A 41,229-nucleotide genomic window follows, 5' to 3' on the forward strand; every position below is an offset into this window, starting at 1 on the left:
GCGTGGCCTGCGCCCTGGGCTACCTCGACTTCCGCCATCCGGATATGCAATGGCGCTCGGATAACCCCAAGCTGGCCGCCTGGTATGCCGAGGTCAGCCAGCGACCTTCGATGCTGGAGACCCAGCCGCCCGTGTGACGTTCACACCGACCCAATGTGAGAGCGGGCTTGCCCGCGATCGCGGTATGTCATTCAGCACATCTGTTTCTGAACCACCGCTATCGCGGGCAAGCCCACTCCCACATTGGACGGTGGTGGTATTGAGGAATGTAACGATCCTTGCGGCTAAATGCGCCCCCACTTGCTGATCCTCCCGCAACCCGATCATTGCACCGCCTCCAGATCGAACTGCAGCGGCTCGGCCACCTTGCGCTTGCCCACGCCATACCAATCCAGCTTACGTGTCAGCACCATCACCGTACCCAGCAGCCCGAACAGCAGCAGCGAGCCCATCAGCAGCGCGTAGTCCTCGGCACTCAACAGCCCGTACAGCAAGCCATACAACGCCGCCAACCCAGCCGAAAACCCCAGGCCATGGGCAACGCTGCGCAGCACGTGGCATACGTAGAACCCGATCAACAGCACACAGGCACTCGCCGAAATCAGGTAGGCCAAGGCAAAGCCCAGGTGCTCGGACAACGACAACAACAGCAGGTAGAAGAACGCCAAGGCAACGCCCACCAATGCGTACTGGATGGGGTGCACCGCCAGGCTCTTGAGCACTTCGAAGAGGAAGAAACCGGCAAAGGTCAGGGCGATAAACAGCAGCGCGTATTTGATCGCGCGGTCGCTCTTGAGGTACTGGTCCACCGGGTCGATGAAGTTCACGCCGAAGCTGCGGTTGTTGAAGTCGTCACAGCCTTGCTGGTCCAAACAGGATTGCAGCGCCTGCTCGAGGTTGGTGGAAAAGAACGAGGTCTGCCAGTTGGCCGTGAAGCCGCTGTCAGTCACTTCGCGCCGGGCCGGCAGGAAGTTGCCGATAAAGCTGGGGTGCGGCCAGTTGGAGGCCAGGGACACCTGACTGGTCTTGCCCACCGGTACCACTTGCAGCTGCTCGGTGCCTTGCAGGCGCAGATCGAAGGCGAAGTCCACTACGGCCGGTTTTCTGCTGTCCTGCTCTGGCAATGCCACATGCACGCCCTCCCCCAGCCAGTCCACCTGGGAGCCTGGTTCGAACTCCAGGCGCTGGCTGCCCAGCTCCAGCTTCAGCGCATTTTCGATGCCGCGAATATCGCTGATCCCCACCGCCAGAAACGCCGGTTCAAAGCGGTAATCGGCAAAGTCTTCGGTGATGCCCAACTGCGCCGGCAGCTCGAAACGCCCACTGATACGGTTGTCGGCATGGAAGAGCCGCGCCTGGTAAATACCCCGTGCGCGCAGTTCGGTCTGCACCTTGCCGTCGAGCTCAAAACGGTCCGGCAGGAAATACAGACGACCCCGCTCTTCACGGGTGACCTCGTAGCGCTTGTTGAGCTTTTCATTGAGCTTCCACTCGCGCACGGTCTTGCGATACGGCACCACCATCACCGGACCGGTGAGGCGCTGGGCGTAGCTGGAACTGCGCGCGATGTCCATCAGGACGCCGTCGCGCAGTTGCTGGCGGTCACTGATGATGCCGTTGATCATCAGCAACGGAATCAGCAACAGCAGGATCAGCAGCGCAATCGCGCCAAGTTTGAAAAGCAGGCTGCGGTTCATGGGTCTCTCCCTGTTTTGATGGGGAGAGTCTGGGCAGCCTGTGTGGGGGATTTATGTGGGCAATGTGGAGACTGTGTGGAGATGCAGCACCACGTGCACGCCGCCAGGCACATTGCCGATCTGCAGGGTGCCGCCGTGCAGCTTCATGACTTCCTCGACAAAATTGAGGCCCAGGCCGGTACTTTTGCGCCCGCTGCCGGGGCGCGGCAAGGAGTAGAAGCGCTCGCTGAGGCGCGGCAGGGCGTAGTCGGGGATCGGGGCAGCCTGATTGAACAGGCTCACCTGCACGTCGTTGTGCAGCGTCTGTGCGCTGAATCTCAACACGCCACCGGGCGGTGTGAAGTCCAGCGCGTTGTCCAGCAAGTTGCCCAGGGCCTGGCGCAACAGGAAGGGTTCGCCGACTACCTTCACTTCAGCGGCAATTGTCTGTTCGACGTGCAGCCCGGCGCCTTCGATTCGCGCACATTGGGCGTTGAGTACAGCGTCGACCAAGGCCGCCAGCGGGATACTCGTCTGCTCTTCCAAACCCTGGCGTTGTTCCACCTGCGCCAGGTTCAGCAGGCGCTCGATCAACTGTTGCAGGCGCGCGCTTTCGCTGTCGATATTGCCGACGAAGCGCTGCTGCTGTTCGCGGCTCATCTCGCCCTGCAACAGCTCGGCCGCGCCGCGAATCGCTGCCAGCGGGCTTTTCAATTCATGGGTCAGGGTGTGGACGTAATGTTCGACGTAGGCCTTGCCCTCCAGTTGCGTACGCATGTGCTCGACAGCGGTGGACAGCTGCTTCAGCTCGCCGCCGCGATAATGCGGTAGCTCGGCCCTTCGGCCTTCACTGACGGCTTCGGCGTAAGCGGTCAGGCGACGCAGTGCAACGCTCAACCACCACGACAACAGCGCGCCGAGCAACAGGCCGAGGATGACCAGGCCCGCGCCGTACCACAGCAGGCGGCGTTCAGTGCGGTCGACATACGGCTGCAGCGAGCTGTTCGGTTTAGCCACGGTGACCACGCCGATGATCTGCCCGTTATCGCGGATCGGCGCGCCCACGTGCATCACCGATGAGGTGGGGTCATCCGCTGCACTGCGAGTGGAACGCGCGCCGTACTCGCCGCGCAGGGTCAGGTACACGTCGTTCCACTTCGAATAGTCCTGGCCCACCGCTTCGCCCATGGAGTCGAGCAACACGGTGCCGTTGGCGTCGGTGACGTAGATACGATGGTTGACCTGGTTTTTCGGCAGGCCCCAGATGGTCGCGCCCGGCTGGCGATTGCCGTAGGCCTTGAGCAGCTCCGGCCAGTGACTCTGCCCGAGGGTGCCGTTCTTCACGTCTTCGCGCAGGATCTCGGCCAGCAGGTTGGCGGTGTCCACCAGGGTTTCTTCGGTGGATTGGCGCACGCCGGGGCGGATTTCCTTCATCACCGTGCTGAGCACGAAATAACCGGTGAGGCCGATAAACAGCGCATACACCAGGAAAATCCGCAGCCCCAGGCGCATCAGCCGTTGCTCGGGCTGTAGCTGTAGCCGAGGCCGCGATGGGTCTGGATCGGCTCAGCATCGGCGGCCACGCTGCGTAACTTGCTGCGCAGGCTCTTGATGTGGCTGTCGATATTGCGCTCGTAACCGGCGTCGGCCGCCACGCCCACCGCGTCCAGCAACTGCTCGCGGCTGAACACCCGCTCGGGTTGCTCCAGCAGGCTTTGCAGCAGGCGAAATTCATGCCGGGTCAGGCTCAGGGGTTGGCTGCGATAGCTGATTTGCATGCGCTCCAGGTCAACCTGGAACAGCGCCGGCGCCACACCGGGGCCGACGCGTTTGAGGATCGCCCGCACTCGCGCCGCCACTTCCCGCGGGCTGAACGGCTTGACCACGTAATCGTCGGCGCCGATCTCCAGCCCCACCACGCGGTCGATCTCGCCATCCCGCGCGCTGAGGAACATCACCGGCACTTCACTGAAACGGCGCAATTGCTTGCAGGTTTCAAAACCGCTGATGTCCGGCAGGCCGATGTCGAGGATGATCAGGTCGGCGGGGGTCTGGCGCTGATGGGCCAACGCCTCCTGGCCGAGGCTCAGCCAGGTGGTGGTAAAGCCCTCGCCCTGCAGGGCGAATATCAGCGTGTCGGCTATTGCCGCTTCGTCTTCGACAATCAGGATGTGGGGCATAGGTTCAAATCAGCAGTCCGGTTTGTCGGCAGTGTAGCGACGGGCCGGGTTTACTGCTGCGCCAAATTCACGCAAGGCCTTGGCGCCGATCAGCAACGGGTAATTGAAGCTGCTGCGGTCGGTCAGGTTGACCTCGACGGTACGCTTGACGTTGCCCAGGCACATTTCCAGGTCGATCACCGGGCGCTTGGCCACGGTGGCTTCGTCCTTGTCATCGTCTTCATCGGCGCGGCTCTTGATCTTGCTGATGCGCGACACCTTGTGCTCGTAGACCTTGTTGGTGGCGTCCTTGCCGCCGAGGCGGAAGCGCACCCAGTCGTCACCGTCACGGGTGAAGGTTTCGATGTCACGGGCCGACAGCGAAGCCGTCAGCGCGCCGGTGTCCATCTTGGCCTGGAAGGTTTCGCCGATCTCCGGCAACTGGATGTATTCATAGCGACCGTAAAGGGTCGGCTCGGCAGCCATGACAGGCAGGGCAGCCAGGGCGAGGGAGGCAAGAAGCAGTTTCACGAAGTGATTTCCTCGGAAAGAAGTAGGCGGATTCTAGACCGCAAAGACAGCACTTAGTTAGTCACGCCCACCATAACCGGCACATTGTGAAACATTCGTACGGCCATTTGCGATTTGGCCTCTAGACTCAGCTTGCTTATGATGGCCCGCCCACAAGATTCCAAGAGTTACTTATGCGCCGCCTGCTCACCGGCTGTTTTGTCTCACTGCTGCTGTTGCTCAACACCCTGGTCTTGATCGGACCGCTGATGGTATTTGCCCTGCTCAAACTGGTGGCGCCCGGGCGCTATCGGGACTACGCCTCATGGGCGGTGATGTGGATCGCCGAGACCTGGGCCGAGATCGACAAGCTGATTTTTTCCTTGTGCATCCCCACCCAATGGGACATTCGCGGCGGTGATGAGCTGCGCGGCGATACCAGCTACCTGGTGATCAGCAACCACCAATCCTGGGTGGATATCCCGGCGCTGATCCAGGCCCTCAACCGCCGCACACCGTTCTTCAAATTCTTCCTGAAAAAAGAGCTGATCTGGGTGCCCTTCCTGGGGCTGGCCTGGTGGGCGTTGGATTACCCGTTCATGAAGCGCTACACCAAGGCGTTCCTGGCCAGGCACCCGGAGCTGGCGGGGCAGGATTTGAAGATCACCAAGGAGGCCTGCGAGCTGTTCAAGCGCCAGCCAGTGACCGTGGTCAATTACCTCGAAGGCACGCGGTTCGGCGAGGCCAAGCGCAAGCAGCAGGCTTCGCCATTCACTCACCTGCTCAAGCCCAAGGCGGGCGGCGTGGCGTTTGTGCTGGCGGCGCTGGGGGAACAGCTGGACGCCGTGCTCGACGTGACCGTGGTCTATCCGCAGCAAAAGATTCCGGGATTCTGGGATTTGATCAGCGGCGCAGTGCCCAAGGTGATCATCGACATCCAGACCCGTGAGCTGGACCCGGCGTTGTGGCAAGGTGATTACGAAAACGATCCGGCGTTTCGCCAGACCGTTCAGAGCTGGGTCAACCAGCTCTGGACGCAGAAAGACGCACGCATCGAACAACTGCGCGCGGAGCGTATTTAGCTCCCGGTGCCCCAGGCCTGGGCCAGTTTACCCAGCAGCGAGCTATTGGCGCCCTGCCCGCCCAGGTATTGCAGGATCACCGGGGCAAACTGGCCGACCATGCCACTGTCCATACCCAAGGCGCTGAACGCGGTGTTCAGGTCGTTGGTGTTCTTCACGTTACCCAGCAAGCCGTCCAGGCCGCTGGTCTTGCTACCGCCGGTCTGGCCGAGCATCCCGCTCAAGGCCCCGAGGCTGCCCAATGCATTGTTGCCCGACAGTTGGTCGAGGCCCGGCACGCTGTTACCCAGTTGCGAATAGTCGTTGCCGCTCAATTTGTTCTTGGCCAGGCCCAGCATCGCGCCGGTACCGCCTACGGCTTGTTCGGGGGTGATGTTCAGTTGCGAGGTCAGGGCGCTGAGCAGGCCGGCCGTCTCGGACGACGGTGCTGCAGCTGCGGCCTTGTTATTGCCCCCTTGCATGCCGGAGATGGCATTGGCCGCGTCGCCAAGGCTGAATCCCGCGGCAAACACCGGGGTGGCGGCCAGGCTCATCAGGCAGGAAAGGGCGAAACCGCGTGAAATCTTCATTGAAACAACCTCTGGATGTAGGGGTAAACGCAGGCGTTTGACTGGGCATCCGGCACATTGTTCCGAGCGGCCCAGGAACCCAATGGCCAGATCAGAGTCCATGAAACAACGTCAAAACTTTCCAGGAAACAGCCCTATGAGCGCGACCCGCCCCCAAGTGATTGAATCCAAGCCCCCTTTTTGGAGCCGCCCCCGGATGTTTATCGGTGTGTGCATTGCCATAGTCGCCGGTCTCGGCGGCGCGTTCTACACCCAGGACAACGTCAAGTCCGCCGCCACGCTGGTGACCACCACTCAGCAGCCGGCCGCGCAAATCATGGCGCACAAGGATTACCTGAAAGTGCAACCCATCGCCATCACCGCACCCGCGTCGGATCAGAGCCTGGAACTGTGGGCGATTCCCGACGACGGCAAGCCCGTGTCACTTGGACTGATACCAGAGGATGGCGAGGGCATCATCGGCTTGAACCCGAGGCAGCAGGCCTCGATCAGCAAGCCGGTGGAATTGATGGTGAGTGCGGAGAGCAAAGGCGGCTCGGTGAGCAAGCAACCGACGGGCCCGACCGTCTATCAGGGGGCTTTGGCCAACCGCTGATGTTCCAAACACCACAACCCACTGTGGGAGGGGGCTTGCTCCCGATGGCGTTGAGTCAGCCAGTAAATAGGTAACTGACTGAACGCTATCGGGAGCAAGCCCCCTCCCACATTTGGGTTTTCGTATGCCTGGGATTTACGCCGCACTGAACAACTTATGCGGATCAATCACAAACTTCTTCGGCACGCCCGCATCGAACTCGCCGTACCCACGTGGCGCGTCATCCAGGCTGATCACCTGCACGCCGACGATCTCGGCGATGTTGATGCGGTCCCACATGATCGCCTGCATCAGTTGGCGGTTGTACTTCATCACTGGCGTTTGCCCGGTGTGGAAGCTGTGGGATTTGGCCCAGCCCAGGCCGAAACGAATGCTCAGGCTGCCCATTTTCGCGGCGGCATCCACAGCACCTGGATCTTCGGTGACGTACAGGCCGGGGATACCGATCTTGCCCGCCACGCGCACCACGCCCATCAGTGAGTTGAGCACCGTGGCCGGGGCTTCGGCCTTGACGCCGTCGTGCCCGTGGCCGCGGGCTTCAAAGCCTACGCAGTCGACGGCACAGTCCACTTCCGGCTCGCCGAGCAGCGCGGCGATTTGTTCGTGCAGGGGGGTGTCGGTGGACAGGTCGGCAATTTCGAAACCCTGGGCCTTGGCGTGGGCCAGGCGGATCGGGTTGACGTCGCCGATGATCACCACCGCCGCACCCAGCAGACGTGCAGACGCAGCAGCCGCCAGGCCGACCGGGCCGGCACCGGCGATGTAGACGGTGCTGCCAGGGCCTACGCCAGCGGTAACGGCACCGTGGTAGCCGGTCGGGAGAATGTCGGAGAGGCAGGTCAGGTCACGGATTTTCTCCATGGCCTTGTCACGGTCCGGCAGTTTCAGCAGGTTGAAGTCGGCGTACGGCACCAGCACGTACTCGGCCTGGCCGCCGGTCCAGTCGCCCATGTCGACATAGCCGTAGGCACCACCGGCACGGGCCGGGTTGACGGTGAGGCACACGCCGGTGTGTTGCTCTTTGCAAGAGCGGCAGCGCCCGCAGGCGACGTTGAAGGGGACGGAAACCAGGTCGCCGATCTTCAGGTTTTCGACGTCGCTGCCCTTCTCGATCACTTCACCGGTGATCTCGTGACCGAGCACCAGGCCGGTCTGGGCAGTAGTACGGCCGCGCACCATGTGTTGGTCGGAGCCGCAGATGTTGGTGGAGACCACGCGCAGGATGACTCCGTGCTCAATCTTCCTGCCACGGGGGTCCTGCATTTTGGGATAGTCGATTTTCTGTACTTCGACCTTGCCGTTGCCGAGATACACGACACCACGATTACCAGACATGCTTTCACCTCGCTGTTGTTTTTATGGAACTGCGTTGCCCTTTTGGGTGGGCAGCGCGTTTAAGTGCTCGGGTACAGATGCTGTTTCTTGTGTTGTTTGTGAGGGCCTCATCGGGGGCAAGTCGAATCGTCGCACCGCCCCTCCCACACTTGATTGGGTTCACACAGTCAAAATGTGGGAGGGGGCTTGCTCCCGATGGCGGCAGTCAGAGCACCACAGTCCTATTGGCGTTCAAAAACACCCGCCGCTCAATGTGATATCCAACCGCCCGCGCCAGTGTCAGCCCTTCGATGTCCCGCCCCTTGGCAATCAGATCCTCGGGGTAGTGACTGTGATCCACCACTTCCACACCCTGGGCGATGATCGGGCCTTCGTCCAGGTCGTTGTTGATGTAATGCGCCGTGGCGCCGACCAATTTCACGCCCTTGTTGTAGGCTTGGTGATACGGCTTGGCGCCCTTGAACCCCGGCAGCAACGAGTGGTGGATATTGATGGCCTTGCCGTCCAGCTTGCGGCACAGCTCCGGCGACAGCACTTGCATGTAGCGCGCAAGGATCACCAGTTCGGCGCCGGTCTCTTCAATCACTTGCCACACCTGACGCTCTTGGGACGGTTTGTCGTTAGGGTCGAGGGGGAAATGGTAGTAGGGAATTTGATGCCAGTCGGCCAAAGGTTTGAGATCGGGATGGTTGGACACCACCGCGACCACGTCCATCGACAGCTGACCGATACGCTGACGGTACAGCAGGTCGTTGAGGCAGTGATCGGCCTTGGAGACCATGATCACCACTTTTGGCCGGTAGTTCGGCGCCGTCAGCTCGAAGATCATGCCAAAGGCTTCACCCCGCGTGGCCAGGCCATCGCGGAAAGCCTGCTCGTCGAAGCCATCCGGCTGGCGAAATTCCACGCGAATAAAAAACCGACCCGAGAGGCGGTCATCGAACGAATGGTGCTCGGTGACGTAGCAGCCCTGCTCGAACAGGTAGCGGGTAACCGCGTCCACCGTGCCGAGCACGCTGGGGCAGTCGGCGGTCAAAATCCATGTATCGGGTGCGCGGCTCATGGGTCATTCCTCAGGCTTGAACGCTCAGGCCAAATTCGGCCGAGGCGTCCTGCAACCACAACCACCAGTAATCCGAAAAGCTGCGACGAATCAGCAGTTCCCAGGTGTCTTCAGCGGTGTGGCGAATCACCAGCTGCGACTTGGCGAACACCGTGCCCACCGCCTTGCCCACCGGGAAGTTGTTGGGGTGCACGTCATAGCTGGTGGATTTCATCAGCACATCGCGCACGTTCGGGCCGCTGAGTTCGAGGATCTGCTGACCGCCGCTGACGTTGACGACCTGGATATGCAAATCACCCAGGGCGGCGCGCAGGTTTTGTTCGGCGGCGAATTCCTCACCGCTTGGCACGATCAGCAACCACTCATCCGGGCCGAGCCATTGCAGGCTGGTTTCGCCTTTGACGATGACCTGCAGGGCGCCAGGCAGTTCGATGCCCAGGGCCTTGTGCACGCCGGCGGCGAAGGCGGCGTCATGGCCGTCGCCACGGATCGTGAGATGACCAAGCAATTTCTTTTCGCGCACGGTCACACCGGCGTTCTTGCGGCCCTTGCCGACCAGGCTGGCGAGGTCGGCATGGTGCAGCGACGACTCGGCCTTGGCGCCGGAGGTGGGGCGTTGTTGGTAAACATTGGCTGCTGTCATGGAGCACCTTTCCTGAATTCTGTTGTGAGGCTGATGGCCTCATCGGGAGCAAGCCCCCTCCCACATTTGAAAGTATTCACACATCAAAATGTGGGAGGGGGCTTGCTCCCGATGGCCGCGCCGCGGTCTATCAGATGTTCTGCCGATCACCCTTAGGATCAAAGAACACCGAAGACACAATCTCCGCTTCGATCACGCTGCCATCCGCCTGGGGCGAGAACACCCGCTCACCGATGCGCTTCAAGCCGCCCTTGACCACGCCCATGGCAAACGAATAACCCAGGGAGTTATGCGCGTAGCTGGAGGTGACGTGACCGACCATCTTCATCGGGATCGTCTGCTTCGGATCGAACACCAGTTGCGCGCCTTCCGGCAGCCACACGTTCGGATCGATCGGCTTCAGGCCCACCAGTTGCTTGCGCTCTTCACGCACGCAGTCTTCCCGGTTCATGCCGCGCCAGCCGATCCACGAGAACGGTTTGGTACGACCGACACACCAGCCCATGTTCAGGTCGTCCGGGGTCATCGAGCCGTCGGTGTCCTGGCCGACGATGATGAAGCCCTTCTCGGCCCGCAGTACGTGCATGGTCTCGGTGCCGTAAGGGGTCAGGTTGTACTTCTTGCCGGCCGCGACGATCTGTTCCAGCACGCCCATGGCGTAGTCGGCCTGCACGTTGACTTCGTACGACAACTCACCGGTAAACGAGATACGGAACACCCGCGCCGGAACACCGCCCACCAGGCCTTCTTTCCAGGTCATGAACGGGAAGCCGTCCTTGTCCAGGTCGATGTCGGTGACTTCCGCCAGCAGCTTGCGGCTGTTGGGGCCGGACAGGGTCATGGTCGCCCAATGGTCGGTGACCGAGGTGAAGTACACCTTGAGGTCCGGCCATTCGGTCTGTTGGTAAATTTCCAGCCACTGCAATACGCGGGCGGCGCCGCCGGTGGTGGTGGTCATCAGGAAGTGGTTGTCGGCGAGGCAGGCGGTGACGCCGTCGTCGAAGACCATGCCGTCTTCCTTGCACATCAGGCCGTAACGCGCCTTGCCCACGTCGAGCTTGGTCCAGGCGTTGGTGTAAATGCGGTTGAGGAACTCACGCGCATCCGGGCCTTGAATGTCGATCTTGCCGAGGGTCGACGCATCCAGCAGGCCGACGCTGTCGCGCACGGCCAGGCATTCGCGTTTCACCGCGGCATGCAGGTCTTCACCGTTGCGCGGGAAGTACCACGGGCGTTTCCACTGACCGACGTCTTCGAACTCGGCGCCGTTTTTCACGTGCCAGGCTTGCAACGCGGTGTAGCGCACCGGCTCGAAGATGTGCCCACAGTGTCGGCCCGCCACCGCGCCGAAGGTCACCGGCGTGTAGTTGGGACGGAACATGGTAGTGCCCATCTGCGGGATGGTCACGTTCAGCGAGCGCGCGGCAATCGCCAGGCCGTTGACGTTACCGAGCTTGCCCTGGTCGGTGCCGAAGCCCAACGCGGTGTAGCGCTTGACGTGTTCCACCGACTCGAAACCTTCGCGGGTGGCGAGTTCGATGGCGGCGGCGGTGACGTCGTTTTGCAGGTCGACAAATTGCTTCGGCGCCCGTGCGGTAGCTTTCTCGTGAGGCACTTGGAACAGCGCCAGGGTTGGCTCTTCCAGCCGGCTCAAGGCTTTTGGCAGCGTACCTTCCACCGGGGCAAAACCAGCCTCGCTGGCGGCGCGCACGCCGCCTTCAAAACCATCCGCCAGGGAATCGCCAAGGCCGTAGACGCCGTTGATGCCACCGACGCACACACGTTTCTGAGGGGCTTCGCCCGGTACAAAACCGAGGATGTCTTCACGCCAGGTCGGCTTGCCGCCCAGGTGCGAGGCCAAGTGGACCACCGGGCTATAGCCGCCGGAGCTGGCCACCAGGTCGCAGTCCAGCCATTCGCCGGGGCTGGTGACTTTATGCGCCTTGACGTCGATCGCGGCGATACGCGCAGCGGTCACGCGCTTGGTGCCACGGGCCTCGATCACAGCGCTGCCGGTGAGGATCCGAATACCTTTGGCGCGGGCCTCTTCAACCAATGCACCGCGTGGGTTGTGGCGCACATCGGCCACCGCCACGACTTGCAGGCCGGCATCGAGCCAATCCAGCGCCACGCGGTAAGCGTGGTCGTTGTTGGTCGACAGCACCAGTTTCTTGCCCGGTGCCACACCGTAGCGGCGCACGTAGGTGGACACCGCACCCGCCAGCATATTGCCCGGCACATCGTTGTTGCCGTACACCAGCGGACGCTCGCAAGCACCGGTCGCCAGGACCACACGCTGGGCACGCACGCGGTGGATACGCTGGCGCACCACGCCAATCGGCGCACGGTCACCCAGGTGATCGGTGAGGCGCTCGTGAATGGTCAGGAAGTTATGGTCGTGGTAGCCGTTGACGGTGGCGCGGGGCAGCAGCACCACGTCCGGCAGGGTTTTCAATTCGGCGATGACACTCGCGACCCATTCGGTGGCCGGTTTGCCGTCGAGGCTTTCGCGGGAATCAAGCAAGGATCCGCCAAACTCTTCCTGCTCATCGGCGATGATCACGCGGGCACCGCTGCGTGCGGCAGCCAGTGCCGCAGCGAGGCCGGCAGGGCCTGCGCCGACCACCAGGACGTCGCAGTGGCGGTTGAAGTTGTCGTAGGTGTCCGGGTCGTTCTCGGTCGGCGAACGGCCAAGGCCGGCAGCCTTACGGATGTACTTCTCGTAGGTCATCCAGAACGATTGCGGGTACATGAAGGTTTTGTAGTAGAACCCCGGCGGCATCAGCTTGCCGCCGACCTTGCCGAGAATGCCCATCATGTCGTTGTTGACGCTCGGCCAGCCGTTGGTGCTGGTGGCGACCAACCCTTGGTACAGCGCCTGTTGCGTGGCACGCACGTTAGGGATCTGCGTGGCTTCGGTAGCGCCGATCTGCAGCACGGCGTTCGGCTCTTCGGCGCCGGCAGCGAAGATGCCGCGTGGGCGCGAGTACTTGAAGCTGCGGCCAATGATGTCGACGCCGTTGGCCAGCAGGGCTGCGGCCAGGGTGTCGCCTTCAAAGCCTTTGTAGCTCTGACCGTTGAAGCTGAAGGTCAGGACTTTATTACGGTCGATGCGGCCACCGTTGGACAGGCGATTGATCTGACTCATACCTTCTCTCCAGAGGCCTTGGCGGTGAACTGAGGCTTCTCACCGATCTTGTAGGTTTCAAGAATTTCGTAGGTCACGGTGTCACGGGTCGCGTTGAAATACTGGCGGCAACCGGCGGCGTGAATCCACAGTTCGTGGTGCAGGCCGCGCGGGTTATCGCGGAAGAACATGTAGTCGCCCCACTCTTCATCGGTGCAGGCATTCGGGTCCAGCGGGCGCGGGATGTGCGCTTGGCCGGACGCGTGGAATTCCTCTTCGGAGCGCAGTTCGCCACAGTGAGGACAGAAGATATGCAACATAGGGAATTTCTCCTGTTAGTGGGCGACGGCCGCAGCGCCGTGTTCGTCGATCAACGCACCGTTGTGGAAACGGTCGATGGAGAAAGGTGCCGCCAACGGGTGCATTTCACCCTTGGCCAGGCTGGCAGCAAACACGTTGCCTGAGCCTGGGGTGGCCTTGAAGCCACCGGTACCCCAACCGCAGTTGAAGAACATGTTCGGCACCGGGGTCTTGGAGATGATCGGGCAGGCGTCCGGCGTGGTGTCGACGATGCCGCCCCACTGACGGTTCATGCGCACCCGCGACAGCACCGGGAACATCTCGACGATGGCCTGGATGGTGTGTTCGATCACCGGGTACGAACCACGCTGGCCGTAGCCGTTGTAGCCGTCGATACCGGCGCCGATCACCAGGTCGCCTTTATCGGACTGGCTGATGTAGCCGTGCACGGCGTTGGACATGATCACGCTGTCGATAATCGGCTTGATCGGCTCCGACACCAACGCTTGCAGCGGGTGGGACTCGATCGGCAGGCGGAAACCGGCGAGCGAAGCCATGTGACCGGAGTTACCGGCGGTGACCACACCGACGCGCTTGGCGCCGATAAAGCCCTTGTTGGTTTCCACACCGATGCACACGCCGTTTTCCTTGCGGAAACCGATCACTTCGGTCTGCTGGATCAAGTCCACGCCGAGTGCGTCGGCCGCACGGGCAAAGCCCCAGGCCACTGCATCGTGACGGGCCACGCCGCCGCGCCGTTGCACGGTGGCGCCGAGTACTGGGTAGCGGGTGTTTTTCGAGCAATCCAGGTACGGAATCTCGTCGGCCACTTGCTTGGCATTCAACAACTCGCCATCCACGCCGTTAAGGCGGTTGGCGCTGACACGACGCTCGGAATCACGGATGTCCTGCAGGGTGTGGCACAGGTTGTAGACGCCACGCTGGGAGAACATCACGTTGTAGTTCAGGTCCTGGGACAGGCCTTCCCACAGTTTCATCGCGTGTTCGTACAGGTGCGCCGACTCGTCCCACAGGTAGTTGGAACGTACGATGGTGGTGTTGCGCGCGGTGTTACCGCCGCCCAGCCAGCCTTTCTCGACCACGGCCACGTTGGTGATGCCGTGCTCTTTGGCCAGGTAGTAAGCCGTCGCCAGACCATGCCCGCCGCCGCCGACGATGACCACGTCGTAGACCTTCTTAGGGGTCGGCGTGCGCCACATCTTCTGCCAGTTTTCGTGGTGGCTGAGGGAGTGCTTGAAGAGGCCGAAGCCCGAGTAGCGTTGCATAGTCATTACTCCAAAACCGCGCTCAGCGATAAACCGGGAAATCAGCGCACAGGGCAGACACGTGCTTGGCCACGTTGGCCTCGACGTCGGCGTCGCCGAGGTTGTCGAGGATGTCGCAGATCCAACCGGCCAACTCGATGCACTGCGGCACTTTGAAACCGCGCGTGGTCACCGCCGGGGTGCCGATGCGCAGGCCCGAGGTCACGAACGGCGACTGCGGGTCATTCGGCACGGCGTTCTTGTTGACGGTGATGTGGGCGCGACCGAGGGCGGCATCCGCTTCTTTGCCGGTGAGGCCCTGACGAATCAGGCTGACCAGGAACAGGTGGTTATCGGTGCCGCCGGACACTACATCGTAGCCGCGTTTGATAAACACACTGGCCATGGCCTGGGCGTTATCGATCACTTGCTGCTGGTAGGCCTTGAAGCCTGGCTCCTGGGCTTCCTTGAAGCACACGGCCTTGCCGGCGATCACATGCATCAGCGGGCCGCCCTGGGCGCCAGGGAATACGGCGGCGTTGAGTTTCTTTTCAATTTCTTCGTTGGCCTTGGCCAGGATCAAACCGCCACGCGGACCGCGCAGGGTCTTGTGGGTGGTGGTGGTGACCACATCGGCGTAAGGCAGCGGGTTCGGGTACAGGCCGGCGGCGACCAGGCCGGCGACGTGGGCCATGTCGACGAACAGCAGCGCACCGACCTTGTCGGCGATCGCGCGAAAGCGTGGGAAATCCAGGGTCTTGGAGTAGGCGGAGAACCCAGCCACGACCATCTTCGGCTTGTGCTCCACGGCCAGGCGCTCGACTTCGTCGTAGTCGATCAGGCCGGTGTCGGTGTTGATGCCGTATTGCACCGCGTTGTACAGCTTGCCCGAGGACGACACCTTGGCACCGTGGGTCAGGTGACCACCGTGAGCCAGGCTCATGCCGAGGATGGTGTCGCCGGCGTTCAACAGCGCCAGGTACACCGCGCTGTTGGCGGAGGAGCCGGAGTGCGGTTGCACGTTGGCGTAATCGGCACCGAACAGTTGCTTGGCGCGCTCGATGGCCAGGGCCTCGACCTTGTCCACGTGCTCGCAGCCACCGTAATAGCGCTTGCCCGGGTAGCCTTCGGCGTATTTGTTGGTGAGGCCGCTGCCTTGGGCTTCCATCACGCGCTTGCTGGTGTAGTTCTCCGACGCGATCAGCTCGATATGATCTTCCTGACGCTGCTCCTCGGCATTCATGGCTGCCAGCAGTGCGTCGTCATACCCTTGGATCTGGTCTTGTTTGCTGAACATCGCGTCTCTCCCAGCCTTTCGTATTGTTGAGGCCCATGCAGGGCCCTTTGATGCGATGGTAGGGCTGGCGCAGACAGGCCAAATGCCTACGGACGCCACGCAAAGGTGCGTTTACGACATTGCCGAAACAACACCGAACAAATATGGGAGCAAGCCCCCTCCCACAGGGGTTAGGCGATGATGTGGCGGAGCAGTAGCAGCAGGAGGAAGTGCATGGGATACAGGGCATACGCCCAGCGGCGCATGGCTGGTGGCCCAGCGCTTTTTGCGTGTCGCAACAAGACCATACCGAGCAATGGCGCAATCAGGCAGGTCGCCAATCCCAACAACGCCACCGGCGTGCCGCTATTGAGCAGGACCTGCCATTGGTTGGCGGCCACGCAGACCAATCCCGGCAACACACTGAAATACCAAGGCCGCCGAAACACCAGCAGCATCGCCAGTGGCAGCAATACCCCAAAGAAACCGAACATTAACTGCGACGAAAATACCGCCGCCATCGTGACGGCGATCAACGCCAATCCTCGATCAATAAACGTCTTCTGCTGCCATCCTCGGGCAACCAGCAGCCCCAACGCCAAGGTGGGCAGCACGTTCAACGTATCGGCATCCTCGATAAACAGCCGATACGGCACCTCGCTGATCACGCTGAACAGCAACAGCCAGCCCAGGTAGCGCCACCGGCCGCTCACCGCCAGGTCTCTGGCCCGGTGCAGGTTCGCCGCAATCGCCAGGCAAAACCACGGGAACGCCAGGCGCCCCGGCACATACAGGCCATCCAGGTCCAGACCGACATAACGCAGGTGGTCCAGCACCATGCTCAGCAGCGCCAGCCACTTGAGCAAATCCAAAGCGCCATCACGGACGCGTCCGACAGGCATCGTTTCAGAACCGTGCATAATTCCCCAGTGACTTTGCATTTACAGTGCGTGCGCACGCCCGACAATCTTGGTTAAAGTGCGCACCAACATCGACCACAGGAATGGGCCATGACCGACAAGAGCCAACAATTCGCCAGTGACAACTATTCGGGCATTTGCCCGGAAGCCTGGGCCGCCATGGAACAAGCCAACCAGGGTCATCAACGCGCCTACGGTGATGATGAATGGACCCACCGCGCCGCCGACGGTTTCCGCAACCTGTTCGAAACCGACTGCGAAGTGTTCTTCGCCTTCAACGGTACGGCCGCCAACTCCCTGGCGCTGTCCTCCTTGTGCCAGAGCTACCATAGCGTGATTTGCTCGGAAACCGCCCACGTCGAGACCGACGAATGCGGCGCGCCGGAATTTTTCTCCAACGGCTCCAAGCTGCTCACCGCGCGCACCGAGAACGGCAAGCTGACCCCGGAATCGATCCGCGAGATCGCCCTCAAGCGCCAGGACATCCACTACCCCAAACCCCGCGTAGTGACCCTGACCCAAGCCACCGAAGTCGGCAGCGTCTACACCCCGGAAGAAATCCGCGCGATCAGCGTCACCTGCAAGGAGCTGGGCCTGAACCTGCACATGGACGGCGCGCGCTTCTCCAACGCTTGCGCGTTCCTCGGCTGCTCGCCGGCCGACCTGACCTGGAAAGCCGGAGTGGACGTATTGTGCTTTGGCGGCACCAAGAACGGCATGGCCGTGGGTGAAGCCATCCTGTTCTTCAACCGCGCGCTGGCCGAAGACTTCGACTACCGCTGCAAACAGGCGGGCCAGCTGGCCTCGAAAATGCGTTTCCTGTCCGCCCCTTGGGTGGGACTGCTGGAAAACGACGCCTGGCTCAAACATGCGCGCCACGCCAACCACTGCGCGCAATTGCTCAGCAGTCTGGTGGCGGATATTCCGGGTGTGGAGTTGATGTTCCCGGTGCAGGCCAACGGCGTGTTCCTGCAACTCTCGGAACCGGCGATTGCCGCGCTGACGGCCAAGGGCTGGCGCTTCTACACCTTCATCGGCAAAGGCGGTGCGCGGTTCATGTGTGCGTGGGATACCGACGAAGAGCGCGTGCGGGAATTGGCCGCAGATATCCGCGAAGTCATGGGCGCCTGACAATGACTTACTGATGTACATAAAACAAATGTGGGAGGGGGCTTGCTCCCGATAGCGGTGGGTCAGCTTGCACATACAGTGGCTGACACTCTGCTATCGGGAGCAAGCCCCCTCCCACATTTGGATTGTGTTGTGCCTGCTCGAGCAATTAGAAATCGATGCGCACATCCCCCTTCGGCACACTGCAGCACGAGAGGATGTAGCCTTCGGCTTCGTCTTCTTCGGTGATCCCGCCGTTGTGCTCCATCTCCACCTCCCCGCCCAGCTTCATTACCTTGCACGTTCCGCAAATGCCCATGCCGCAGGCTTTCGGGATCATCAGCCCAAGCTTGGCCGCCGCTGCGTGGACGGTCTCGCCCGGCGCGACGCGAATGCTCTTGCCGGAGGCAAGGAATTCCACCTGGTGCAAATCCGCCAGGTCGATTTCCGGCGCATCCGCCGCTTGCTCGGCCTGCTCCACCGCGTCGGCACGGGCTTCCGGCGGCGTGGCACCGAAGGATTCCTCGTGGTACCGCGCCATGTCGAAACCGGCCGCCTCCAGCAGGCGCTTCACCGCATTCATATACGGCGTAGGACCGCAGCAGAATACTTCGCGCTCAAGGAAGTCCGGCACCATCAGTTCGAGCATCTTGTGGTTCAGGTAACCGCGATAGCCGGCCCAGGGTTCACCCAGGCCGTGTTTTTCGCAGATCAGGTGCAAGCTGAAGTTGTCGATCCGCGACGCCATATGCTCCAGCTCGCGGTGGTAGATGATGTCTTTGGGCGAACGCGCGCTGTGGATAAACGTCATGTCGACATTGGCGTTGGTGTCGTAGAACCAGCGCGCCATGGACATCACCGGGGTGATACCGACACCGCCGCTGAGGTACAAGACTTTCGGACTCGGGAAGTCGATGGCATTGAACAGCCCGACCGGCCCGTGCACCGCCAATTCCTGCCCTTCGTGCAGCGTGTCGTGCAGCCAGTTGGACACCTTGCCGCCCGGCACGCGCTTGATGGTCACCGAGAAGCTGTAGGGCACCGACGGCGAACTGGAAATGGTGTACGAGCGCATGATCGGCTGGCCGTCGATTTCCAGCTCAAGGGTGACGAACTGCCCCGGCTTGAAAAAGAACAGGATCGGCTGGTCGGCCATAAAGCAGAAGGTGCGCACATCCCAGGTTTCCTGGATGACTTTGACGCAACGGACGATGTGCCGACCATTGGCCCAGGTCTGGGTGGTTACCGGATTCAGGAAGCTGTTGGACATGCTGTTCTCCACCGCCGATAGTCGGCCTTATGGTGGCAATTCTGCGTAACGCGAGAACCACCCATTTACCTATCTGCGACATTCACATACTTATCGCGACCAGCCCCCATACCACGGGGGTTGCGCGTCGGGAACAGAGTGGGCCATGTCGCTCATGGATAAGGTTCCGTGCATCAGCAGCCCCACACTCGCTCCCAACAACGACGCTTTCTTTACGCCTTGCTGCAAACCTGATCAGCCACTATTCGCCGGCCACACAGAATGGCCATGAGGACACACACGATGGACGTCACCGCAACCTTAAGCTTGGGCGATCCGCTGGAACCCGCACGCAAGGCCACCGCGCAAATGCTCCAAGAGCGCGAGCGCACCTTTTCGCTGCCGCAGCCGTTCTACTCTGATGAGCGGTTGTTTGATATCGACATGCAGGAGATCTTCCACAAAGAGTGGTTGATCGCCGGCATGACCTGCGAAATCCCCACCAAGGGCAACTACCTGACCCTGCAAGTGGGCAAGAACCCGATCATCGTGATCCGTGGCGCCGAAGGCGTGGTGCATGCGTTCCATAACGTGTGTCGCCACCGGGGTTCGCGCCTGTGCACCAGCGACAAAGGCAAAGTCGCCAAGCTGGTCTGCCCCTACCACCAGTGGACCTACGAGATCGACGGCCGCCTGCTGTTCGCCGGCACCGAGATGGGCGCCGACTTCGACATGAAGCAATACGGCCTCAAACCGGTGAATGTGAAGACCGCCGGCGGCTACATCTTTATCAGCCTGGCCGAGAACCCGCCGGCCATCGATGACTTCCTGTCGACGTTGAACCATTACATGGAACCCTACGACATGGAAAACACCAAGGTGGCGATCCAGACCACCTTGTTCGAAAAAGCCAACTGGAAGCTGGTGCTGGAAAACAACCGCGAGTGCTACCACTGCAACGCGTCGCACCCCGAGTTGTTGAAAACCCTGCTGGAGTGGGACGACGTTACCGACCCACGCGCCGACCAGGCGTTCAAGGACCACGTCGCGGCGTCGGCCGCTGCCTGGGATGCCGAGAAGATCCCTTACGCCCATGCCAGCTTCGGCCTGCGTAACCGTATCGTGCGCATGCCGCTGCTCAAGGGCACTGTGTCGATGACCCTGGACGGCAAGCAGGGCTGCGCCAAGCTGATGGGCCGGATCAAGAACCCCGACCTGGGCTCGATGCGCATCCTGCACCTGCCGCATTCGTGGAACCACTGCATGGGCGACCACATTATCGTGTTCACCGTGTGGCCGATCAGCGCACAGGAAACCATGGTCACCACCAAGTGGATCGTGCACAAGGACGCCGTGGAAGGCGTGGACTACGACGTGGAGCGCATGCGCAAGGTGTGGGACGCCACCAACGACCAGGACCGTCGCCTGGCCGAAGAGAACCAGCGCGGGATCAACTCCACCGCCTACCAGCCTGGCCCGTATTCCAAGACCTATGAGTTCGGCGTGGTGAACTTTGTGGACTGGTACAGCGAGCGCATGTTGAACAACCTCGGTGCAGCCCCGGCGCCTTACCTCAAGGGTGTGGCCGCCCACGAATAACCGATACCCACAGCTCAAAAAATGTAGGAGGGGGCCAGTCGCATCGTCGCACCGCCCCTCCCACACTTGAACCTTACACTGCTTAATATTCGATCAAATCTCTCGCAGACCTCTGCCAGCCTGCCCTCCAGCCTTTACCCAACAACTTATCCACAGAGCCACCCACAGCAATTGTGGGCAACTCCGCTACCCAACCAAAATTAATTGAAGAAAATCCGTGACTTATTCAAGTTGACGGTTCCCAAGCTACATTGATCATTTATTGATCAAAACCTTGTAAGCCACGTAAATCGTGACCTGTAGCGGTACGCAAACACCTTATCCACAGAACAGCCAACAGACTTTGGGGGCAACTTCTACAGCGCTGTGGAAAACCATGCCAAACCGTCATAAACCGAGGGTTTCAGCTGTATTCTTCGGTTTCAGGGGCAATTTGATCAATAAACAACCAAACTATTGAAAGCCTTTATCTATAAGGCCTGTAGCGGATAGCAAACATCTTATCCACAGAAACGCCAACAGACTTTGGGGGCAAGTCCAACCGTTGCTTCAAGCTTATCCACACAAAAAAGCACCAAAAAACCGTGACTTAGCTTGATCAATTTTCGTACAGCGGCTTTCAGGCCTTGATTCACGGGGCTCGTGGACACCCACGAACACCTTATCCACAGCTACGCGCACAGCGTTTGTGGGTAACCGTGCAACCTGTACAAAAACACTCAGCATCTACACTCACCCGTGCAGTCAATTCCATGGCCTGGGTTAACGCGCAAGTCCTTGGCAGCCTGATCGGGAGGTAGAACGGTGATGTGGCAGGGCAAGCCCAGCCATCACTGCGCCAAAGGTTTTACGCTGATTGAATTACTGCTGACGCTGGCCCTGCTGGCCACGCTTGCGACAGTGGCTTATCCGCTGACAGCATTGATGGGTAAACGTGATCGAGAACTGGACCTGCAACGTTCGTTGCGGGAAATCCGGCGGGCGATCGATGCGAGATCATCCTGTTGCTGACGCCGAGGATCGAACGCAACCTGGACCTGCCTTGGCAGCAGCTGCCGCCACCGCTGCCGGATCTGGTGCCCAAGCCTGCGCCAGCCCCACCTTAATCTCAGAACCTGATGGAGATAAAAATGTGGGAGGGGGCTTGCCCCCGATTGCAGTGTGTCAGTCTCAGTATCTTTAACTGAAGCACCGCTATCGGGGGCAAGCCCCCTCCCACATTGGTTTTGCAGTGTTGGTGGGTTAGCGCACGACGCCTTCTTCGATCAGCAACTTGAGAATGGCCTGGGCGCCTTCCTCGGCGCTCACACCCTTGAGCACCTGCCCACCGCCACCACTGGCCTTGGCCGTGGCGGCTTTCATGCGGTCGGCACCACTCTTGGCCTTGATCACCTTGAGGCGCTTGGGCCGAGGCTTGGCCGGTTGCAACACCGCGCCTGTGAATAACTCATCGGCTTCAACCTCGACCTCATGGGCCGCCAACTCACCGCGCTGTGCCGGGCCGTAGGCGCTCTGCCGAGGCTTCGGCGCGGCGTTGTCCACCGTGGCCAGGAATGGCAGGCGCACCTTCAAGCGCCGCCGCTGCCCACGCGGCAAGGCTTGCAGCACATGAGCGACGCCGCCGTCGATGGACTCCACCTGCGCCAGCCCGACAACCAGCGGCCAGCCCAATTGCTCGGCCAGCAGGAACGGCAACATCCCCGAGCCTTCACCGGTTTCGGCCTGGCTGCCGGTGAGCACCACCTGGGCACCTGCCTCGCGCAGATAATCACTGAGTACCGGCAAGGCATCGGCACCATCCGGTTGTTCCAGCACATGCAGTTGCGGCAACCCCATGCCCAGGTAGCTGCGCAGGGTCGGTTCGGCGATATTGCCGGCGTGGAGCACCTGCAACTTATCCCCAGCCATTTGCAGGCCCAGCTCGACCGCGCGCGCGTCCTGTTCGGCGCGGCGTGGCCGGCCGGAGGTGGGGTGGGCGCCGATGGACACCAGGCTGATTACATTCGTGGTCATGGTCATGTCCTCAAGCCGCATCGCGCTTGGCGCCGTTGCGGTAGGCCTCGACCGCATCGATCAAGGCTTGCAGAATCGCGGCGCTCTCGCCGATCACCGACAGGTCGGCACGCTTGATCATGTCGCAGCCCGGGTCGAGGTTGATCGCCACCACCTTGTCGCAGGCGCCAATGCCTTGCAGGTGTTGAATCGCCCCGGAAATCCCCACGGCCACATACACCCGCGCCGTCACCCAGGTACCGCTGGCGCCGACCTGGCGATCACGGGCCATAAAGCCGTCGTCCACCGCCACCCGCGAGGCGCCTTCGGTTGCCCCCAATGCGGCGGCGGTCTGGTGGAACAGCGCCCAGTCCTTCACGCCGTTGCCGCCGGAGAAAATGAACTCGGCCTCGGCCATGGGAATCGCCGCCGGGTCCACCGCCACCGCGCCGAGATCCTCGATACGCGGCAGACTGCGCGCCAGGCTTGTGGATAACTCCACGGGCAGCACTTCATGGCGTGTGTCGCTGACCGGATCGGCACATTCGGCAGCCGCAAGAATCAGGCGTGGCAGCGGCCGCGCCAAGTCTTCCCGGCCCGCACCGGCGCGGCCGATGCACTCGTCGCCCTTGATCTGCCACACCCGTGTGGCCGGGCGCTCCTTGAGGCTGGCGGCAAAACGCCGACCCAGCTCGCCGCCACCACTGCGGCTGTCGGGCAGCAACCAATGGCGCGGGTTGAACTGGTTATCCACAGCGCGCAAACCCTGCACGCGTTGCTCCGGTGAGTAACCGTCGAATTCGTGGCCGTCCAGCACCAGCAGGCGATCGACACCGGCCGTGGCAAACGCGCTTTCCTTGTGCTCGCCAAACACCACCGCCAGCACCGCACCGTCGCTGCCGGCGAGTTGCCGCGCCAGGCCGAGCAGGTCTCGGTCGTGGCTGCTCAAGCGGCCGCCGACCATGTCCGGCACTACGTTGATGTAGAACGCAGGCGCAGGCACCTGATGCAGCGGCAACTGCACTTCAATCGCTGCCGTACGCTTGGCCGCGCCGCCCTGCTGGGCACCGCTGCGGTCGATGCGCTTGATGCCGTTGGGGCCGATAAAACCGACGCCATGTACGTTTTTGCGGATAACACCGTTCGGCCCCATCCAGCTGTGTTGCACCGGCTGCATCGCCGCGTGCAGCGGGTGCAGGCGGTTACGGGCGATCCATTCGGCCCGTGGGTCGCGGCGGATAATGTCGCTCATCAGTGCACCTCCGCAGGTTCACGCTTGTTGGGAGCTTTGGCCGGTGCGACGTCTTCGAGCAATGCATCGGCCACCAGCTCGGCGATGTCTTTGATCAACGGGCGCGGTTCAACCACACCTTCGAGCATCGCCGTGCATTGCGGGCAACCGACCGCTACCAGTTCGGCGCCGGTCTCGCGGATGTCTTCCATGCGCATGTCGGGGATCCGTTGCTTGCCGGGGATGTCGGTAATCGGCGCGCCGCCACCACCGCCGCAGCAGCGTGAGCGGAAGCCCGAACGTTGCATCTCCTTGACCTCGATGCCCAAGGCACGCAGCACTTGGCGCGGGGCCTCGTACTCACCGTTGTAGCGGCCCAGGTAGCACGGGTCGTGGTAGGTCACGCTGTTGCCTTTGTGCTGGCCCAGGTTCAGCGCGCCTTCGCCGATCAGCTCGGCCATGAAGGTGCTGTGGTGCTGCACAAGATAGTTGCCGTTGAAGGCGCCGTATTCGTTTTTCAGCACATGGAAACTGTGCGGATCGCAGGTGACGATGCGCTTGAAGCTGTACTTGGCCAGCGTCTGAATATTGCGCGAGGCCAGCAGTTGGAACGTCGCTTCATCGCCCAGGCGTCGCGCCACGTCACCGCTGTCGCGCTCTTCCAGGCCGAGCACCGCGAAGTCGACCTTGGCCGCTTTCAGTACTTTGACGAATGCGCGCAGGGTGCGCTGGTTGCGCATGTCGAAGGCCCCGTCGCCGACCCAGAACAGCACGTCGGCACTGCCTTTTTCGCTGAGCAGTGGCAGGTTCAGATCCGCCGCCCAGTTCAGGCGGCCGCCCGGGGCAAAACCGCCGGGGTTGTCGGTGGCGATCAGGTTTTCCAGGACTTCGGCGCCCTTGTTCGGCGTGGCGCCTTTTTCCAGAGTCAGGTGGCGGCGCATGTCGACGATGGCGTCCACGTGCTCGATCATCATCGGGCACTCTTCCACGCAGGCGCGGCAGGTGGTGCACGACCACAGGGTCTCGGCGTCCACCAGGCCGTTGACGATCGGCTGATGCGGGTTGCCGCCGTGTTCGCCAATGGCTTTGCCCGGATACGGGCTGCCGGCGAACTTGGCATCCGTGCCGCCGGCCAGGCCGACCACCATGTCCTGGATCAGTTTTTTCGGGTTCAGCGGCTGGCCGGCGGCGAAGGCCGGGCACGCGGCTTCACACTTGCCGCACTGCACGCAGGCGTCGAAACCGAGCAGCTGGTTCCAGGTGAAATCCTTGGGTTTTTCCACGCCCAGGGGCGCGGTCTTGTCGCTCAGGTCCAGCGGTTTCAAACCGGTGGAGCGGCCGCCGCCGAAGCGCTCGGCACGGCGGTGCCAGGCCAGGTGCAGGGCACCAGCGAAGGCGTGCTTCATCGGGCCGCCCCAGGTCATGCCGAAGAACATCTCGGACACGCCCCACAGCACACCCACACTCAGCAGTGCAGCCAGCAACCAGCCGCCGAAGTCCGCCGGCAGAATCCCGGCCACCGGCAAGGTCACCAGGAAGAAGCTCACCGAGAACGCCATCAGGCTTTTCGGCAGGCGCATCCACGGGCCCTTGGACAGACGCGACGGCGGATTGCGCCGACGCAGGTAAACGAAGGTGGCGCCGACAAACATCAAGGTCGAGGCCAAAAGCAGCGCGTAGCCGAGGATGCGATTGTGCAGGCCGAAACCGTGCACCAGGATCGCCAGCAGCGCCGACAGCACAAAGCCCAGCGCCGTGGCGACGTGGGTGTTGGCGATGTATTTGTCGCGGGCGACCACGTGGTGCAGGTCGACCATGTAGCGCTTGGGCATGGCCAGCAGGCCGCCCAGCAGGTCGACCTTGGAGGCACGGCCACGGCGCCACATGTTCACCCGGCGCAGGGCGCCGAGGACGGCAAGGCCCAGGGCGGCGAATAAGAGAATAGGCAGCAAGGTGTTCAACATGGTGAAGCTCCCACAGACCACACAGGTCTACTGTGAAACTGGCCCGAAATTGAGAGGGGGCTTGCCCCCGATGGCGGACTGTCAGTTGATACAGCTGTCGCTGAACCACCGCTATCGGGGGCAAGCCCCCTCCCACATTTGACCGAGTTCACCTCATCAAAAGTCTTTGCAAAGGCGCAGGGCGTCATAGATGGCAGCGTGGGTATTGCGCTGGGCCACACAGTCACCGATGCGGAACAGCAAGTACCCCTCACCCGCCTCGCTCAGGCACGGCTGCGGCTTGATCGCGAACAGGGCTTCAACGTCGATCTGGCCCTTGTTGCGCGAACCTTCCTTGAGCCCGTAGTAAATGGCTTCGTCCGGACGCACACCGTTCTCGACCACCACCTGATCGACCACCCGCTCCTCTTTGGCGCCGGTGTATTCGTTCTCCAGCACCGCCACCAGCTTGTCGCCCTCGCGGTAGACCTTTTCCAGCATCATGTCGCCGGTCATGATCACTTCCTTGGGGTACATGCTGCGGTAGTAGGTCGGGAACGACGTACCGCCGATGGCTACGCCCGGTTTGATGTCATCGGTGACGATTTCCACCTGGCAGCCTTTGTCGGCCAGGAAGTCCGCCACCGACATGCCGGTGAATTCGCAAATGGTGTCGTACACCAGCACGTTCTTGCCCGGCGCGACTTTGCCGTCGAGCACGTCCCAGCTGCTCACCACCAGGCCTTCGGCAGCGCCCCAGTGTTCGTTCTGTTCGATAAACGGATGCCCGCCGACCGCCAGCACCACCACGTCCGGACGCAGGTCCAGAATCGTCTCGGCATCGGCGGCCACGCCCAGGCGCAGGTCGACTTTCAAACGCGCCAGCTCCAGCTGGAACCAGCGCGTGATACCGGCGATCTGGTCGCGTTGCGGCGCCTTGGAAGCGGTGGTGATTTGCCCGCCGATAAACTCTTTTTTCTCGAACAGGGTCACGTCGTGACCCCGTTCGGCAGCCACCCGCGCGGCTTCCATCCCGGCAGGGCCGGCGCCCACCACGACCACCTTGCGTTTCGGCCCGGTGGATTTCTCGATGATATGCGGCACGCCCATGTATTCACGGGAGGTCGCGGCGTTCTGGATGCACAACACGTCCAGGCCCTGATACTGACGGTCGATGCAATAGTTGGCGCCGACACACTGCTTGATCTGGTCGATCTGGCCCATCTTGATCTTGGCGATCAAGTGCGGGTCGGCGATGTGCGCACGGGTCATGCCGACCATGTCCACATAGCCGCCTTCGAGGATGCGTGTGGCCTGGTTCGGGTCCTTGATGTTCTGTGCGTGCAGCACCGGAACCTTGACCACTTCCTTGATACCGGCCGCCAGGTGCAGGAACGGCTCCGGTGGATAGCTCATGTTGGGGATCACGTTGGCCAGGGTGTTGTGCGTGTCGCAACCCGAGCCGACAACGCCGATGAAATCGAGCATGCCGGTGTCGTCGTAGTACTTGGCGATCTGCTTCATGTCCTCGTGAGACAGGCCGTCCGGGTGGAACTCGTCACCGCACAGGCGCATGCCCACGCAGAAGTCATCACCGACTTCGGCGCGCACGGCTTTCAACACTTCCAGGCCGAACTTCATGCGGCCTTCGAAGGTGCCGCCCCATTCGTCGGTACGCTTGTTGACCCGTGGGCTCCAGAACTGGTCGATCATGTGCTGGTGCACGGCGGACAGTTCCACACCGTCCAGGCCACCGGCCTTGGCGCGGCGCGCGGCCTGGGCGTAGTTGCCGATCACGCGCCAGATTTCTTCCGGCTCGATGGTTTTGCAAGTAGCACGGTGCACCGGCTCACGTACGCCGGACGGCGACATCAGGGTCGGCCAGTTAAAGCCATCCCAACGCGAGCGACGACCCATGTGGGTAATCTGGATCATGATCTTGGCGCCATGCTTGTGCATGGCGTCGGCCAGGTTCTGGAAATGCGGGATGATGCGGTCGGTGGACAGGTTCACCGAACTCCACCATTCCTGGGGGCTGTCGATGGCGACTACCGAGGAACCGCCGCAGATCGCCAGGCCAATGCCGCCCTTGGCTTTTTCTTCGTAATACTTCACATAGCGGTCGGTGGTCATGCCGCCGTCGGTGGCATACACCTCGGCGTGGGCAGTACTGAGTACGCGGTTGCGGATGGTCAGTTTGCCGATCTGGATCGGCTGGAACATTGCTTCGAAAGCCATGGCACGGTCCTCGGCTTACAACGGCTTGACGGTGAACAAGCCGTCATCGTGGCCCTCTTCGGAGCCTCCGTAGACTTGTTCGGCCACGGTGCGGATGTTGCTGCCACGCGCTTGCAGAATCTGGTCCATGGCGCCGGCAAACCAACCGGTGAACATGTAGTCCACTTTGCGCCCGACCTTGCCGTACACATAGACGAATGCCGAGTGTTCGAGCTTGACGCTGGCGGTGCCTTTATCCAGGTCGATGTCCTGGATCTTGAACAGGCCCCAGCCGCGCTGCGACAGGCGCTTCATGTAGTGCTCGAACACCGCGACGCCTTCCAGGCCGTGGCATTCAGCTTCTTTTTCACACCAGTGCCAGGCGGACTTGTAGCCGGCCTTGTAGAGAATTTCGGCGTAGGCGTCGGCGCCCAGCACTTCTTCGATGCCCATGTGGTTGTTGACGAAGAAATGGCGCGGTACGTACAGCATCGGCAGGGCATCGGAAGTCCAGACACCGGTTTCGCTGTCGACTTCGATAGGCAATTGAGGGGCGATCTTGGCCATGGAAACTTAACTCCAGAAAATTCGTTTGGATGCCCCAGACCTGGGTGGCCAGGGGAAAAGAAGTGTCAGCGGTGGCTTATTCGCCCCAGACGTCCTTGAGCACGTTGACCCAGTTCTCGCCCATGATCTTGCGCACCACACGCTCAGGGTGGCCGCGCTTGAGCAAGGTCTCGGTGAGGTTGGGGAACTCGCCCACGGTGCGGATGCCCAGCGGGTTGATGATCTTGCCGAAGCTGGTCAGGCGGCGGGCGTAGCCCTTGTCATGGGTCAGCATTTCAAAGAAATCCTGGCCATGGCCCTGGGTAAAGTCGGTGCCGATACCGATGGCGTCTTCGCCGACGATGTTCATGGTGTATTCGATGGCTTCGGCGTAGTCGTCGATGGTCGAATCGATGCCCTTGGCCAGGAACGGCGCGAACATGGTCACGCCGACAAAGCCACCGTGGTCGGCGATGAACTTCAGTTCTTCATCGGACTTGTTGCGCGGGTGTTCTTTAAGACCGGACGGCAGGCAGTGGGAGTAGCACACCGGCTTTTTCGATTCGAGGATGACTTCTTCGCTGGTCTTGGAGCCGACGTGGGACAGGTCGCACATGATGCCGACGCGGTTCATCTCGGCGACAATCTCGCGACCGAAGCCCGACAGGCCACCGTCGCGCTCGTAGCAACCAGTGCCCACCAGGTTCTGGGTGTTGTAGCACATCTGCACCACACCGACGCCGAGCTGCTTGAAGATCTCGACATAGCCGAGCTGGTCTTCAAATGCATGGGCGTTCTGGAAGCCGAAGATGATGCCGGTCTTGCCCTGTTCCTTGGCCTTGCGGATGTCGGCGGTGGTTTTCACCGGGATCACCAAGTCGCTGTTCTCGCGGATCAGGGTCTGGCTGGCGACGATGTTGTTGATCGTGGCCTGGAACCCTTCCCACACCGACACGGTGCAGTTCGCGGCGGTCAGGCCGCCTTTGCGCATGTCCTCGAACAGGTCGCGGTTCCACTTGGCAATGATCAGCCCGTCGATAACGATGCTGTCGGCGTGCAATTCGGCTGGGCTCATCAGGCGTCCCCTTATTGGCGATTCATGCGCCGAATCGTCTGCCGGCGCTTTGGGGCCAGCATATGCCCAGGGGACGACCGAGCCGGGTGCAAAAACGACAGGGGAATTGCCGAAAGCGTCAATCCACGACAAAGGCTGTTAAGAGGTGTCTGACTGGCAGCTGTTATTTGTCTTACGCTTGAGCCAGAATTCCCGCATCAACTGATATGAGACGGCGCAATGAAATCGATTTTCCTGGCTTTGGCACTCATCGCAACCGGCGTCCACGCGGCCGAAGACACCGACAGCACGCCATGCGATGGCATCGAAAACGACAAGCAAACCCTGGAATGCGCCACCTACAACAAAACCACTGCCGAGCAATTGCTCAAGGATAATTATCAGAGTCTGCTGGAACGTATGCATTCCACCTATGGCAGCGACAAGACCAAGCTCGCCGACATTACCGCTCGTCTGAAGGATGCTCAGCAAAAGTGGGAAAAACTGCGTGACGCCGATTGCGCGGTGGACACCTTCCCGGCAGTGACCGGCACCAAGGCCTACGCCATTGAGCAGAATGACTGTTTGGCGCGGATGAGTGATGAGCGGTCGGAGTTTTTGGAGTCGATTGGGCAGGAATAAGCGACAATCCCGCCACTTTCTCTTTGAACCAAGGCCTTTCATGACTATCTGTGGCATCGAAATCAAAGGCAGCGAAGCCATCATCGCTGTCGCTTCCCTGGACAACCAGGCGCTGACCCACGTCGCCCTGGCGACCAAGAAAATCGCTCTGGAAGACGACGATGACGCGGCCAACGTCAAAGCCTTTGCCGCCCAGGTGAAGGCATTTGTGCAGGAAAACGCCATCCAGCGCATCGCTATCAAGAAGCGCAGCAAGAAAGGCGAATTCGCCGGTGGCCCGACCACGTTCAAGATCGAAGGGGTGTTTCAGTTGCTGGAGGGGGTTGAGGTGACGCTGCTGTCGCCGCAGACCATCAACGCCCAGAACAAGAAGCACAACTTCGAACTGCCAGCGACGTTGAACAAATATCAGCATGAAGCGTTCAAGGCGGCCTGTTCGAGCCTGATGAAGAAGTAGTCCGCATCAACTTCTGACGCAGTGTTCCAACCCGTGACCGCCGCCTTCATATTCGGGGCCGTAATAATATTTGGTAAAGGCGAGTTTACCTTCCGGTGTTGGAACGACTTGCGCAACACCGACTCCATAATCTTTCAGTGCCGAGTCGGTATGTGCAAAGTAAATCGCCAGCGTATCCGAGGTGCCAGCGGCAAAACCGTTATAGCGGGAGTTGTCTTCCAACGTCAGGGTGAAGATATAGGCGCCGTACTTGCCGGTACTTTGCCTGGCGTTGAGCTGCATATCGACAACCCCCTTGAAGGCGCCGATATGGCTATCACGACCAGTACACTCATAACGCCCGCTGTAATCGGCACCCGTGAAGGGGACGGAGGCGGGGGCCTTGGCAGCCCAGGCGGGGGCAGATGCAAAAGTAATGACAGCAAGCATTTTCCTGAACATACGGACCTCTTGTCGCTTAACTTAAGTAGTGAAGTGCGAACTTTAAATATCAGTTGATTAATGGTTAGTTTGGGTGTCAGCCGCAATGGACTTTTACATTAGCAGCCCCTCTACCCACGACATAGCCGACACCACAGAAAAGGATAATCCCTACATCAGATCCGCCCCTGTCAAAACACTCGACATAACAATGAAACTTGCTCAGGGCACTCCACTGGTCTGAAGCGAACCTTGAGTTTCACGCACTCACCTAGGCTGAAATCACTGTTCATTCGAGCAGTGACAAGCAACGTATTGCGAGCAATTCAAGGAGATGATCATGGCATGGTTCCCATCCCTGGCTGCCCTGGGAGGCAGCAGTGGCACACGTACAATGGCCGGTCCGCAAACGATAGGCCAACTCAAGTCAGGTACTTCACGCCTGGTGGACGCTTACCCTTATGACTACGCAAGTATCCTTCGTGCCTCCAGCCCCGAATCTGGCTGGCTGGCCCAGCCTCTGGAGGGTGTAGAGAAAGACGCGCGTATCGTAATCATTGGCGCAGGCATGTCCGGGTTGCTGACGGCAAGAGAGCTGCTGCGCGCAGGCTTGAATGTGGTGTTGTACGAACGCAACCAGCTGGAACAGGTCGATGACGACTGGCACCGCTATATCCACGGCCGCACATGCAGTTTCGTGCGCAAGCTGGAAACCGACACAGTGTGTGAACTGGGGGCCATGAGGTTCCCCGCGAAGGCCAAGGTCACCTGGGAAGTCTTCGGGGATATCCTGGGAGATGACACATTGCTCCAGCTGTTCCCCAACCCAGGCCTGGTACCCACTGTCCTGTGCCAGGACGGTATCGCCCATCGGTGGTTGGCAGGCAGCATGCAAGCGCCCGACCTGCCCCCACAGTTCATCAAAGTCTCCGCCGATGTGCGCGATGCCATCAACGACATACAAGGCGGCGGCTCCAACATTCTCCAAATTCTGCGGTTGCTTGAACAACCCCGGCTGTCCGCCGAAGAAGAAAACCGCATCCAGGCTTTCTGGACGGCGATGATCGAGCGCTTCGACAAACTGGACCTGGGCACCTGGCTGCTTGGCAACGTAGCGGAGCCCAAGGGCTGGACGCCAGAACAGTTGGCAATCTTCGTCAACGTAGGCTTCGGCACGGGTGGCATGGGTAGCATGTTTTCCATGGGGTTCCTGGAGATGCTGCGAATCTGGCTGTGGGATTACCTGGATGAATATGCTCTGCCGGCAGGCATTGGTTCGGGCATGATCGCGCATGCCATCCTGAAAAAGCTCAGGGACGAATTCGGTCCAGCCGGCAAGAACACCTTTACCGTGCATGAACGCCATGAGGTACAGGAAATGGGAATCTTCGTATCGGCCGACGGAGGGTCAGCCCAAGCCGGCCTGCTGGTACGCAACCTCAACGGAGAAGGGGCCGAAGACGTCGCATTAATACCGGTGAACACCGACCATATCGTTGCCGCCATCCCTCATACGGCCCTGCTGACGATGATGTCGCTGGCCAGCGAACTGAGCTATCCGCGTAACGGCTTACGGGTAGAAATCCCGATCAATGGCGTACCTCACGCCTTTCATAGCTACTTCGACAAAGCCTGGCCTTCGGCAATCTATAAAAGCCATATAGCGCCACTGAAAAGCGCCTTGGCGCGGCTCAATATGATGAACGCCAGCAAGTCTTTTTATGTTACGCCCCAAGCACCATGGGCACAGGGTTCCGCACTGGCCAGCACTTGGACGCACATCGACGGCAGGCCCATACGCTGCCTGATGAGCGAGGGCTGGACCCGCGCCAGCTACTTCATCCCGGCAATCGCGGAGGATCGGCCCGGCCCTGTTGCCGTATTGCTTTCGTACACGTGGAACCTGGACTCAATCATGGCACGCAGCGTGCTGGATATAGCACCCTCCCGGGAAAATGGCACGCTGGGCATTGCTGATTTCACTGAAAGCCCGGCCTGGTTCGGGCCTGGATTTCCCCAGGAGTGGTGGCGAAGCTACAGGGCGTGGGCCAGCGTACTGCCTTATGTACAGAACCCGACCCGCCAGGTTCGCACCACGGTGTACTTCCACTCTTTGTTGGGTAACAGGCAAGACGACCCCAATGCCATCGGCATCGACTGGCAAGATCAGATCGGTACAGGTGGGTTCAAGCTCGACGCACCTGGAGACTTCGCGACTTCCAATGCGTTGTGCAACCTGTACCTGTTCACCCAGGAACCCGCATTCAACTCACAGGCAAGGGACCGAGTCTATCGGCAAATATTCCTGTCTTCGGACAGCGCCAGTAACTATCCAGGTTGGTGTGAAGGGGCCTTTATGTCCGGGATGAATGCCGCCATCGGTGTATTGGCGAGTATCAATCAGGACAAACTCAAACCCGAGCCTGCACAGTTGCTGCAGGGCAATCCTTTGGCGGCCGTCAATCGACTGGTCCCCCTCAAGCCTTACGTCAGACAGCCGTAGCACACTTTTCGAATGGGATTAACGTCATGAAGGTTGTCGCTGAAGTGAGTAGTAGCCCCCACCACGCTAGCTTTTCCCTACGCCGTATCGAATAAGCCAAACCAGTCTTTGGGCTGGTTTGGCTTTTCTGTCCTCCTACCTGCTGGCCGCAATACCGGCCGCCTTGCTTCGTTTGACATGGCGCAGCCACTCGCCGAACGATTTGTCTTCGAGCGCATACCCGCCGCGACTCGACTTCCACACCAGCTCCTTATCGCGCAACGCATCGATACAGGCCTGAATGGTCTGGGTGCCCGGCACCACGTCGCTGCCCATGGCTTCCAGCGCCTTGCTGACAGCCGTGAGGGTGCTGTCGGTGAATGGCGCGAAGGGTTCGTTGTTTTGAGAACGCTCCACCATCACCTCCAGCACGGCACGCTGCGGGATGGTCAGGGCGTTCCAGGCGCTTTCGAATTCGGTCCATACACCCGCGCGCAGCAGTTCGGCGCGACTGTGCAGCAGTTCGCCCAGATTGCTGGCCTCGCCCAACTCCAACGCCACTTCGCCGATGATCGTGCGCAGCATTTCGGGACGCCGACCTACCAGCTCAAACGCCTCATCAATATCCGCCGCGTTGAACTGGTTGGTCTCGGCCAGATGCGCGTTAAGGTGCACGGTGTACGCCTGGGTGAACTCTTTGCCCAGCAGCGGAAATGGCGTGATGCTGGAGCCGAAGAACGGCTGGCTTTTGCCGAGCACCAAGTGGGCCAACTTGTCGCGGTTGGAGCCGGTAAACACCAGGCGCAAGCCGCTGCCCTCCTCGTCACGGCCTTGGTTGAGCTGATCCCGGGCAGCCTTCAACGCGAACATCGCATTGATACCCGACTCGGTGGTTAAGGCGTGCTGCGCTTCGTCAATCACCAGCACAACGGGTTTTTCTGCAGCACTGTGGAGCAATTCCAACGCTTGGGTCAGCGTCGCACCAACAGGCAATTGTGGCTTGGTAAAGTCCCAGGAGAGCGTACGCAGAAAGCTGAGTTTCTCGATGCCAATGTTCTTGGCCAGTTTGCGAATGCCCTTTTCAAACGGCACCAACGCCCCCGCAATGGCACTCGCAATCAGCTCGGCGGGGTCTTTTTCCTTATCGGCCCACAGGTCGACATACACCGCCAGCCAGCCCCGGAGCTGACATTCCGGGATCAAGTCTTCGCGCAAAAACGTGCTTTTGCCCGTGCGACGGGGTGCCGCGAGAAACAGGCCAGAGGTGAAATCCTGAATACCGGCCCCCACCAGGCCATCGGCAATACTGCTTGCCAGGGTGGGGCGGCGGAATACAAAGCCGCTGTGCTTGGACATGGTTTTATACTCAATTATTGAAAGGACTATAAATTATAGTAGCGAGTATAATTGACTATAATTGCCCGTCAAACCACCTCCCGTCGCCGATCCTCCCTCGGGCACTTGGCAAACCGCGCCCGATAACTCCGGGTGAAATACGACGGCGACTCAAACCCGCACGCAATGCTCACCTCCAGCACGCTCATATCGCTCTGGCGCAATAACTGCCGGGCTTTTTCCAGGCGCAGGCCGAGGTAGAAATTGCTGGGCGTGTCGTTCAAATGCAGGCGAAACAGCCGTTCAAGCTGGCGCCGGGTAACCTTGATCGCATCGGCCAACGCCAAGGTGCTCAGGGGCGGTTCGGTGTGCTGCTCCATCTCGCCGATCACTTGCACCAGTTTCTTGTTGTTGATGCCGTAGCGCGTGGCGATCTGCATGCGCTGGTGGTCCTTGCGCGGGCGGATGCGGCCGAGTACGAACTGTTCGGAGACCTGGATCGCCAGGTCCGCGCCGTGGGCCTGGGCGATCAGGTCGAGCATCAAGTCGATGGAGGCGGTGCCGCCGGCGCAGGTGATGCGGCGGCGGTCGATCTCGAACAGTTCCTGAGTCACGCTCAGGTGCGGGTACGACTCCTTGAAGGCGTCGATGGCTTCCCAATGCAGGGTCAGGCGGTGGCCGTCGAGCAGGCCGGCTTCGGCGAGCACGCAGGCGCCGGTGTCGATGGCGCCGAGGGTCACGCCGTCATTGTCCAGACGGCGCAGCCAGTGTTCCAGCGCCGGCGTGGCGAACTGCAGCGGTTCGAAGCCGGCCACCACCAGCAGCGTCGCGCCCTTTTTCAGCGGTTCCAGCGCGGCGTCGGCGTTGACCGACATGCCATTGCTCGCCAGCACCGCGCCGCCATCGGCGCTCAGCACATGCCAGCGGTACAGCTCGCCACGAAAGCGGTTGGCCACGCGCAGCGGTTCCAGCGCAGAAATAAAGCCAATGGCCGAGAACCCCGGCATCAGCAGAAAGTAGAAATCCTGGGACATGGTGGCGCTCTCGTAGGACGGGCAGCGTGGTCACTGTGATACGCCAGTTCAATGGGCCATTCAAGAGCACAGGTCGCTGCAGTGCAAGAGCTGGTCGCCGCCGTGCGTTTCGGCGGGCCCAAAGCTCCGTAACGTGATCCCACGGCGCACAAAGACGCCGGACCCCACAATAACGACCTGCCGAGGGATCCACCATGAACCGACTGATTCGCCACTGCGTGCTTGCACTCAGCGCCAGCGCCATCTTGAGCACAAACGTACTGGCGGCCGACGCGGCATCTTGCCAGAACGTACGCATGGGCGTGGTGAACTGGACCGACGTCATCGCCACCAGCGCAATGACCCAAGTGTTGCTCGACGGCCTCGGCTACAAGACCAAACAAACCAGCGCCTCCCAGCAAATCATCTTCGCCGGGATCCGCGACCAGCGGCTGGACCTGTTCCTGGGCTACTGGAACCCGTTGATGACCCAGACCATCACGCCGTTCGTCGACGCCAAGCAAATCAAAGTTCTCGACAAACCCAGCCTGGAAGACGCCCGTGCCACCCTGGCGGTGCCGACTTACCTGGCGGACAAGGGCCTGAAAACTTTCGCTGACATCGCCAAGTTCGAGAAGGAGCTGGGCGGCAAGATCTACGGCATCGAGCCAGGCTCGGGGGCCAACACCCAGATCAAGGCGATGATCGCCAAGAACCAGTTCGGCCTGGGCAAATTCCAACTGGTGGAATCCAGCGAGGCCGGCATGCTTGCCGCCGTGGACCGTGCGGTACGCCGCAAGGAAGCCGTGGTGTTCTTCGGCTGGGCGCCGCACCCGATGAACGTCAATATCGCGATGACTTACCTCACCGGCAGCGACGACGCCCTGGGCCCGAACGAAGGCATGGCCACCGTCTGGACCGTGACCGCGCCGACCTACGCCGAACAGTGCCCCAACGTGCACAAACTGCTGACCAACCTGACCTTCACCGCCGCCGACGAGAGCCGGATGATGCAGCCGCTGCTGGATCACAAGGACGCGCTGGAATCTGCCAAGCAGTGGCTCAAGGATCACCCGCAGGACCAAGCCCGCTGGCTGGAAGGTGTGACCACCTTCGACGGCAAACCGGCGGCGGCCAACCTGCAATTGACCAGCAAATAACCTTCTTCGAATCACCGTTTCGCGGTCACTGCCGACCGCGAACGGCATCACCACGCCTGTAAGGAACCTGCCTCATGAACCACGACGTCATCATCACCTGCGCACTCACCGGTGCTGGCGACACGACCGCCAGAAGCCCACACGTGCCGGTCACTCCCAAACAAATCGCCGCCGCCGCCGTGGAGGCCGCCAAGGCCGGCGCTACCGTGGTGCACTGCCATGTACGCGACCCCGAGACCGGCAAGTTCAGCCGCGACGTCGCCCTGTACCGCGAAGTGATGGAGCGCATCCGCGAGGCTGACATCGACATCATCGTCAACCTCACCGCCGGCATGGGCGGCGACCTCGAGATCGGCGGCGGCGAGAACCCGATGGAATTCGGCCCCAATACCGATCTGGTCGGCCCACTGACCCGCCTGGCCCATGTGGAAGAACTGCTGCCGGAAATCTGCACCCTGGACTGCGGCACCCTGAACTTCGGCGATGGGGACACGATTTACGTCTCCACCCCGGCGCAGCTGCGGGCGGGCGCCAAGCGCATCCAGGAATTGGGCGTAAAGGCCGAGCTGGAAATTTTCGACACCGGCCACCTGTGGTTCGCTAAGCAGATGATCAAGGAGGGTCTGCTCGACAACCCGCTGTTCCAACTGTGCCTGGGCATCCCATGGGGCGCGCCGGCCGACACCACCACGATGAAAGCCATGGTCGACAACCTGCCGGCCGACGCGGTGTGGGCCGGGTTCGGGATCGGCCGCATGCAAATGCCCATGGCCGCGCAAGCGGTGCTGCTGGGCGGCAACGTACGGGTCGGCCTGGAAGACAACCTGTGGCTGGACAAGGGCGTACTCGCCACCAACGGCCAACTGGTGGAACGCGCCAGTGAAATCCTCAGCCGCCTGGGCGCGCGGGTCATGAGCCCGGCGGAAGGCCGCATCAAGATGGGCCTTACCAAACGCGGCTGACCCCCTGTCGAAACCGAATTAAAAAATGTGGGAGGGGCTTGCCCCCTCCCACAGGGAATCACCGAACGCTTTAGGAATTTGCCATGCGCTTTATCACTGAGATCAAAACCTTCGCCGCCCTCGGCAGCGGTGTCATCGGCAGCGGCTGGGTGTCCCGCGCCCTGGCCCACGGCCTAGATGTGGTCGCCTGGGACCCTGCGCCGGGTGCCGAAGCGGCGCTGCGCAAACGCGTCGCCAATGCCTGGGGCGCCCTGGAAAAACAGGGCCTCGCGCCCGGCGCATCCCAGGACCGCCTACGCTTTGTCCCCACCATCGAAGAATGCGTGAAAGACGCCGACTTCATCCAGGAAAGCGCCCCGGAACGCCTGGAGCTGAAACTGGAATTGCACAGCAAGATCAGCGCAGCGGCCAAGCCCACTGCATTGATCGGCTCGAGTACCTCCGGGCTGTTGCCGAGCGAGTTCTACGAGGGCTCGACCCACCCGGAACGCTGTGTGGTCGGCCATCCGTTCAACCCGGTCTATCTGTTGCCGCTGGTGGAAGTAGTCGGCGGCAAGCACACCGCGCCGGAAGCGATCCAGGCCGCGATCAAGGTGTATGAATCCCTCGGCATGCGCCCGCTGCATGTGCGCAAGGAAGTCCCCGGCTTTATCGCCGACCGCTTGCTCGAAGCGCTGTGGCGCGAGGCGCTGCACCTGGTCAATGACGGCGTGGCCACCACCGGCGAGATCGACGATGCGATTCGCTTTGGCGCCGGCCTGCGCTGGTCGTTCATGGGCACCTTCCTCACCTACACCCTGGCGGGCGGTGATGCGGGCATGCGGCACTTCATGGCGCAGTTCGGTCCGGCATTGCAGTTGCCGTGGACCTATCTGCCGGCACCGGAGTTGACCGACAAGTTGATTGACGATGTGGTCGATGGCACCAGCGATCAACTGGGCAAACACAGCATTTCGGCGCTGGAACGCTATCGTGATGATTGCCTGCTGGCGGTGCTCGACGCGGTGAAAACCACCAAAGCCAAGCACGGCATGACCTTCGCCGAATAACGGAACCCTCACCATGCCTGCACTGACCACCTACACCACCCCAGTCCTCGCCGACTGGGTGGACTACAACGGCCACCTGCGCGATGCGTTCTACCTGCTGATCTTCAGCTACGCCACCGACGCGCTGATGGACACCCTCGGCTTGGACAGTGAAAACCGCGAAGCCAGCGGCCATTCGTTGTTCACCCTGGAACTGCACCTGAACTACCTGCACGAAGTGAAACTCGGTGCCGAAGTGGAGGTGCACACCCAACTGATCGCCCACGACGCCAAGCGCCTGCACCTCTATCACAGCCTGCATTTGGTGGGCGATGAGAAAGAACTGGCCGGCAACGAACAGATGCTGCTGCACGTTGACCTGGCAGGTCCGCATTCGACGCCGTTTACCGAGGCGACGCTGGAGAAACTCGCTGCCATCAGTACCGAGCAAGCCGATCTGCCAAGGCCCGCCCTCCTCGGCCGAGTGATTGGACTGCCACCGAAAAAATAAGGAGCCATCATGCAAACCGCCGCCGCTGTTGCCGATTTCCGTACTTACCCCAAGCTCTGCGACCTCGCCGATACGCAGGTGCTGGGCGATCAGATTCGCGTGCAATGGGCCGATGGCCGGGTCAGCCCGTTTCATCATCAGTGGTTGCGGGACAACTGTCCGTGCACGCAATGCGTGTACAGCGTGACCCGCGAGCAAGTGCTGGAAATTGTCGATGTGGATGAAAATCTCGGCGCCATCAGCGCGCGTATCGACCAGGGTTTTCTCAGCGTGGAATGGCGCGGCGGTCATCACAGCCAGTACGATCCCGGCTGGCTGCGGGCCCATGCCTATGACGATGAATCCCGCGCCGAACGCCGGGCCGCCAAACCCGAAGCCCGACTGTGGGACAGCAGCTTCGACCTGCCGGTATTCGACTACTCAGCCGTGATGCAAGACCCGAAAGCCCTGCTGCAATGGCTGTTGGCGCTGCGCGATGGAGGCCTCACCCAAGTACGTGGCGTACCCACCGAACCCGGCTCCCTGGCGTGTGTTGCCGAGCGCATTTCGTTTATCCGCGAGAGCAATTTCGGTGTGTTGTTCAACGTGCAATCCAAGGCCGATGCCGACAGCAATGCCTACACCGCTTTCAACCTGCCCTTGCACAGTGATTTGCCGACCCGGGAGCTGCAACCGGGGCTGCAGTTTCTGCATTGCCTGGTCAACGATGCCGACGGCGGCGAGAGTATTTTTGTCGATGGGTTTGCCATCGCCAATGCCTTGCGCCAGGAGGATCCCGAAGCATTTCGTGCGCTGTGTGAAATACCCGTGGAGTTTCGCAACAAAGACCGTCACAGCGACTACCGCCGCCTCGCGCCGATCATCGCATTGGACGCCTTGGGGGATGTGGCAGAGATTCGCATGGCCAATTTTCTGCGCGGGCCGTTCGAGACATCGGTGGCGCAGATGCCGTTGCTGTATCGGGCTTATCGGCGGTTTATCGCGATGACGCGCGAGGCGCGCTTTCGGCTGGTCAAGCGCCTGAACCCGGGCGAGCTGTGGTGCTTCGATAATCGCCGCACGTTGCATGCGCGCAATGCGTTTGATCCCACTTCGGGGGCGCGGCACTTTCAGGGTTGCTATATCGACCGGGATGAACTGCTTTCACGAATCCTGGTGCTGCAGCGCTAAAAAAGCCCCGGTCCAGCCGTGACTGGATCGGGGCAGAGTGCCTTGTGTGAGCCGTACATCCCGAGGGTGACCAAACCTTCAAGCTGCTTGCTGGCAACCAGTGTGCCTATTACTGCAGCGGGTAAATGACCCGAAAACGACACGTTCATAGCCATCTGAGCCATTCGTGCATTCTGCCCTTGCCGACCGGCCGGGGGCCTACCAGAATCCAAGTCAATCCCCGCTCCCTTCACCAGGATAAACGTCATGATGCATGCGGATTTGATTGATCAGGATGACCTGCTGAGCCAACTGCGCTCGCTGGGTTTCGAGGTATCCAGCGGCGCCAGCGCCGAACAGGCTTGCGAGTGCGCGGTACGCGGTTTGAGCGAAGCGCGGGCCAAGGCGCTCAAGGGTATGGTTGAGCAGATGTACACCGGCAGCGCGACGATTTTGCCGGCGGTGCGTCAGGCGATCGATAAGCAGTTGCTGCCGGCGCTGATGCAGTTCAAGCAGAACTCTGGCGCCTGACAGACCGCTATCGGGGGCAAGCCCCCTCCCACATTTGACCCGTGTTCGCGGTCAGTGTGGGAGGGGGCTTGCCCTGTC

General features: G+C 61.0%; 38 protein-coding genes (1 of these 38 running past the window's edge). 15 read left to right on the forward strand and 23 right to left on the reverse strand.

The features are described 5' to 3' along the window. A protein-coding gene (locus HCF10_RS20220; protein ID WP_167656260.1) for a glutathione S-transferase crosses the window boundary here: on the forward strand, positions 1–137 show its 3' portion. The gene continues 493 nt to the left of window position 1, outside the view; 137 of the gene's 630 nt are visible here — the last part of the coding sequence; its start codon lies beyond the left edge, outside the window; it ends in the stop codon at positions 135–137. Positions 138–323: 186 nt separating this feature from the next. Here the strand turns inward: HCF10_RS20220 and creD are convergent, their stop codons facing one another. The 4 genes from creD to rloA2 are packed head-to-tail and all read right to left on the reverse strand — an operon-like array spanning position 324 to position 4,366. Then, positions 324–1,697 (reverse strand): cell envelope integrity protein CreD, encoded by a 1,374-nt coding sequence (gene creD, locus HCF10_RS20225; RefSeq protein ID WP_131699085.1) that lies wholly within the window; start codon positions 1,695–1,697, stop codon positions 324–326. 51 nt (positions 1,698–1,748) lie between these two features. Continuing rightward, entirely contained in the window at positions 1,749–3,188 is a 1,440-nt protein-coding gene (gene creC, locus HCF10_RS20230; RefSeq protein ID WP_167656261.1) for a two-component system sensor histidine kinase CreC, read from the reverse strand. Next, a complete protein-coding gene (creB, locus tag HCF10_RS20235; RefSeq protein WP_131699083.1) occupies positions 3,188–3,856 on the reverse strand; it encodes a two-component system response regulator CreB in 669 nt (222 codons plus the stop codon). Before creB ends, creC begins: the two co-directional genes overlap by 1 nt. Positions 3,857–3,865: 9 nt before the next feature. After that, complete coding sequence (gene rloA2 / locus HCF10_RS20240) at positions 3,866–4,366, reverse strand: retropepsin-like aspartic peptidase RloA2 (protein ID WP_167656262.1); 501 nt, start codon at positions 4,364–4,366, stop codon at positions 3,866–3,868. A 173-nt stretch (positions 4,367–4,539) separates the two neighbouring features. Here rloA2 and HCF10_RS20245 point away from each other — a divergent pair, with 173 nt between their 5' ends. Then, a complete protein-coding gene (locus HCF10_RS20245; protein ID WP_167656263.1) occupies positions 4,540–5,427 on the forward strand; it encodes an acyltransferase in 888 nt (295 codons plus the stop codon). Here the strand turns inward: HCF10_RS20245 and HCF10_RS20250 are convergent. Beyond that, positions 5,424–5,996, reverse strand: coding sequence for a DUF2780 domain-containing protein (locus HCF10_RS20250; RefSeq protein ID WP_131699081.1), 573 nt, complete (start codon positions 5,994–5,996; stop codon positions 5,424–5,426). The two genes, HCF10_RS20245 and HCF10_RS20250, sit on opposite strands and share 4 nt — an antisense overlap. Before the next feature lie 136 nt (positions 5,997–6,132). Between HCF10_RS20250 and HCF10_RS20255 the strand changes: the two genes are divergently transcribed. After that, positions 6,133–6,591 (forward strand): anti-sigma factor, encoded by a 459-nt coding sequence (locus HCF10_RS20255; RefSeq protein WP_131699080.1) that lies wholly within the window; start codon positions 6,133–6,135, stop codon positions 6,589–6,591. A gap of 135 nt (positions 6,592–6,726) precedes the next feature. Here HCF10_RS20255 and fdhA read toward each other — a convergent pair whose 3' ends face one another. The 8 genes from fdhA to HCF10_RS20295 all read right to left on the reverse strand — a co-directional run bounded on the left by fdhA (position 6,727) and on the right by HCF10_RS20295 (position 16,520). Beyond that, positions 6,727–7,926: a formaldehyde dehydrogenase, glutathione-independent gene (gene fdhA / locus HCF10_RS20260; RefSeq protein ID WP_003176541.1), complete on the reverse strand. Its 1,200-nt coding sequence runs from the start codon at positions 7,924–7,926 to the stop codon at positions 6,727–6,729. Positions 7,927–8,131: 205 nt separating this feature from the next. Further along, on the reverse strand, positions 8,132–8,989 hold the full coding sequence (gene purU / locus HCF10_RS20265; RefSeq protein ID WP_032883972.1) for a formyltetrahydrofolate deformylase: 858 nt from the start codon (positions 8,987–8,989) through the stop codon (positions 8,132–8,134). 10 nt (positions 8,990–8,999) lie between these two features. Continuing rightward, positions 9,000–9,632: a sarcosine oxidase subunit gamma gene (locus HCF10_RS20270; RefSeq protein ID WP_131699079.1), complete on the reverse strand. Its 633-nt coding sequence runs from the start codon at positions 9,630–9,632 to the stop codon at positions 9,000–9,002. 130 nt (positions 9,633–9,762) lie between these two features. Then, complete coding sequence (locus HCF10_RS20275) at positions 9,763–12,780, reverse strand: sarcosine oxidase subunit alpha (protein ID WP_131699078.1); 3,018 nt, start codon at positions 12,778–12,780, stop codon at positions 9,763–9,765. Beyond that, complete coding sequence (locus HCF10_RS20280) at positions 12,777–13,079, reverse strand: sarcosine oxidase subunit delta (protein WP_027605979.1); 303 nt, start codon at positions 13,077–13,079, stop codon at positions 12,777–12,779. Before HCF10_RS20280 ends, HCF10_RS20275 begins: the two co-directional genes overlap by 4 nt. Positions 13,080–13,094: 15 nt before the next feature. Further along, positions 13,095–14,345 carry a sarcosine oxidase subunit beta gene (locus HCF10_RS20285; RefSeq protein WP_010207084.1) on the reverse strand — a complete coding sequence of 417 codons (1,251 nt, stop codon included), beginning with the start codon at positions 14,343–14,345 and terminating at the stop codon, positions 13,095–13,097. 22 nt (positions 14,346–14,367) lie between these two features. Continuing rightward, positions 14,368–15,621, reverse strand: coding sequence for a serine hydroxymethyltransferase (gene glyA, locus HCF10_RS20290; protein WP_090401748.1), 1,254 nt, complete (start codon positions 15,619–15,621; stop codon positions 14,368–14,370). A gap of 170 nt (positions 15,622–15,791) precedes the next feature. Continuing rightward, entirely contained in the window at positions 15,792–16,520 is a 729-nt protein-coding gene (locus tag HCF10_RS20295) for a TraX family protein (RefSeq protein ID WP_131699077.1), read from the reverse strand. Positions 16,521–16,610: 90 nt separating this feature from the next. Between HCF10_RS20295 and HCF10_RS20300 the strand changes: the two genes are divergently transcribed. Further along, the gene (locus HCF10_RS20300; protein WP_167656264.1) at positions 16,611–17,651 is read left to right on the forward strand and encodes a threonine aldolase family protein; all 1,041 of its coding nucleotides are present in this window, start codon (positions 16,611–16,613) and stop codon (positions 17,649–17,651) included. Positions 17,652–17,799: 148 nt separating this feature from the next. On the opposite strand, the gene gbcB is transcribed toward HCF10_RS20300, so the two are convergent. Continuing rightward, positions 17,800–18,900 carry a glycine-betaine demethylase subunit GbcB gene (gene gbcB, locus HCF10_RS20305; RefSeq protein WP_090401745.1) on the reverse strand — a complete coding sequence of 367 codons (1,101 nt, stop codon included), beginning with the start codon at positions 18,898–18,900 and terminating at the stop codon, positions 17,800–17,802. A gap of 282 nt (positions 18,901–19,182) precedes the next feature. Here gbcB and gbcA point away from each other — a divergent pair, with 282 nt between their 5' ends. Both gbcA and HCF10_RS20315 read left to right on the forward strand, forming a co-directional pair. Continuing rightward, positions 19,183–20,478, forward strand: a complete 1,296-nt coding sequence (gene gbcA, locus HCF10_RS20310; RefSeq protein WP_131699075.1) for a glycine-betaine demethylase subunit GbcA — start codon at positions 19,183–19,185, stop codon at positions 20,476–20,478. Between the two features lie 807 nt (positions 20,479–21,285). Continuing rightward, positions 21,286–21,489: a prepilin-type N-terminal cleavage/methylation domain-containing protein gene (locus HCF10_RS20315; protein WP_237683157.1), complete on the forward strand. Its 204-nt coding sequence runs from the start codon at positions 21,286–21,288 to the stop codon at positions 21,487–21,489. A 231-nt stretch (positions 21,490–21,720) separates the two neighbouring features. On the opposite strand, the gene etfB is transcribed toward HCF10_RS20315, so the two are convergent. From etfB to HCF10_RS20345, 6 genes are all read right to left on the reverse strand, one after another. Then, on the reverse strand, positions 21,721–22,491 hold the full coding sequence (gene etfB / locus HCF10_RS20320) for an electron transfer flavoprotein subunit beta (protein ID WP_131699073.1): 771 nt from the start codon (positions 22,489–22,491) through the stop codon (positions 21,721–21,723). Positions 22,492–22,501: 10 nt separating this feature from the next. Then, a complete protein-coding gene (etfA, locus tag HCF10_RS20325; protein ID WP_131699072.1) occupies positions 22,502–23,722 on the reverse strand; it encodes an electron transfer flavoprotein subunit alpha in 1,221 nt (406 codons plus the stop codon). After that, positions 23,722–25,665, reverse strand: a complete 1,944-nt coding sequence (dgcB, locus tag HCF10_RS20330; RefSeq protein WP_167656265.1) for a dimethylglycine demethylation protein DgcB — start codon at positions 25,663–25,665, stop codon at positions 23,722–23,724. The genes etfA and dgcB overlap by 1 nt, the downstream gene beginning before the upstream one ends. Before the next feature lie 156 nt (positions 25,666–25,821). After that, positions 25,822–27,882, reverse strand: a complete 2,061-nt coding sequence (dgcA, locus tag HCF10_RS20335; RefSeq protein WP_098480801.1) for a dimethylglycine demethylation protein DgcA — start codon at positions 27,880–27,882, stop codon at positions 25,822–25,824. Positions 27,883–27,897: 15 nt separating this feature from the next. Then, on the reverse strand, positions 27,898–28,428 hold the full coding sequence (locus HCF10_RS20340; protein ID WP_003194877.1) for a DUF5943 domain-containing protein: 531 nt from the start codon (positions 28,426–28,428) through the stop codon (positions 27,898–27,900). A 76-nt stretch (positions 28,429–28,504) separates the two neighbouring features. After that, positions 28,505–29,482: a dipeptidase gene (locus HCF10_RS20345; RefSeq protein WP_010207105.1), complete on the reverse strand. Its 978-nt coding sequence runs from the start codon at positions 29,480–29,482 to the stop codon at positions 28,505–28,507. A gap of 219 nt (positions 29,483–29,701) precedes the next feature. Between HCF10_RS20345 and HCF10_RS20350 the strand changes: the two genes are divergently transcribed. Both HCF10_RS20350 and HCF10_RS20355 read left to right on the forward strand, forming a co-directional pair. After that, the gene (locus tag HCF10_RS20350; protein ID WP_131699070.1) at positions 29,702–30,103 is read left to right on the forward strand and encodes a lysozyme inhibitor LprI family protein; all 402 of its coding nucleotides are present in this window, start codon (positions 29,702–29,704) and stop codon (positions 30,101–30,103) included. 40 nt (positions 30,104–30,143) lie between these two features. After that, positions 30,144–30,560, forward strand: coding sequence for a DUF3010 family protein (locus HCF10_RS20355; protein WP_131699069.1), 417 nt, complete (start codon positions 30,144–30,146; stop codon positions 30,558–30,560). A 6-nt stretch (positions 30,561–30,566) separates the two neighbouring features. Here the strand turns inward: HCF10_RS20355 and HCF10_RS20360 are convergent, their stop codons facing one another. After that, positions 30,567–31,001, reverse strand: coding sequence for a hypothetical protein (locus HCF10_RS20360; RefSeq protein ID WP_145336862.1), 435 nt, complete (start codon positions 30,999–31,001; stop codon positions 30,567–30,569). A gap of 319 nt (positions 31,002–31,320) precedes the next feature. On the opposite strand from HCF10_RS20360, the gene HCF10_RS20365 reads away from it, so the two are divergent. Beyond that, a complete protein-coding gene (locus tag HCF10_RS20365; protein WP_167656266.1) occupies positions 31,321–33,483 on the forward strand; it encodes an FAD-dependent oxidoreductase in 2,163 nt (720 codons plus the stop codon). A 135-nt stretch (positions 33,484–33,618) separates the two neighbouring features. Here HCF10_RS20365 and HCF10_RS20370 read toward each other — a convergent pair whose 3' ends face one another. Beyond that, a complete protein-coding gene (locus tag HCF10_RS20370) occupies positions 33,619–34,818 on the reverse strand; it encodes a hypothetical protein (RefSeq protein WP_167656267.1) in 1,200 nt (399 codons plus the stop codon). A gap of 68 nt (positions 34,819–34,886) precedes the next feature. Further along, positions 34,887–35,831, reverse strand: coding sequence for a GlxA family transcriptional regulator (locus HCF10_RS20375; RefSeq protein WP_145336864.1), 945 nt, complete (start codon positions 35,829–35,831; stop codon positions 34,887–34,889). 194 nt (positions 35,832–36,025) lie between these two features. Here HCF10_RS20375 and HCF10_RS20380 point away from each other — a divergent pair, with 194 nt between their 5' ends. The 6 genes from HCF10_RS20380 to HCF10_RS20405 all read left to right on the forward strand — a co-directional run bounded on the left by HCF10_RS20380 (position 36,026) and on the right by HCF10_RS20405 (position 41,151). Next, entirely contained in the window at positions 36,026–36,970 is a 945-nt protein-coding gene (locus HCF10_RS20380) for a choline ABC transporter substrate-binding protein (RefSeq protein WP_131699064.1), read from the forward strand. 74 nt (positions 36,971–37,044) lie between these two features. Then, on the forward strand, positions 37,045–37,932 hold the full coding sequence (locus HCF10_RS20385) for a 3-keto-5-aminohexanoate cleavage protein (RefSeq protein ID WP_131699063.1): 888 nt from the start codon (positions 37,045–37,047) through the stop codon (positions 37,930–37,932). Positions 37,933–38,015: 83 nt separating this feature from the next. Next, positions 38,016–38,981 (forward strand): L-carnitine dehydrogenase, encoded by a 966-nt coding sequence (locus HCF10_RS20390; RefSeq protein ID WP_145336867.1) that lies wholly within the window; start codon positions 38,016–38,018, stop codon positions 38,979–38,981. 13 nt (positions 38,982–38,994) lie between these two features. Further along, a complete protein-coding gene (locus HCF10_RS20395; protein ID WP_131699061.1) occupies positions 38,995–39,471 on the forward strand; it encodes a thioesterase family protein in 477 nt (158 codons plus the stop codon). A gap of 9 nt (positions 39,472–39,480) precedes the next feature. Next, the gene (locus tag HCF10_RS20400) at positions 39,481–40,641 is read left to right on the forward strand and encodes a gamma-butyrobetaine dioxygenase (RefSeq protein ID WP_131699060.1); all 1,161 of its coding nucleotides are present in this window, start codon (positions 39,481–39,483) and stop codon (positions 40,639–40,641) included. A gap of 246 nt (positions 40,642–40,887) precedes the next feature. Continuing rightward, positions 40,888–41,151, forward strand: a complete 264-nt coding sequence (locus tag HCF10_RS20405) for a hypothetical protein (protein WP_027606014.1) — start codon at positions 40,888–40,890, stop codon at positions 41,149–41,151. Positions 41,152–41,229: the final 78 nt, after the last annotated feature.

Origin of the sequence: Pseudomonas sp. B14(2022) (assembly GCF_012030485.1) — a bacterium.
Lineage (GTDB): Bacteria > Pseudomonadota > Gammaproteobacteria > Pseudomonadales > Pseudomonadaceae > Aquipseudomonas.

Excerpts from the sequence above, each read along its gene's own strand:
- etfA (WP_131699072.1), bottom strand. The coding sequence starts at position 23,722 with ATGAGCGACATTATCCGCCGCGACCCACGGGCCGAATGGATCGCCCGT.
- HCF10_RS20355 (WP_131699069.1), top strand. The coding sequence starts at position 30,144 with ATGACTATCTGTGGCATCGAAATCAAAGGCAGCGAAGCCATCATCGCT.
- creC (WP_167656261.1), bottom strand. The coding sequence starts at position 3,188 with ATGCGCCTGGGGCTGCGGATTTTCCTGGTGTATGCGCTGTTTATCGGC.
- HCF10_RS20370 (WP_167656267.1), bottom strand. The coding sequence starts at position 34,818 with ATGTCCAAGCACAGCGGCTTTGTATTCCGCCGCCCCACCCTGGCAAGC.
- HCF10_RS20390 (WP_145336867.1), top strand. The coding sequence starts at position 38,016 with ATGCGCTTTATCACTGAGATCAAAACCTTCGCCGCCCTCGGCAGCGGT.
- dgcB (WP_167656265.1), bottom strand. The coding sequence starts at position 25,665 with ATGTTGAACACCTTGCTGCCTATTCTCTTATTCGCCGCCCTGGGCCTT.
- HCF10_RS20275 (WP_131699078.1), bottom strand. The coding sequence starts at position 12,780 with ATGAGTCAGATCAATCGCCTGTCCAACGGTGGCCGCATCGACCGTAAT.
- HCF10_RS20285 (WP_010207084.1), bottom strand. The coding sequence starts at position 14,345 with ATGCAACGCTACTCGGGCTTCGGCCTCTTCAAGCACTCCCTCAGCCAC.
- HCF10_RS20280 (WP_027605979.1), bottom strand. The coding sequence starts at position 13,079 with ATGTTGCATATCTTCTGTCCTCACTGTGGCGAACTGCGCTCCGAAGAG.
- creD (WP_131699085.1), bottom strand. The coding sequence starts at position 1,697 with ATGAACCGCAGCCTGCTTTTCAAACTTGGCGCGATTGCGCTGCTGATC.
- HCF10_RS20380 (WP_131699064.1), top strand. The coding sequence starts at position 36,026 with ATGAACCGACTGATTCGCCACTGCGTGCTTGCACTCAGCGCCAGCGCC.
- HCF10_RS20295 (WP_131699077.1), bottom strand. The coding sequence starts at position 16,520 with ATGCACGGTTCTGAAACGATGCCTGTCGGACGCGTCCGTGATGGCGCT.
- HCF10_RS20245 (WP_167656263.1), top strand. The coding sequence starts at position 4,540 with ATGCGCCGCCTGCTCACCGGCTGTTTTGTCTCACTGCTGCTGTTGCTC.
- HCF10_RS20270 (WP_131699079.1), bottom strand. The coding sequence starts at position 9,632 with ATGACAGCAGCCAATGTTTACCAACAACGCCCCACCTCCGGCGCCAAG.
- HCF10_RS20360 (WP_145336862.1), bottom strand. The coding sequence starts at position 31,001 with ATGTTCAGGAAAATGCTTGCTGTCATTACTTTTGCATCTGCCCCCGCC.
- HCF10_RS20375 (WP_145336864.1), bottom strand. The coding sequence starts at position 35,831 with ATGTCCCAGGATTTCTACTTTCTGCTGATGCCGGGGTTCTCGGCCATT.
- glyA (WP_090401748.1), bottom strand. The coding sequence starts at position 15,621 with ATGTTCAGCAAACAAGACCAGATCCAAGGGTATGACGACGCACTGCTG.
- HCF10_RS20405 (WP_027606014.1), top strand. The coding sequence starts at position 40,888 with ATGATGCATGCGGATTTGATTGATCAGGATGACCTGCTGAGCCAACTG.
- purU (WP_032883972.1), bottom strand. The coding sequence starts at position 8,989 with ATGAGCCGCGCACCCGATACATGGATTTTGACCGCCGACTGCCCCAGC.
- HCF10_RS20250 (WP_131699081.1), bottom strand. The coding sequence starts at position 5,996 with ATGAAGATTTCACGCGGTTTCGCCCTTTCCTGCCTGATGAGCCTGGCC.
- HCF10_RS20345 (WP_010207105.1), bottom strand. The coding sequence starts at position 29,482 with ATGAGCCCAGCCGAATTGCACGCCGACAGCATCGTTATCGACGGGCTG.
- HCF10_RS20255 (WP_131699080.1), top strand. The coding sequence starts at position 6,133 with ATGAGCGCGACCCGCCCCCAAGTGATTGAATCCAAGCCCCCTTTTTGG.
- gbcB (WP_090401745.1), bottom strand. The coding sequence starts at position 18,900 with ATGTCCAACAGCTTCCTGAATCCGGTAACCACCCAGACCTGGGCCAAT.
- HCF10_RS20350 (WP_131699070.1), top strand. The coding sequence starts at position 29,702 with ATGAAATCGATTTTCCTGGCTTTGGCACTCATCGCAACCGGCGTCCAC.
- etfB (WP_131699073.1), bottom strand. The coding sequence starts at position 22,491 with ATGACCACGAATGTAATCAGCCTGGTGTCCATCGGCGCCCACCCCACC.
- HCF10_RS20365 (WP_167656266.1), top strand. The coding sequence starts at position 31,321 with ATGGCATGGTTCCCATCCCTGGCTGCCCTGGGAGGCAGCAGTGGCACA.
- HCF10_RS20400 (WP_131699060.1), top strand. The coding sequence starts at position 39,481 with ATGCAAACCGCCGCCGCTGTTGCCGATTTCCGTACTTACCCCAAGCTC.
- fdhA (WP_003176541.1), bottom strand. The coding sequence starts at position 7,926 with ATGTCTGGTAATCGTGGTGTCGTGTATCTCGGCAACGGCAAGGTCGAA.
- HCF10_RS20300 (WP_167656264.1), top strand. The coding sequence starts at position 16,611 with ATGACCGACAAGAGCCAACAATTCGCCAGTGACAACTATTCGGGCATT.
- dgcA (WP_098480801.1), bottom strand. The coding sequence starts at position 27,882 with ATGGCTTTCGAAGCAATGTTCCAGCCGATCCAGATCGGCAAACTGACC.
- creB (WP_131699083.1), bottom strand. The coding sequence starts at position 3,856 with ATGCCCCACATCCTGATTGTCGAAGACGAAGCGGCAATAGCCGACACG.
- HCF10_RS20385 (WP_131699063.1), top strand. The coding sequence starts at position 37,045 with ATGAACCACGACGTCATCATCACCTGCGCACTCACCGGTGCTGGCGAC.
- gbcA (WP_131699075.1), top strand. The coding sequence starts at position 19,183 with ATGGACGTCACCGCAACCTTAAGCTTGGGCGATCCGCTGGAACCCGCA.
- HCF10_RS20340 (WP_003194877.1), bottom strand. The coding sequence starts at position 28,428 with ATGGCCAAGATCGCCCCTCAATTGCCTATCGAAGTCGACAGCGAAACC.
- HCF10_RS20315 (WP_237683157.1), top strand. The coding sequence starts at position 21,286 with ATGTGGCAGGGCAAGCCCAGCCATCACTGCGCCAAAGGTTTTACGCTG.
- HCF10_RS20395 (WP_131699061.1), top strand. The coding sequence starts at position 38,995 with ATGCCTGCACTGACCACCTACACCACCCCAGTCCTCGCCGACTGGGTG.